53 protein-coding genes and 1 riboswitch (2 of these 54 cut by a window edge) are annotated in these 55622 nt (G+C 72.1%); of the genes, 23 read left to right on the forward strand and 30 right to left on the reverse strand.

Annotated elements, in window-relative coordinates; all coding sequences use genetic code 11:
• Nucleotides 1-871 carry the 5' portion of an amidohydrolase gene (locus ACZ592_RS20750; protein ID WP_471583061.1) on the reverse strand. The gene continues 773 nt to the left of window position 1, outside the view, so 871 of the gene's 1644 nt are visible here — the first part of the coding sequence; its start codon is at nucleotides 869-871; its stop codon lies off the left edge, out of view.
• Nucleotides 872-939: 68 nt separating this feature from the next.
• Complete coding sequence (locus tag ACZ592_RS20755) at nucleotides 940-1380, reverse strand: Lrp/AsnC family transcriptional regulator (protein WP_150219824.1); 441 nt, start codon at nucleotides 1378-1380, stop codon at nucleotides 940-942.
• Between the two features lie 246 nt (nucleotides 1381-1626).
• On the opposite strand from ACZ592_RS20755, the gene ACZ592_RS20760 reads away from it, so the two are divergent.
• The gene (locus ACZ592_RS20760; RefSeq protein ID WP_471583062.1) at nucleotides 1627-2055 is read left to right on the forward strand and encodes a hypothetical protein; all 429 of its coding nucleotides are present in this window, start codon (nucleotides 1627-1629) and stop codon (nucleotides 2053-2055) included.
• 1 nt (nucleotide 2056) lies between these two features.
• Here ACZ592_RS20760 and ACZ592_RS20765 read toward each other — a convergent pair whose 3' ends face one another.
• Together ACZ592_RS20765 and ACZ592_RS20770 are read right to left on the reverse strand one after the other, a co-directional pair.
• On the reverse strand, nucleotides 2057-3157 hold the full coding sequence (locus ACZ592_RS20765; protein WP_471583063.1) for a phosphotransferase family protein: 1101 nt from the start codon (nucleotides 3155-3157) through the stop codon (nucleotides 2057-2059).
• Between the two features lie 29 nt (nucleotides 3158-3186).
• A complete protein-coding gene (locus ACZ592_RS20770; RefSeq protein ID WP_471583064.1) occupies nucleotides 3187-4314 on the reverse strand; it encodes an Rv3169 family protein in 1128 nt (375 codons plus the stop codon).
• Nucleotides 4315-4873: 559 nt separating this feature from the next.
• On the opposite strand from ACZ592_RS20770, the gene ACZ592_RS20775 reads away from it, so the two are divergent.
• Nucleotides 4874-5074 (forward strand): hypothetical protein, encoded by a 201-nt coding sequence (locus ACZ592_RS20775; protein ID WP_471583065.1) that lies wholly within the window; start codon nucleotides 4874-4876, stop codon nucleotides 5072-5074.
• Here ACZ592_RS20775 and ACZ592_RS20780 read toward each other — a convergent pair.
• Nucleotides 5037-6209, reverse strand: a complete 1173-nt coding sequence (locus ACZ592_RS20780; RefSeq protein WP_471583066.1) for an acyl-CoA dehydrogenase family protein — start codon at nucleotides 6207-6209, stop codon at nucleotides 5037-5039. The genes ACZ592_RS20775 and ACZ592_RS20780 overlap by 38 nt on opposite strands.
• A gap of 348 nt (nucleotides 6210-6557) precedes the next feature.
• Here ACZ592_RS20780 and ACZ592_RS20785 point away from each other — a divergent pair, with 348 nt between their 5' ends.
• On the forward strand, nucleotides 6558-7802 hold the full coding sequence (locus tag ACZ592_RS20785) for a glycoside hydrolase family 18 protein (protein ID WP_471583067.1): 1245 nt from the start codon (nucleotides 6558-6560) through the stop codon (nucleotides 7800-7802).
• 66 nt (nucleotides 7803-7868) lie between these two features.
• Here the strand turns inward: ACZ592_RS20785 and ACZ592_RS20790 are convergent, their stop codons facing one another.
• The gene (locus tag ACZ592_RS20790) at nucleotides 7869-8492 is read right to left on the reverse strand and encodes a TetR/AcrR family transcriptional regulator (RefSeq protein WP_471583068.1); all 624 of its coding nucleotides are present in this window, start codon (nucleotides 8490-8492) and stop codon (nucleotides 7869-7871) included.
• Between the two features lie 234 nt (nucleotides 8493-8726).
• Between ACZ592_RS20790 and ACZ592_RS20795 the strand changes: the two genes are divergently transcribed.
• Genes ACZ592_RS20795 through ACZ592_RS20805 form a run of 3 tightly spaced genes read left to right on the forward strand, consistent with a single transcriptional unit; the run spans nucleotide 8727 to nucleotide 11127 of the window.
• Nucleotides 8727-9248 carry a DUF6230 family protein gene (locus tag ACZ592_RS20795; RefSeq protein WP_471583492.1) on the forward strand — a complete coding sequence of 174 codons (522 nt, stop codon included), beginning with the start codon at nucleotides 8727-8729 and terminating at the stop codon, nucleotides 9246-9248.
• A complete protein-coding gene (locus ACZ592_RS20800; RefSeq protein WP_471583069.1) occupies nucleotides 9239-10219 on the forward strand; it encodes a DUF6114 domain-containing protein in 981 nt (326 codons plus the stop codon). The genes ACZ592_RS20795 and ACZ592_RS20800 overlap by 10 nt, the downstream gene beginning before the upstream one ends.
• Entirely contained in the window at nucleotides 10216-11127 is a 912-nt protein-coding gene (locus ACZ592_RS20805) for a hypothetical protein (RefSeq protein ID WP_471583070.1), read from the forward strand. Before ACZ592_RS20800 ends, ACZ592_RS20805 begins: the two co-directional genes overlap by 4 nt.
• A gap of 30 nt (nucleotides 11128-11157) precedes the next feature.
• On the opposite strand, the gene ACZ592_RS20810 is transcribed toward ACZ592_RS20805, so the two are convergent.
• Nucleotides 11158-11304, reverse strand: coding sequence for an SCO1431 family membrane protein (locus ACZ592_RS20810; protein WP_471583071.1), 147 nt, complete (start codon nucleotides 11302-11304; stop codon nucleotides 11158-11160).
• A 217-nt stretch (nucleotides 11305-11521) separates the two neighbouring features.
• Between ACZ592_RS20810 and ACZ592_RS20815 the strand changes: the two genes are divergently transcribed.
• A complete protein-coding gene (locus ACZ592_RS20815) occupies nucleotides 11522-13003 on the forward strand; it encodes a M1 family metallopeptidase (protein ID WP_471583072.1) in 1482 nt (493 codons plus the stop codon).
• A 99-nt stretch (nucleotides 13004-13102) separates the two neighbouring features.
• Nucleotides 13103-13294 carry a CsbD family protein gene (locus ACZ592_RS20820; RefSeq protein ID WP_471583073.1) on the forward strand — a complete coding sequence of 64 codons (192 nt, stop codon included), beginning with the start codon at nucleotides 13103-13105 and terminating at the stop codon, nucleotides 13292-13294.
• Nucleotides 13295-13341: 47 nt separating this feature from the next.
• On the opposite strand, the gene ACZ592_RS20825 is transcribed toward ACZ592_RS20820, so the two are convergent.
• Entirely contained in the window at nucleotides 13342-14709 is a 1368-nt protein-coding gene (locus ACZ592_RS20825; protein ID WP_471583493.1) for a peptidase C39 family protein, read from the reverse strand.
• A 308-nt stretch (nucleotides 14710-15017) separates the two neighbouring features.
• Between ACZ592_RS20825 and ACZ592_RS20830 the strand changes: the two genes are divergently transcribed.
• A complete protein-coding gene (locus ACZ592_RS20830; RefSeq protein WP_471583074.1) occupies nucleotides 15018-15665 on the forward strand; it encodes a uridine kinase family protein in 648 nt (215 codons plus the stop codon).
• 456 nt (nucleotides 15666-16121) lie between these two features.
• The gene (locus ACZ592_RS20835) at nucleotides 16122-18050 is read left to right on the forward strand and encodes an AAA family ATPase (RefSeq protein WP_471583075.1); all 1929 of its coding nucleotides are present in this window, start codon (nucleotides 16122-16124) and stop codon (nucleotides 18048-18050) included.
• A 109-nt stretch (nucleotides 18051-18159) separates the two neighbouring features.
• Here ACZ592_RS20835 and ACZ592_RS20840 read toward each other — a convergent pair whose 3' ends face one another.
• The 10 genes from ACZ592_RS20840 to ribD form a co-directional block, all read right to left on the reverse strand.
• Nucleotides 18160-19245: a hemolysin family protein gene (locus ACZ592_RS20840; protein WP_471583076.1), complete on the reverse strand. Its 1086-nt coding sequence runs from the start codon at nucleotides 19243-19245 to the stop codon at nucleotides 18160-18162.
• Nucleotides 19242-20618 carry a hemolysin family protein gene (locus ACZ592_RS20845; RefSeq protein WP_471583077.1) on the reverse strand — a complete coding sequence of 459 codons (1377 nt, stop codon included), beginning with the start codon at nucleotides 20616-20618 and terminating at the stop codon, nucleotides 19242-19244. Before ACZ592_RS20845 ends, ACZ592_RS20840 begins: the two co-directional genes overlap by 4 nt.
• 218 nt (nucleotides 20619-20836) lie before the next feature.
• Entirely contained in the window at nucleotides 20837-21292 is a 456-nt protein-coding gene (locus ACZ592_RS20850) for a PH domain-containing protein (RefSeq protein WP_471583078.1), read from the reverse strand.
• A 21-nt stretch (nucleotides 21293-21313) separates the two neighbouring features.
• Nucleotides 21314-22162, reverse strand: coding sequence for an ATP phosphoribosyltransferase (gene hisG, locus ACZ592_RS20855; RefSeq protein WP_471583079.1), 849 nt, complete (start codon nucleotides 22160-22162; stop codon nucleotides 21314-21316).
• Between the two features lie 78 nt (nucleotides 22163-22240).
• Nucleotides 22241-22513, reverse strand: a complete 273-nt coding sequence (locus ACZ592_RS20860) for a phosphoribosyl-ATP diphosphatase (protein ID WP_389316650.1) — start codon at nucleotides 22511-22513, stop codon at nucleotides 22241-22243.
• A gap of 35 nt (nucleotides 22514-22548) precedes the next feature.
• Nucleotides 22549-23034 (reverse strand): 6,7-dimethyl-8-ribityllumazine synthase, encoded by a 486-nt coding sequence (gene ribH, locus ACZ592_RS20865; RefSeq protein ID WP_471583080.1) that lies wholly within the window; start codon nucleotides 23032-23034, stop codon nucleotides 22549-22551.
• 51 nt (nucleotides 23035-23085) lie between these two features.
• Nucleotides 23086-24387: a bifunctional 3,4-dihydroxy-2-butanone-4-phosphate synthase/GTP cyclohydrolase II gene (locus ACZ592_RS20870; RefSeq protein ID WP_471583081.1), complete on the reverse strand. Its 1302-nt coding sequence runs from the start codon at nucleotides 24385-24387 to the stop codon at nucleotides 23086-23088.
• Nucleotides 24384-25031 (reverse strand): nicotinamide mononucleotide transporter family protein, encoded by a 648-nt coding sequence (locus ACZ592_RS20875; RefSeq protein WP_471583082.1) that lies wholly within the window; start codon nucleotides 25029-25031, stop codon nucleotides 24384-24386. Before ACZ592_RS20875 ends, ACZ592_RS20870 begins: the two co-directional genes overlap by 4 nt.
• Nucleotides 25028-25648 carry a riboflavin synthase gene (locus ACZ592_RS20880; RefSeq protein WP_471583083.1) on the reverse strand — a complete coding sequence of 207 codons (621 nt, stop codon included), beginning with the start codon at nucleotides 25646-25648 and terminating at the stop codon, nucleotides 25028-25030. Before ACZ592_RS20880 ends, ACZ592_RS20875 begins: the two co-directional genes overlap by 4 nt.
• Before the next feature lies 1 nt (nucleotide 25649).
• Nucleotides 25650-26705, reverse strand: coding sequence for a bifunctional diaminohydroxyphosphoribosylaminopyrimidine deaminase/5-amino-6-(5-phosphoribosylamino)uracil reductase RibD (gene ribD, locus ACZ592_RS20885; RefSeq protein ID WP_471583494.1), 1056 nt, complete (start codon nucleotides 26703-26705; stop codon nucleotides 25650-25652).
• A 211-nt stretch (nucleotides 26706-26916) separates the two neighbouring features.
• A riboswitch (FMN riboswitch) is annotated at nucleotides 26917-27047 on the reverse strand.
• A 281-nt stretch (nucleotides 27048-27328) separates the two neighbouring features.
• On the opposite strand from ribD, the gene ACZ592_RS20890 reads away from it, so the two are divergent.
• Genes ACZ592_RS20890 through ACZ592_RS20900 form a run of 3 tightly spaced genes read left to right on the forward strand, consistent with a single transcriptional unit; the run spans nucleotide 27329 to nucleotide 31371 of the window.
• Nucleotides 27329-29662, forward strand: a complete 2334-nt coding sequence (locus tag ACZ592_RS20890; protein WP_471583084.1) for a chitinase C-terminal domain-containing protein — start codon at nucleotides 27329-27331, stop codon at nucleotides 29660-29662.
• A gap of 44 nt (nucleotides 29663-29706) precedes the next feature.
• A complete protein-coding gene (locus ACZ592_RS20895) occupies nucleotides 29707-30600 on the forward strand; it encodes an RNA polymerase sigma-70 factor (protein WP_471583085.1) in 894 nt (297 codons plus the stop codon).
• An 18-nt stretch (nucleotides 30601-30618) separates the two neighbouring features.
• The gene (locus ACZ592_RS20900; RefSeq protein ID WP_471583086.1) at nucleotides 30619-31371 is read left to right on the forward strand and encodes an SDR family oxidoreductase; all 753 of its coding nucleotides are present in this window, start codon (nucleotides 30619-30621) and stop codon (nucleotides 31369-31371) included.
• A gap of 74 nt (nucleotides 31372-31445) precedes the next feature.
• Here the strand turns inward: ACZ592_RS20900 and ACZ592_RS20905 are convergent, their stop codons facing one another.
• On the reverse strand, nucleotides 31446-32612 hold the full coding sequence (locus ACZ592_RS20905; protein ID WP_471583087.1) for an ROK family transcriptional regulator: 1167 nt from the start codon (nucleotides 32610-32612) through the stop codon (nucleotides 31446-31448).
• Between the two features lie 98 nt (nucleotides 32613-32710).
• Between ACZ592_RS20905 and ACZ592_RS20910 the strand changes: the two genes are divergently transcribed.
• From ACZ592_RS20910 to ACZ592_RS20930, 5 genes are all read left to right on the forward strand, one after another.
• Entirely contained in the window at nucleotides 32711-33922 is a 1212-nt protein-coding gene (locus ACZ592_RS20910; protein ID WP_471583088.1) for an MFS transporter, read from the forward strand.
• A gap of 139 nt (nucleotides 33923-34061) precedes the next feature.
• Nucleotides 34062-35456 carry a uracil-xanthine permease family protein gene (locus ACZ592_RS20915; RefSeq protein WP_471583089.1) on the forward strand — a complete coding sequence of 465 codons (1395 nt, stop codon included), beginning with the start codon at nucleotides 34062-34064 and terminating at the stop codon, nucleotides 35454-35456.
• 242 nt (nucleotides 35457-35698) lie between these two features.
• Nucleotides 35699-36940 carry a Cmx/CmrA family chloramphenicol efflux MFS transporter gene (locus ACZ592_RS20920; RefSeq protein WP_471583090.1) on the forward strand — a complete coding sequence of 414 codons (1242 nt, stop codon included), beginning with the start codon at nucleotides 35699-35701 and terminating at the stop codon, nucleotides 36938-36940.
• A gap of 121 nt (nucleotides 36941-37061) precedes the next feature.
• Nucleotides 37062-37766, forward strand: coding sequence for a DUF5995 family protein (locus tag ACZ592_RS20925; RefSeq protein WP_471583091.1), 705 nt, complete (start codon nucleotides 37062-37064; stop codon nucleotides 37764-37766).
• A gap of 145 nt (nucleotides 37767-37911) precedes the next feature.
• Nucleotides 37912-38841 carry a TIGR03619 family F420-dependent LLM class oxidoreductase gene (locus ACZ592_RS20930; protein WP_471583092.1) on the forward strand — a complete coding sequence of 310 codons (930 nt, stop codon included), beginning with the start codon at nucleotides 37912-37914 and terminating at the stop codon, nucleotides 38839-38841.
• 23 nt (nucleotides 38842-38864) lie between these two features.
• On the opposite strand, the gene ACZ592_RS20935 is transcribed toward ACZ592_RS20930, so the two are convergent.
• From ACZ592_RS20935 to ACZ592_RS20950, 4 genes are all read right to left on the reverse strand, one after another.
• Nucleotides 38865-40574, reverse strand: a complete 1710-nt coding sequence (locus ACZ592_RS20935; RefSeq protein ID WP_471583093.1) for a flavin monoamine oxidase family protein — start codon at nucleotides 40572-40574, stop codon at nucleotides 38865-38867.
• A gap of 73 nt (nucleotides 40575-40647) precedes the next feature.
• A complete protein-coding gene (locus tag ACZ592_RS20940) occupies nucleotides 40648-41445 on the reverse strand; it encodes a carbon-nitrogen hydrolase family protein (RefSeq protein WP_471583094.1) in 798 nt (265 codons plus the stop codon).
• Nucleotides 41446-41696: 251 nt separating this feature from the next.
• Nucleotides 41697-42152, reverse strand: coding sequence for an Lrp/AsnC family transcriptional regulator (locus tag ACZ592_RS20945; protein ID WP_055564807.1), 456 nt, complete (start codon nucleotides 42150-42152; stop codon nucleotides 41697-41699).
• Between the two features lie 10 nt (nucleotides 42153-42162).
• Complete coding sequence (locus ACZ592_RS20950; RefSeq protein ID WP_471583095.1) at nucleotides 42163-43626, reverse strand: amino acid permease; 1464 nt, start codon at nucleotides 43624-43626, stop codon at nucleotides 42163-42165.
• Between the two features lie 330 nt (nucleotides 43627-43956).
• Between ACZ592_RS20950 and ACZ592_RS20955 the strand changes: the two genes are divergently transcribed.
• From ACZ592_RS20955 to ACZ592_RS20965, 3 genes are read left to right on the forward strand one after another with little or no spacing between them, the layout of a single operon-like run.
• Entirely contained in the window at nucleotides 43957-45072 is a 1116-nt protein-coding gene (locus tag ACZ592_RS20955) for an LLM class flavin-dependent oxidoreductase (RefSeq protein ID WP_471583096.1), read from the forward strand.
• Nucleotides 45069-45878: an SDR family NAD(P)-dependent oxidoreductase gene (locus ACZ592_RS20960; RefSeq protein ID WP_471583097.1), complete on the forward strand. Its 810-nt coding sequence runs from the start codon at nucleotides 45069-45071 to the stop codon at nucleotides 45876-45878. Before ACZ592_RS20955 ends, ACZ592_RS20960 begins: the two co-directional genes overlap by 4 nt.
• Nucleotides 45875-46870, forward strand: coding sequence for a GDSL-type esterase/lipase family protein (locus tag ACZ592_RS20965; protein WP_471583098.1), 996 nt, complete (start codon nucleotides 45875-45877; stop codon nucleotides 46868-46870). The genes ACZ592_RS20960 and ACZ592_RS20965 overlap by 4 nt, the downstream gene beginning before the upstream one ends.
• Here ACZ592_RS20965 and ACZ592_RS20970 read toward each other — a convergent pair.
• On the reverse strand, nucleotides 46849-47274 hold the full coding sequence (locus ACZ592_RS20970) for a winged helix-turn-helix transcriptional regulator (protein WP_471583099.1): 426 nt from the start codon (nucleotides 47272-47274) through the stop codon (nucleotides 46849-46851). The two genes, ACZ592_RS20965 and ACZ592_RS20970, sit on opposite strands and share 22 nt — an antisense overlap.
• Nucleotides 47275-47384: 110 nt before the next feature.
• Between ACZ592_RS20970 and ACZ592_RS20975 the strand changes: the two genes are divergently transcribed.
• The gene (locus tag ACZ592_RS20975; protein ID WP_471583100.1) at nucleotides 47385-48197 is read left to right on the forward strand and encodes an NAD(P)H-binding protein; all 813 of its coding nucleotides are present in this window, start codon (nucleotides 47385-47387) and stop codon (nucleotides 48195-48197) included.
• Between the two features lie 8 nt (nucleotides 48198-48205).
• Here the strand turns inward: ACZ592_RS20975 and ACZ592_RS20980 are convergent, their stop codons facing one another.
• From ACZ592_RS20980 to rpe, 5 genes are all read right to left on the reverse strand, one after another.
• Entirely contained in the window at nucleotides 48206-49648 is a 1443-nt protein-coding gene (locus ACZ592_RS20980) for a GuaB1 family IMP dehydrogenase-related protein (protein WP_471583101.1), read from the reverse strand.
• A gap of 174 nt (nucleotides 49649-49822) precedes the next feature.
• Nucleotides 49823-50248, reverse strand: coding sequence for a barstar family protein (locus ACZ592_RS20985; protein ID WP_471583102.1), 426 nt, complete (start codon nucleotides 50246-50248; stop codon nucleotides 49823-49825).
• Complete coding sequence (locus tag ACZ592_RS20990) at nucleotides 50248-50655, reverse strand: guanyl-specific ribonuclease (RefSeq protein ID WP_471583103.1); 408 nt, start codon at nucleotides 50653-50655, stop codon at nucleotides 50248-50250. Before ACZ592_RS20990 ends, ACZ592_RS20985 begins: the two co-directional genes overlap by 1 nt.
• A 127-nt stretch (nucleotides 50656-50782) precedes the next feature.
• Nucleotides 50783-51835, reverse strand: a complete 1053-nt coding sequence (locus ACZ592_RS20995; protein ID WP_471583104.1) for a sugar-binding transcriptional regulator — start codon at nucleotides 51833-51835, stop codon at nucleotides 50783-50785.
• 78 nt (nucleotides 51836-51913) lie between these two features.
• Complete coding sequence (gene rpe, locus ACZ592_RS21000) at nucleotides 51914-52600, reverse strand: ribulose-phosphate 3-epimerase (protein ID WP_471583105.1); 687 nt, start codon at nucleotides 52598-52600, stop codon at nucleotides 51914-51916.
• A gap of 134 nt (nucleotides 52601-52734) precedes the next feature.
• Here rpe and ACZ592_RS21005 point away from each other — a divergent pair, with 134 nt between their 5' ends.
• On the forward strand, nucleotides 52735-54870 hold the full coding sequence (locus ACZ592_RS21005; protein ID WP_471583106.1) for an MMPL family transporter: 2136 nt from the start codon (nucleotides 52735-52737) through the stop codon (nucleotides 54868-54870).
• Here ACZ592_RS21005 and ACZ592_RS21010 read toward each other — a convergent pair whose 3' ends face one another.
• On the reverse strand, nucleotides 54871-55622 hold the 3' portion of the coding sequence (locus ACZ592_RS21010) for a helix-turn-helix transcriptional regulator (protein ID WP_471583107.1). It continues 64 nt past the right edge of the window; 752 of the gene's 816 nt are visible here — the last part of the coding sequence; the start codon falls outside the window, past its right edge — the gene reads right to left on this strand; the stop codon is at nucleotides 54871-54873.

Genomic DNA, 55622 nt, shown 5'->3' on the forward strand with positions numbered 1-55622 from the left:
AGGCCGTGTGGGAACCGAGGGCGCCGTCGACGAAGAGGTCGCCCGCGGCACCGACCGCGCCGAGCTCACGGGCGCGCCGCACGTTCCGCTCGGCCCAGTAGCCGACGACGCGCGGCCCGGCCTCCTCGGCGGCGAGCCGCAGCAGTCCGGTGAAGTCGTCCTCGTCGGAGATCTCGGGGCCCGCGCACTCGTGCACGGAGCCGATGCCGAGCGACGCGGCGTGCCCGAGCGCGGCGCGCTGGGCCTCCGTGCGCTGCCTGGGGGTGACGGCGGCCAGGGCGGCGGCGCGCACCCCGTGGTGGGCGTCGCCGGTCAGCGGGGCGTCCGGGTGGTATCCGGTGCGCCCGGTGACGCCGGGCACCAGGTCGAGCAGCGCGGTGCTGACCACCGCGGAGTGGACGTCGATGCGGGAGAGGTAGAGCGGCCGGCCGCCGGTCGCCTCGTCGAGCTCGGTGCGCGTGGGGGGCCGGCCGCCCGCCCAGCGGGCGGCGTCCCAGCCGTGCCCCAGGAGGACGGTGTCGTGCGGCCTGGCGGTGGCGTGTTCGCGTACGAGAACGAGTGCGTCGGCGAGCGAACGGGCCCCGGTGAGGTCCAGTCCCGTCAGGGCGAGCCCGGTGGCCGTGGTGTGCACGTGGGCGTCCGTGAACGCCGGGGTGACCAGGGCTCCTTCGAGGTCGACCACCTCGTCGACGCCGTCGGTGAAGGCGTCGGCCGCGCCCTCGGAGCCGACCCAGGCGACGTGCCCGCGTTCGACGACCATCGCGGTGGCGAACGGATCGGCGGGGCTGTGGACGTCACCGCCGCGCAGCAGCACGGTGCGGTGGTTCGGTGGATCCTGGGGGGCGTTCCCGGGGGCGGTGCTCTGGCTCATGGGACCAGTCTCGCCCCTGCCGGCGGCCGGCCGGCGCGGGGGTCACGCAGTCACACCGGTCACGCCGTTCACACCTGAGGGGGGCGCGCCTCGTACGGGGTGGAGAGGACGACCGTCGTGCGCGTGGAGACGCCGGCGAGCGCCCGCAGGCGGCTGAGCAGGTGCTCCAGCTCCAGGGGGGTGGCGACGCGGACCTTGAGGATGTAGTTCTCGTCGCCCGCGACGCTGTGGCACGCCTCGATCTCCGGGACACCCGCGAGCCGGTCGGCGATGTCGTCGGGGGCGCTGGGGTCGAACGGCTTCACGGAGATGAACGCCGTGAGCGGCAGCCCGACGGCCTCGGGGTCGACGACCGCGGCATAGCCGCGGATGACGCCCCGCTGCTCCAGGCGGCGCACACGCTGGTGCACGGCCGACGTGGACAGGCCCGTGGCCTTGCCCAGGTCGGTGTAGCTCATCCGCCCGTCCTTGACGAGCAGCTGCACGATCTGTCGGTCCAGCTCCTCCATGCGCCGAACCTACAGGGCTCTTGATCCCCTCGGGTACCTGAACGCCCCGGCCTCCCGCGCCCGAAGTGACCCGAGTGGCCCACGCGCCTCCCCGCGACCGGGCAACTCCACGCGGCATGTGACGAACGACACATGGCTGTGACCGTGTCCGACGGGATGCAACGATTACCCCTACGACGGGACGGGAAGTGCTTGCTGTGGTCGAGGCCGCAGCGCCTTGTCGGCCCACCCGAGGGGGAGATTTCCATGCAGAATTTGAAGCGCCCCGGCCGGTCTGCCCACGCCAGGCAGCAGCCGGCCACCGAGCCCGAGCCGGAGGGCGTCGAACCGGCGGACGACCTGCTCGACGCCTACGACACCTTCGAGATGTACCGGGTCAACTGCCCCGACTGCGGGCAGCCCATCGCGCTCCTCGCCGACGAGGACGTCCTGCCGGAGCACGCGCTCTGCCCCACCCCGTGGAACCCGTTCGGCCTGACGGTCTGTGCGGGGACGGGGCGGGTGGCGGCCGACGCCGTGCCCGCCGACGAGTCGATGGAGGCTCAGGAGCAGGACACCGCCCTGCTGTTGACGCTCCCTCAGGGGCTCGACTGGCGGACCCAGCCCTTCTCGCACGTGAACGGTCCGGGCTCGCGGCCCCTTCGGGTGCCGCAGCAGCACCGGCCCGCCGCCTGATTCACCAGTAGCTGCCCCGCACCATGGCGGCCAGGCTGCCGTGGTGCAGGATCAGCGTGTCCGCGTCCTTCTCGGTCGCGGGCACCGCGGCCTCACCGAAGTGGACTTGGCGGTAGGCGACACGCAGCATGACGATCGCGTGCCGCAGCGCCGCGTACAGCGTGTAGAACTCCATGTCGCGCGGTGTGTGCCCGGTGTGCCGGGCATACGCCTCCTCGATGCGGTCGCGGCGCAGGAAGTCCGGCAGGCCCGGCTGGCCGAAACTCACCGTCAAGTCCTGGAAGAAGCGGTGCAGATACACCATCCAGCCGAGGTCGACCTCGCGCGGCGCGAGTGCGGCCATCTCCCAGTCGAGGACGGCGGCGGGCTCGAAGTCGGCGTAGATGATGTTTCCGATGCGCGCGTCGCCCCAGGTGAGGACGGTGTCGCCCTCGTCGCGCGGCCACAGGTCCGCCAGCTTGTCGAAGGCGCTCTCGATGACGGGTGAGCGGGGCAGGTCCTTCACCACCCACGCGTAGTAGGCGCGCTGGGCGGCGACGTGCCGTCGCAGCGGGCTGCCCTCGCCCGGCAGGGCGAGGAACTCCGCCGCGTCCGGGGGAACTTGGTCATGCAGCCGGGCGAGGACCCGGATGGATGCCGCTTCCAGGCGTGCGCGTTCGGCGTCGGTCGCCGCGTGCAGCCAATTGCCCTCGTACGTATAGGGCATGACGTCCGGCGGTACGTGCCCCTCGACGCGCTCCATGGCGAAGAAGGGCGCGCCGAGCGGCCCCGCGTCCTCCTCGAGCCACAGCACGCGCGGCACCGGCACGTCGGTGTGTTCGGCGACGAGTCGCAGGGTGCGGTACTGCCGCGGCATGTCGTACTCGGGGAAGACCGTGTACGCCGCCGGGTCGGCAGCCACCCGCAACACACAGTTCCTGACCGGTGGTTCGGGGTGCTCGACGGCGAAGAGCAGGGTCTCGCTCGACATGCCGTTGGACTCCGGAACGCTCACGTCGACCGCCTTGGCGCCGGGCAGCCGGGTGTCGAGCCAGGCAGTGAGGCGGCGGGCGAGTTCTTCCGGTTCACGGGTGGTGGTGCGGGGGCGGGGTGCCGTTGCCATGTCCGTGCTCCTTCCTTTCACCCGTGTCCTCAGGGCGCCACGGAGTCGAATCCGGTGAAGCCGCTCGGGTCGTGCCGGCCGAAGCTGCCGTGCTCGAAGATGCCGTGGCCGATCTGCCCGTCGAGAGTGAAGCGGGCGGCGTGGTCGATGACGCCGTACGCGGCCAGGGGGTGGGCCGCGGGGTCCGACAGGTCGTAGGTGCGCCGGTCGGTCCAGTCGCGGCCGCGCCAGGTGCCGTGCTGCCAGTCGTCGGCGGGCGGGTAGCCGGCGCCCACGGCCAGCGGCAGCGAGGCGAGGACGTCCACGCCGAGCTCCAGGGGCCCCCGGCCGTCCGGATCGGTGAGGTGGATGACGGCGCGCTCGGGGTGGCGGGTGCCGGAGCGGTAGGCGATGTCGGTCTGCGGCCAGCCGAGTTGACGGTCGGGCAGGCCAGGGCGGACGAGGGTGGCGTCGTTCAGGGTGCGGTAGCCGTCCGCGTCCTCCTGGGCGATGACCATGAGGAAGCGGTCCTCGAAGCGCACCGGGCACCAGATCCAGTGGAACCCCTCGGTGGCGAACTCCTCCTCCAGGCGACCCCGTTCCTCGCCGGGGATGGGCCGCACGCCCCAGCTGCGGTCGCGGGTCGCGGTCCACTCCCCCGCCGTCACGGCCGTCTCCTCGCCACCCGCCCTGATCGTTCCGGCGGGCCGGCCCGCCTGCACGAAACGGCGCCCTTCCAGGGAGAGCCGGTCGCCGCGGCGCTGCGTGTGGTGCGGCTCCCACAGGGCGGGGAAGTCGGCGGTCCAGGTGAGGTCGTACGAGAGGGACGCGTCGTCGTCCGGATCGGCCGCGCACCGCAGACGGATGCGGTGCAGCGGCTCGTCGACCGTGATGGCCAGCGGGCCGACGCGGAGGTTCATCCGGTCCTCGCCGAGCGCGTCACTGGCGCGTACCGCGTGGAGCGTGTCCCCGATACGCAGGGTGGCGTACGCGTCGATGACGCCGGTGTTCGGATAGACGCCGAGCCCGAGGATGAGCAGGGCCCGGCCCCGGTGGTCGAAGAGGTGGAAGATGCAGCGGTCGTAGGCGTTGCGGTCGCCCGTCGCGACATACTTCATCGACAGGGGGACCTGATGCACGGGGTACTCGTCGAGCGGAACCGGACGGTCGTCTGCCACGGCAAACCTCCCTGGTCGCACGGCAGTTCAGGGTGGCGGAAGGTGCTGGGCACCTCCGGCGCGGAGTTGACGGTACGTCAGTTACCGGGCCGGAGCCAGAGACGCGTCAGGCCGTTCGCCGGCCGGGCGGAGGCCGTTCCGGGGCTCCGCGAGAAGCGTTCCGGACTCCGCGGGAGCACCCGGGCGGCCTCGCGGAGCCACCCTCCCCCGCACCCGCGTGCCCGAACGGGCCCGCCGCGAACGGAGGCTCGATTTCCCGGGCCGGTGACTTCGGCGCCCCGGCGGGCGTTGACCCTGTATGACCCCCACGGACATGGGCGCGGACATGGGCCCGGCGCACCTTCCCACCGGCCGCCGACGGCGCACGCTGGTGGCGGTTCCCGCCTCTGCAGAATCGGTTCCCCAGCGGCCTCAGGACCCCCCGCAGCACCAGCCGTCACACCAGCCGCACACGCCACCGCATCAGCCGGCCCGCCCGCCCCAGCCGCACCAGCATGTGCACCAGCAGCCCCAGCACGTCCACCCGCCTCAGCACATGCATCAGCCGCCACCCCCGCTCATGCATCAGCCGCCCCACCAGCCGTACCAGCAGCCGCACTTCCAGGACCCGCCGATCTACGGCGCCATGATCCGGTACTGGGCCGACCGGGGCCGCACCCTGCCCGGGCGCCACGACCCCGAGTGGGCCCTGCTCGTGGCGCCGCCGATGAACCGCGGCCAGTTCAGCGCGAGTCGGGACCCGCGAGGTGACGTGCGATGACCATGCGCTGGATCTGATTGGTGCCTTCGACGATCTGCAGCACCTTCGCCTCGCGCATGAGGCGCTCCACGGGGAAGTCCGCGGTGTAGCCGTACCCGCCGAGGACCTGAACGGCGTCCGTCGTCACCTTCATGGCGGTGTCCGTGCACAGCAGCTTGGCCATCGCCGCCTGCTTGGCGAACGGCCGCCCCGCGTCCCGGAGCCTGGCCGCGGCCAGGTAGAGCGCCCGGCCCGCCTCGATCTGCGTCGCCATGTCCGCGAGCATGAAGCGCAGGCCCTGGAAGTCCGCGATGGGCCTGCCGAACTGCTGCCGCTCGGTGGCGTACGCGACGGCCTCGTCGAGCGCCGCCTGGGCCACCCCGATCGCGCAGGCCGCGATACCGAGGCGCCCCGAGTCGAGCGCCGAGAGCGCGATCGCGAATCCCTGGCCCTCGTCGCCGACGCGGCGGGCGTCGGGGACGCGCACGCCGTCGAAGTTGATCTGAGCGGTGGGTGACCCCTTCATGCCCATCTTCTTCTCGGGCGCCGCGGCGCTCAGCCCCTCGGCGTCGCCGGGCACCAGGAACGCGGTGACGCCACGCGGGCCCTCGCCGCCGGTGCGGGCCATGACGGTGTAGAAGTCGGCGATGCCGCCGTGCGTGATCCACGCCTTGGTGCCGGTGACGACCCAGTCGTCGCCGTCCCTGACAGCCTTCGTGCGCAGCGAGGCGGCGTCGGAGCCGGACGCCGGCTCGGAGAGGCAGTAGGCGCCGAGCAGGCCGCCGCCGAGCATGGCGGGCAGGTGCTCGGTCTGCTGCTCCTTGGTGCCGTACCCGGCGAGCGCGTGACAGGACAGGGTGTGGACACTGACGCCGAGGCCGACGGTCAGGCGCGCGGCGGCGAGCTCCTCAAGCACCTGGAGGTAGACCTCGTAGGGCTGGTCGCCGCCGCCGAACCCGGCGTCGTACGGCAGCCCGAGCAGCCCGGATTCGGAGAGCAGCGTGAAGACCTCGCGGGGGAAGCGTCCCGCGTCCTCCTCCTCGGCCGTCCGCGGCGCGATCTCGCGCTGGGCGATGTCCCGGACCAGCGAGAGCAGATCCCTGGCCTCATCCGTGGGCAGCTGACGGTCGACCGCCTGCGTGACGTGGTCGGGCATGACGCTCTCCTCCCTGTGGGGCTGCGGCGGACGCCCGCGCTGGGTGGGGCGGCGCCGCCGGGAAACGTGCCGGACCGGGGACTCCCTCCGGGTCTCGGAAGCAGCTGACCAGGGCCGTGGCGCGTTGAGTATGCCCGATCGGGGGCGGCCAGTCACTAGTTAACGACCGCTTACTCGAAAGATAGCCGAAGATCACCGATGGCGGCCCGATTGGTACGAACCATTGACCGCACTGGTCTAGTCCTCCTACTGTTCCCCCGAACGACTTACCGCGTTCATGCCAAGTCGCACGCGCAGGTCCACAGCACCACTTCCCCCCCTCCCGGTTTCCCCCCACGAGGAGACACGATGCTCAGACCGCACACCCCCCGCGCCTCCTTCCGGGCGCTCCTCGCCACCGCCTGTTGCGCCGTCCTCGGCGCGGGCCTGCTGGCCGGCGCGGGCAGCGCCGCCGCCGAGCAGGACCAGGGCACCGCGACGAAGGCCGCCGCCGGTTCCAAGGTCGTCGGCTACTTCACCGAATGGGGCGTCTACGACCGGAACTACCACGTCAAGAACATCGACACCTCCGGCTCGGCCGACAAGCTCACGCACATCAACTACGCCTTCGGCAACGTCCAGGGCGGCAAGTGCACGATGGGCGACGCCTACGCGGCGACCGACAAGGCCTACACCGCGAACCAGTCCGTGGACGGCGTAGCCGACACCTGGGACCAGGAGCTGCGGGGCAACTTCAACCAGCTGCGCAAGCTGAAGAAGAAGCACCCCGACCTCAAGGTCCTCTGGTCGTTCGGCGGCTGGACCTGGTCGGGCGGGTTCACCGAGGCCGCCAAGAACCCCGCGGCCTTCGCCCGGTCCTGCTACGACCTGGTCGAGAACTCCAAGTGGGCCGATGTCTTCGACGGCATCGACATCGACTGGGAGTACCCGAACGCCTGCGGTCTGACCTGCGACACGAGCGGGCGCGCGGCGTACAAGAGCCTGATGTCCGCGGTCCGTTCGAAGTTCGGCGGCAACAACCTGGTGACCGCGGCGATCCCGGCGGACGCCTCGGCCGGCGGCAAGATCGACGCCGCCGACTACGCGGGCGCCGCCCAGTACGTCGACTGGTACAACCCGATGACGTACGACTTCTTCGGCGCCTGGGACGCGAAGGGCCCGACCGCCCCGCACTCGCCGCTGACCTCGTACAACGGCATCCCGAAGGAGTCCTGGAACTCCGACGCCACGATCAAGAAGCTCAAGGCGCTGGGCGTGCCCGCACAGAAGCTGCTGCTCGGCATCGGCTTCTACGGCCGCGGCTGGACGGGCGTCACGCAGAAGGAGCCGGGCGGCACCGCGACCGGCCCCGCCGCGGGCAAGTACGAGCAGGGCATCGACGACTACAAGGAACTGAAGACCAAGTGCCCGGCCAACGGCACGGTCGGCGGGACCGCGTACGCGCACTGCGGCACCAACTGGTGGAGCTACGACACCCCGGCGACCATCGCGGGGAAGATGGGCTACAAGAACCAGCAGGGCCTCGGCGGCACGTTCTTCTGGGAGCTCAGCGGTGACACGTCCAACGGCGAGCTGATCAAGTCCATCAACTGATCGGTCGCACAGCGCACGCGAAGGGGGCGGGAGCCGGTCGGCTCCCGCCCCCTTCGCGTGCCCGGCTCAGGGCCTCGGCGGCGCCGGGTACGACGGCTCGAAGTCCTCGATCACCCGCAGCGTGTCCCCGAGGGTCCGCACCAGGAGCGAGCCCACCGTCTCGCGCGACAGGTCCCGGTGGCCGATCCAGTCGAGCGCGACGCCCTCCACGCTGCACAGCCAGCCGAGCAGCGCGGTGCGCGCGAGGCGGGGGATGTCCTTGCGGCCGTACGCCCCTTCGGCGATCGCCTGGATCAGCGCCTCGCGCACGCCGTCGCGTATGGCGTGCACCTCGGCGTCGAAGCCGACGCCGCCGCTGATGATCGTGCGGTACGCCGCCTGGTGGTGCTCGGCGTAGCGGAGATAGCCGTCGATGGTGCGCTGCACGCGCTCCACGGGCGGCAGGTCGTCGTGGCGCCCGGCCCGCGCGACCAGGTCGGCCACCGAGTCCTCGATGATCGCGAGGTAGTAGCCGCGCTTGGACTTGAAGTAGTAGTAGATCAGCCCTTTGGCGACGCCCGCCTGCTTCGCGATGTCGTCCATCGACAGGGCGTCGTAGGACGTGTCGGCGAACAACTTCCGGCCGATGGCAATGAGTTCGGCCCGGCGTGCCGTGGAGCGGTCGGTACCGCGCTGTTGACTATTATTCAATTTCGGCCCTAGTCTCCAACTGCCTCGAGTTGTCCGCAGTATGGCAGAACAGTGCCACCTGCCGGTTCGGCTCCCGACGGCACCTCACGCACTCCCCTTACGCACGCTTGACGACGCGGAACGACGTACGGGAGGAAGACAGTGGACGCAGCACGCACCGCGTTACGCGAGGGCAGAACCTCCTGGAAGAAGACGGCCGTGGTCGCCCTGCCGGCCGTCCTGGCCGTCGGCGTGATGGCCTCCGTGATGGCCGAAGGGGCGCTCGCCGCGTCCTTCGCCGTCTCGGGCACCAGCTTCCAGGTCTCGTCCGGCAAACTGACCAGCCAGGGCCTGTCCTCGTACGTCCAGACGGACCGGGACGTCGACGGCAAGGGCCACCCGGTGGCGCTCCTCGGGATCGGTGACGCCACCCTCTCCGACATCTGCCAGGCCGCCGAGGTCAAGACCCCGGTGGGCACCGTCGTGTTCAAGCTGACCGCGGGCGGCGACGCGGGCAACGTGACCGCGAGCAACCTCATCATCGACGGCGAGGACCTGGTCGGCGACGCCCGCTTCGGCACCGCCGAGATCGGCCGGGACGCCTCGACGCTCGACGAGGTGCCCGGGGTCAAGGGCGAGCGGGGCAAGTTCGGGCTGCAGGCCGGGGACATCACGGTCTCCGGGGTGAAGTCGCACGCCTGGTCGGCCACCGGCGGCAACTTCCGGCTCAAGGGCATGAAGGTCGACGTCAGCCTCGGCGGCAAGAAGTGCTTCTGACCGGCGGCGGCAGCGGCGGTGTCCGGGCCTTCCGCAAGGACGGCGGCGGCCCGCTCGACCGGCGCCTGCCGTGGCCCGAGCAGCGCAGGGCCGTCCGCAGGTGGCGGCGGACCCGGCCGTTCTGGGGCGGGCTGCTGCTGATCCTCGGCGGGGCCGAGATGCTGCTGATCCCGCTCTCGCCGCTGACGCTCCTCGTGAGCCTCGGGCTCGGCGGGATCGCGGCGCTCGGCATCGGGATCGCGCTGATCGTGGCGGGGCTCTTCCTGTGGCTGCTGCCGCACACCCACCACTACGTCAGCGTCAACGCGCTGATCCTGTCGGTGGTCTCCTTCGCGGCCACGAACCTCGGCGGGTTCCTCGTCGGCATGCTGCTCGGCATCGCGGGCAGCGCCATGGGCTTCGGATGGACGCCGGTGCCGCAGGACGCCGAGGAGGATCCGGCCCGGCCCCGGGTGCGCGACGGACAGGGCACCCGCACCCTGGGCGTGCTGCTGCCCGTGGCCATGGTCGCGGGGCTCGTCGCACACGGCAGCCCGGCGCGGGCGGCCGCCGCGCCGGAGATCGTGGCGCCGCGCGTGCCGCCAACCGTCACCACGACGCTCTTCGCTCCGCGGGGCTTCCTGCTGGCGGGCGTCACCGAGATCCCGACCTCGGACGGGCCGCTGAAGGTCATGGTGCTGCGCATGAAGGCCGCCTCGCTCACCGACTACCGGCTCAGGACACGGGACGGCAGCCGGGAACTCGCCCTGGGGGCCGACACGTTGGACCTGAGCGGCGAGGTCACCCTGTATCTGACCAAGTTCAAGGGGTGTCTGGAGGGCATCCTCTGTCTCACCTTCACGCCCGACAAGCTGCCGGTGCCGCCCGTCGTGCCACCGTTCGTCTTCATGACGGACGTGAGCGCCGAACAGGCCCTGGTCACCTCGGAGTCGATCGTGGCGGGCGGGCTCACCCTGCGGGCCTCGGCATGATCCAGATCCAGGCCGCCCTCTTCTGGGCGTACGCGATCGGGGCGACGTTCGCCCTCTCGGCCGGGCGGCAGCTGCAGGTGTGGGAGCGGATCAACGCGGGCGAGGGCCCGCGTACCCGCAGCCGGGCCGCCAATCCCTACCTGGCGCTCACGGTGCTCTTCGCCGCCGTCCTGATGGTGCCGACCGGGCTCTTCCTGCTCTGGCAGAACCCGGCCTGGGCGACCATGCACGTGGCCGGGGGACACGACGGCGTGTGGGCGGGCTTCGTGCTCTTCTACGCGGGCGGCATCCCGGTCGCCGCGGTCCTCGGGTTCCTCGTGGCGCAGTCCCTGGTGCTCGTGGGGGCGGGCTACTGGGCCTACCTCCAGTGCGTGGGCGGCTACTTCCTGCTGTTCGGGACGCTGATCCACGGCTGGGACGGGAGCGGGTACGAGCGCTTCCTCTCCCCCGGCGCCGGCGACTTCGCCGACTGGCCGCGGGACAGCGTCGTCAACCACGTCCTGGACTTCCTGACGTCCGGGACGTTCCTCGCGCTGCTGCTCTTCGGGGCCGCGGTGATCGGCACCATGCTGGTGACCGAGATCGGCTGGCTCATGGAGGGATGGTCGCTGCCCGGCGCCGACGAGGACCGCAGGGTGCCAAGGCTCCTCGCCGTCGTCATCGCCGCGGCCGGGGTCTACGGGCTGCCGTTCGCGGGCGCGCTCTTCGCGAGCGTGCTGGTCCGCCTGGTGGGCGGCCCGCTCGGGCTCCCGCTGTTCGCCGTGGTGGCGGGCGTCACGCTGCTGCACGGGCGCTCGCCGGTGCGGTGGCTGTACGGCCTGGTCGGGGTGCCGGGGCGGCACTGGCGGGCCGGCCCGGACGGCCCCGGCGATCAGGAGAGCGGCGTCCCGGCGGAACGCTCCGCGTGAGGGGCGCTCACAGCGGATCGAGGCAGGTGTTCACAGCAGGCCGAGCTGCGTGACGAACATGGCGAGGACGACGACGAGTGTCCAGCCCGCGAAGTGCTCCAGGAGCTTCGGTCCGTCGTCCTTGGGGCCGCCGGTGCGGGCCTTCGCGCGGACGGCGGTGACAGAGGTCGCAGTCATGTCATCTCACTGACGTTCGTGTGGCAGGGCTCCCCCACGCCGTCCCGCGGTGTTCGCTTCCCCCCACGAGACCCCTCCACCTTGCCAGCAGAAGGCCGTCTTGCGGGAGAGACCTTGGTCACCCCACAACTCGGACGTCGTGCCGCGCGTCTAAGTACGGACGGCGGGGACCTCCGCCGCCCGTTCGCCCGCGCACCGCACGACCGAGAGGTTTCCGATGAGCACGAACCGGACGACGCCCCGCCGCAGAGCGCGGCTCGCCCTCGCGGCCGCCATCACCGCGGCCGCAGCCCTCACCGCACCGGTCTCGCAGGCCGCACCTGCCACCGCCGAGAAGCCCTCGCCGGGCGCGCCCGGCCTCGGCGACCCGATGTTCCCGCTGGACGGTAACGGCGGCTACCGGGTCGACCGCTACTACCTCGACTTCGACTGGCAGGCACCGAAGACCCCCTTCGAGGCGTCGACGACCATCAAGGCGCGCTCCACGCAGGCGCTGTCCCGCTTCAACCTGGACTTCGGCGGCAACACCCTGCACCGGGTCACCGTCGACGGCTCCGCGGCCGGCGCCTCGCGCGAGGGCGACGAGCTCACCGTCACACCCAAGTCCCCGATCGCCAAGGGCAGTTCCTTCACCGTCAAGGTCACCTACACCGCCGACCCGACGCAGACCCGGCACCGCGACGACGCGATCGAGGACTACGGCTGGATCCCCACGCCCGACGGCACGGTGGTCTACCCGCAGCCCAACGGCGCCCGGCTGATCTTCCCGGCCAACGACCACCCGAGCCAGCGGGCGCCGATCACCTTCCGCATCACGACGCCGGGCGACCGCACGGCCGTCGCCAACGGCAAGCTGGTCTCGCGCGCCGAGCGCCCCGACGGCCGGGTGCGCTGGACCTACGACTCCGAGCAGCCGCTCTCCACCCAGCTCGTGCAGCTGGCCGTCGGCAGGTTCCAGCTGGTCGACGGCAAGGGTCCCGGCGGTCTCCCGCTGCGCGACGTCGTCCCGGAGGCGCTGGTCGAACCGACGGCCGCCTACCGGGCGCTCACCCCCGACCACCTGAAGTGGCTGCAGGAGAAGCTCGGCCCCTACCCCTTCGACCGGTACGGCGTGCTGGTCGGCGACACGGACCTGGCCGTGGCCCTGGAGACCCAGACCCTCTCGCTCGTGCCGAAGGCCGACCTGCTCGGCACCAAGGTCGACGCCGAGCGGAACCTGGTGCACGAGCTGACCCACCAGTGGTTCGGCGACAGCGTGGCCCTCAAGAGCTGGTCCGACCTGTGGCTGAGCGAGGGCCACGCCCGCTTCTACGAGCGCGAGTACTCCCAGGAGCACGGCGGGGACAGCTTCGAGGCCGCCATGAAGACCGCCTACCAGGCCCACGACCAGTGGCGCAGGGACTACGGCGCCCCCGCGGAGCCGACCGAGCCGAACCTGTTCAAGCGCATGCGGTACGACGGCTCGGCGCTGGTCCTGTACGCGCTGCGCGAGCAGGTCGGCGACGCCACGTTCCAGAAGATCGAGCGCGCCTGGGTGAGCGGCTTCCAGGGCCGCACCGCGAGCACGCGGGACTTCGTCGACCTGGCGTCCAAGGTCGCGGGCGAGGACCTGGAGGGCTTCTTGAAGCCCTGGCTGTACGGCTCCAAGACCCCGCCGATGCCGGGGCACCCGGACTGGGTGGTGGACCCGGCCCTCTGACGCCCTCTGACGGGGAAGACCCGTGCCCGCGCGCGCTCGACATGCGGACTCCGGGTACCCCTCATAGCGTGGAGCCGTCCCCGAACCAGAGGAGTCGTCATGGGCGACAGCGCCATGGACAAGGCAAAAGGCAAGGCCAAAGAGATGATGGGCAAGGCAAGCGGCAATGACCGCATGGCTGCCGAGGGCAAGACGGACCAGGCCAAGGGCAAGGCCAAGGACGCCGCCGACAGCGTGCGCGACAAGGCCGAGGGCATGCGCGACTCACTCCGCGACAACGACGACCGCTGACCCGAAGCGTGGGCCCGCCCTCCTGCGAGGGCGGGCCCACGCCTCGCTCAGCGCACTCCCACCGCGGCCAGCGCGTCGCGCTGGCGTGTGGACAGCTTGGTCGGGAAGTAGAGGTAGCAGACGCCTCCCGTTCCCGACACGACCTTGCCCGAGGCGTTGTAGCGCTGGGTGCGCAGCCAGATGTTCTCCCACTCACGCCTCTTGTAGACGCGGCGCACCGCCGGGTTGCTCGGCGACGCCGGGTCGTTGGCGATCACGTCGCCCTTTGCGGTGAAGCCGATGACCGTCATCAGATGGCCCGCCGTGCCGTAGCCCGCGCCCGTCAGCTCCTCCTTGAGGAACGACTGGGACGTTATGGCCGGGATGCCCGCGGCGATCAGCGTCTCCAGCTCCGTGAGCGAGGCCAGCCGGGTGACGACGCCCTGGAGGTCCTTGTACGTCGAGGCGTACGCGGCGTTGAAGGGCCAGTTGCCGCAGCCGTTGTACTGGTAGTCGAAGGTGTACCGGGCCGCGTGGCACACCTGCGGGTCGGCGTAGGCGGGGTCGACCCAGGCCAGCTGCTCGGCCGTCGGTTTGCGCCCCCAGTACTCGATGATCATCTGCGAGGACGTCGGGCTGCACCAGGCCTCGCCGCCGTTGTCGTACTCCGGGTACTGGCCCGCGTGGATCTCCTGCGAGTAGCGCGGGACCGTCAGCTCCTTGGTGAGGCCCGGCTCGGACGCGGGCACCGTGAAGCGGTCGGGGATCGCCGAGGCCATCGCGCCGAGCCGCCAGACCGTGGGGGTCACGGTGGCCCCCGGCTTGCGGTAGAGCGTCAGCCGCAGCTGGTAGGAGACGATGCGCGGGCCGTTCGCCGCGTCGTCGAGGGAGAGGGTGTCCGTCCAGACCGTGGACTTGTCATCCGTCTGGTCGTCCACCGAGGTCCGCCTGATGTCGCTCGCCTCGTCGTCGCCGGAGGTCCAGCGGCCCATCACGTACCAGGGCGACTTCGTCTTGTCCGCGTACGTTCCCCGCAGCTCGACCTGGAGCCAGGTCCCGGCAGGGGTGTGCGCGTTCCAGGACGCGATGATCTCCGTGGCGGGCACGGTGGAGCGGTGCGCGGGCGCGGTCCACCGGGCGTACTCCCAGGTGGCGGTGGTGCCGGTGTGCGGGTCCGCGTAGTCGGCGCGGCCCGCGGGCTTCGCGATGCGCAGGCCGGGGCGGGTCCCGGTGACGACGGCGGTGCCCTCGGCGCTGCCCGTGTGCCAGTCCTTCTGCGAGGTCCAGAAGCGGTTGTCCACGAGACGGCCGGCGCGCGGGGCCCGGCCTCTCTCGCCCGGGGCGCCCGCCCCCGGGCCCGCGGCCAGGGCGGGGGCGGCGGTCGCCGCGAGAGCGGCCACGGCGGCGGCCGTGGCGAGTACGGACCGGCGCGACATGCCGTCGGTGCGGCCGGCTCCGTCGGTGGGGCAGGTTCTGTCGGTGCTGTCGGTGCTGTCGGTGCTGTCTGCTCGGTCGGGTCGGTCAGCTCGGTCCATGGAAGGGACCCCCAGTCGACGTGGTTTCCGGCGGGATCCGGAAGGGTCGGGTCGGCGGATGCACGGAAGTGGGCCAACCATGGCCGGTCCCGGCCGACTTCTGCCAGCGCCCCGGACACTGCCGCGCGCATCAATATTGGCCTCAACCAATGGCATGACCTGCGACGGCGCGCGGAACACATCCTTCCGCAGTCGTACCCTTGCCCGTGATGACCGGACACGCGCACACCCCGCTCCCCCGCCTCGCCGACACCCTGCGCCGCCTGCCGCCCTCCTGCGGACCGGTCCGGCTGATCGCCGTGGACGGCCACGCGGGCTCCGGCAAGTCGACGTTCGCCCGGAGCCTGGCCGCGGCGCTGGGCGACGCGCCGGTCCTGCGGCTCGACGACATCGCGAGCCACGACGAGCTGTTCGCCTGGACCGAGCGGCTGCGGCGCCAGGTCGTCGAACCGCTCTCCCGCGGCGAGACGGCGCACTACGCGACGTACGACTGGGTCGAACGCCGCTTCGGCCTCGCCGACACGCCGCTGCCGCCTGCGCCCGTGGTGATCGTCGAGGGGGTCGGCGCGGGCCGCGGGGCGCTGCGGGGGCACCTCGCCGCGGTGCTGTGGATGGACGTGCCGCACGAGGAGGCATGGCAGCGGGGCCGCCGGCGGGACGGGACGGTCCAGAGTGACTTCTGGGACGGCTGGGAACCTGCGGAACTCCAGCACTTCACCGAGGATCCCTCCCGGCCCTTCGCCCACCTTTTGGTGCGACAGTGCCCAGAGGGATACGAGGTGTTTCCGGGGCCCGGAGTGACGCCCACGGGAACCCGAACCATCACGGAGAGTGAAGGACCATCGGCGGTCCGCTGAACCCCCGGAAATACGCTTCCACTTGACCTCACGAGTTTTCGCGAGTGCCCCAACTCTGCTTGACCCAGGGCCCTTACAGGACTTACGTTCTGAATGTGCGGTCTTGAGGGACCGCCCGCAGACGCGAAGCCCCCGGTTGTTCCCCCGTGATCGGGGGCTTCGTTCTGCCCTTCGCGCCCGATTTCCGGCCGCCACGAGCCGCCATCCGCTTACCGTCGGTCACCACCGGGCGTTCTTCCATCGGCCCTTTCCGGCCGATCCCGCGGTGCGGCACCCTACGGCTGACCGCTCCCCCGCAGGTACGATGAATCTCGGTGCGCCTTTTCGGACGGCTGCTCTGCGCATCGAAACAACTCCCGTCCGCAGCACAGTGGTTCAGCGCAGTGGTTCAGCGCAGTCGCCGGCGGGCACCGGTCCGGCGGTACGCAAACGGGGGCACGGTTTGTGGGGGACCTGATGGACTTCGACGCGGTGGGCTCACCCGCCCCGGCCGACCTCGCCTGGCTGAGGGGCGTCGACGCCTACACGATGGGCGCCTATCCGCAGGCGGAGGAGGAATTCCGGACGGCGGTACGGATGGATCCCGGGATGGCCGACGGCTGGCTCGGGCTGCACGCGCTGCGCATCGACACGACGACGGCGCTGCTGCGGATGTTCCAGCACCGGGACCGGTTCGGCGAACAGCGCACCCGGCACGCGCGCGCCCTCAACTCCTGGTACTGGCTGGGCTGGTGGGTGCAGCCCGTCCTGGAGGGCACCCGCGACCTGCTGCTCGCGCACGCCTCGCACTGGCTGGACGGCCGCCATGTCCCCGAGCTCGACCGGGCGTTGGCAGGTCTGCCGCCGGTCGACGCGGACCCGCAGGTGCGCTTCCTGCACGCCTGCCGCTCCTACCTGGTGAAGGACTGGGAGCAGTTGGTGCGGCACACGGACCCGCTGATCGACGACGCGATGCTCGGCATCGAGGCCGGGCTGTTCGGCGGCATGGCACGGGTGCGCCTGGAGACGTACGGACAGGCCGAGCCGCTCCTGTCCGCCGCCCTGATGCGCTGCCGCAGCGAACAGCCCCAGCGCAAGGAGCTGCGCTACTGGCTGGCCCGCGCACACGAGGGCACCGGCCGTTCGGCCGCCGCCCTGCCGCTGTACCGCGCGGTGCACCGCGTCGACGCCTCCTTCATGGACACCTCGGCCCGGCTCGCCGCGATCTCCGAGGGCGACGGGTACGACGAGGCGGCCGACCTCGCCGCCGCGATCAGCCTGACCGGCACGGGCCAGGACGTCCTCGACGGGCCCGACGGCATCGACGTGCTCTTCGGCTCGGAGGGGCGTGACGTGAAGGTCACCGACCCGCAGGCCCTGTCGGGCGGCGGCGCGCCCGGGGCGACCGGGCCCACCGACCCGGCCGGCGGTGCGAGTCCTTCCGTCCCCGCGCAGACCGACGGCGTCCGCGAGAAGGCGATCATCCCGGTCAAGGCGGGCCCGCCACAGCTGCCGCCGGGCCCCACCGACCCCGCCCTCCTGGAGGCCGCCCTCTCCGAACTGGAGGGCATGGTGGGCCTGGAGCCGGTGAAGCGCCAGGTCAAGGCTCTTTCGGCGCAGCTGAACATGGCGCGGCTGCGCGCCGCCCAGGGCCTTCCGGTCCAGCCGCCGAAACGACACTTCGTCTTCTCCGGCCCCTCGGGCACCGGCAAGACCACCGTCGCCCGCATCCTCGGCCGGGTCTTCTACGCGCTCGGCCTGCTCGGCGGCGACCACCTGGTGGAGGCGCAGCGCGCCGACCTCGTCGGCGAGTACCTGGGCCAGACCGCCGTGAAGGCCAACGAGCTGATCGACTCGGCGATCGGCGGGGTCCTCTTCGTCGACGAGGCGTACTCGCTCTCCAACTCCGGCTACGGCAAGGGCGATGCCTACGGCGACGAGGCGCTGCAGGTCCTCCTCAAGCGCGCCGAGGACAACCGCGACCACCTCGTCGTGATCCTCGCGGGCTACCCCGAGGGCATGGACCGCCTGCTCGCCGCCAACCCCGGCCTGTCCTCACGGTTCACGACCCGCGTCGACTTCCCCTCGTACCGCCCCCTGGAGCTCACCGCCATCGGCGAGGTGCTCGCCGCGGACAACGGCGACCTGTGGGACGAGGAGGCGCTGGAGGAGCTGCGCTCCATCAGCGGACACGTCGTCGACCAGGCCTGGATCGACGAGCTCGGCAACGGCCGCTTCCTGCGCACCCTGTACGAGAAGAGCTGCGCCTACCGCGACCTGCGGCTCTCCGGCTATCCGGGCGACCCGGGGCGCGACGACCTCTCGACGCTGCGGCTGCCCGACCTGATGCAGGCGTACGGCGAGGTGCTCTCGGGGAGGGGACCGCAGGACGCCCCGGGAAGCTGACGCCCGGACCGCGGTCCCCAAAGCGCTCTCGCACAGAACGACGCCGCCGCCCGCGCGAGGCCGGGCAGGCCCCTCGCGGGCGGCGGCACGCTCTCGGTCCGGCCGCGGATCAGGCCACCGGGCTCACGGCGAACGCCGAGTCCCTGGCCTCCTCGGGCGGGGTCCGCTGCACCGTGACGCGGTGCGCCGGGTCGCGGACCTCGCCGACCAGGAGCTCCAGGACGTCCTCCAGGGCGACCAGGCCGAGCACCTTGCCGGACGCGTCGGCGACCTGCGCCAGGTGCGTCGCGGCGCGGCGCATCACGGTCAGGGCGTCGTCCAGCGGGAGTTCGGACCGCAGCACGGTCATCGGGCGCCACACCTGCTGCGGCACGGCACGGTCGGTGTCCTCCAGGTCCAGGACGTCCTTGACGTGGAGATAGCCCATGAAGGCGCCGTTCTCCGCGCAGACCGGGAAGCGGGAGTAGCCGGTGCGCCCGGTGAGCTCTATGACCCGGGCCGGAGTGACGGAGGGGCCCACGGTCACCAGGGACGCCCGGTCGAGCAGGACGTCGGTGACCGGGCGCGAGCCCAGCTCCAGGGCGTCCTCCAAGCGCTCCTGCTCCACGGGGTCGAGCAGTCCCGCCTGGCCGGAGTCCTCGACGAGGCGGCCCAGCTGCACGCTGGTGAACACCGCCTCGACCTCGTCCTTGGGCTCCACCCTGAACAGCCTCAGGACGACCCGCGCGCACGCCCCGAGCGCCACGGTCACCGGACGGCACAGCCGTGCGAAGGCGACGAGCCCCGGACTGAACCAGAGGGCGGTCTTCTCGGGGGCCGCCATCGCGAGGTTCTTCGGGACCATCTCGCCGATGACGAGGTGGAGGAAGACGACGACGGCGAGCGCGATCACGTAGCCGAGGGGGTGGATCATGCCCTCGGGCAGGTGGGCCGCCTCGAAGAGCGGTTCCAGGAGGTGCGCGACGGTCGGCTCGGCGACCGCGCCGAGCGTCAGGGAACAGACGGTGATGCCGAACTGGGCGGCCGCCATCATCTGCGGCAGGTGCTCCAGGCCGTAGAGGACCTGACGGGCCCGTTTGGAGTCCAGGGGCTCGATCTGGCTGCGGCGCACGGACACGAGGGCGAACTCGGCGCCCACGAAGAAGCCGTTGGCGAGCACCAGCAGCACGGCGAACAGGAGTTGCAGCAGGCTCATCGGAGTGCCTCCGCGGTGTCCACGACGGCGGGGGCGGCCCCCGCGGCGCCGGCCTGTACGGCACCGGCTTCCCGGGTACGCACCAGGCGCACCCGCTCCGCGCGGTAGTGCCCGACCTGGCGCACCGAGAGGCGCCAGCCCGGCAGTTCGGCCCGGTCGCCGGGGGCCGGGATGCGCCCGAGCAGATCGGCGACGAGACCGGCCACGGTTTCGTACGGCCCCTCGGGTACGTCGAGTCCTATGCGCGTGAGCGTGTCGACGCGGCAGCTGCCGTCGGCGTCCCAGGCGGGCCGGTCGTCCTCGGCCGGCGCCGGGCAGAGCTCGGGCAGGTCGAGGCGGTCGTGCTCGTCACGGACCTCGCCGACGAGTTCCTCGACGATGTCCTCCAGGGTGACGACGCCCGCCGTGCCGCCGTACTCGTCGACGACGACGGCTATGGGCTGCTCGCTGCGCAGCCGCTCCAGGAGGGGCTGCACGGGCAGCGTCTCCGGGACGAGCAGCGGGGACTGTGCGATGCGCCGCACGGGCGTCCTGAGGCGCTCGTGGGCGGCCACCGCGAGGGCGTCCTTGAGGTGCACCATGCCGACGACCTCGTCGATCCGCTCGGTGTAGACGGGGAAGCGGGACAGGCCGGTGGCCCGGGTCAGGTTCACCACGTCCTCGGCGGTCGCCGACGACTGCAGCGCGCTGACCTTCACGCGCGGTGTCATGACGTGCTGCGCGGTGAGCTCACCGAGGGAGAGGGTGCGCACGAACAGGTCGGCGGTGTCCTGCTCCAGGGCGCCGGCCTGGGCCGAGTGCCGGGCCAGGGAGACCAGTTCGCCCGGGGTGCGGGCCGAGGCCAGCTCCTCGGCGGGCTCGACGCCCAGGGCGCGCACCAGCCGGTTGGCCACGGCGTTCAGGAGGGAGATCACGGGCCGGAAGAGGCGCGCGAAGACGTGCTGCGGGCCCGCGACGAACCGCGCGACCTGCAGCGGCCTGGACACCGCCCAGTTCTTGGGCACCAGCTCGCCGATGACCATCTGCACGGCGGACGCGAGCAGCATGCCGACCACTACGGAGACACCGCCGACGGCACCTTCGGGGACGCCGGCCGCCGTGAACGGACCCGCGAGCAGACGCGCGAGAGCCGGTTCGGCGAGCATGCCGACGACGAGCGAGGTGATGGTGATGCCGAGCTGGGTGCCGGAGAGCTGGAAGGACAGCTCCTTGAGGGCGCTGACGACCGTACGGGCCCTTCGGTCGCCGTCGGCCGCGGCCTTCTCCGCGTCCGGCCGTTCGACGGTGACGAGGCCGAACTCGGCCGCCACGAAGAAGCCGTTCGCGAGAATCAGCAGGAATGCCGCCCCGAGAAGCAGCAGGGGCACTGTCATGCCGCCGCCTCTCCGGTCGTACCGGTCCCGGCATGTCGGGAGGGGGCGGCGCAGGTACTACAGGACGATCCGTCCATCGCCGGAGGGAGTCACTCCTCGGGTAGCAGGAGCCCCTGGGAGCCGGGCGGGCCCGTCAGGGGCGGGGCGGCACACCATGCGCGCCCCGCCACCAGGTTAATCAAGACCGGGCGCGGAACGTCCAGCCCCCGTTCGGCGGGTCAGCCGTCGTCGCCGGGAGCCGTACGGGCGTCGGCGAGCGCGCGCAGGGCGCGGGCGTCGCCGATGGCCTGCTGCTTGGCGATGCCCGGCTGGATGCCGAGGGCGGGCAGGCTCGTGCCGTCGCTGAGGTTCAGGAACACCCACGGGTCGCCGGGACGCAGGTTGACCTGCACGATCTCGGCCCAGGCGAGCCGGCGGCTCGTCGCGATGTTGACGACGGTGACGCCGGACTCGTCGGCGACGACCTTGGGCCTGCTCAGCAGCACGAGCACACCGCAGAGCAGCGCGCCGGTGAAGACGAAGCTGGTCCGCTCCCCCGGACTGAGGGTGGGCAGCAGGAAGGCGATCACCGTGATCACCACGAAGATCGCGACGCCCGCGGTGAGCAGGACGGCGCGGGTCCGCGTCGGCCGGAAGGTGACGGGCAGGGCGGGCGGGGCGGGGTGGTCAGACATGAGGCGGGGGCTCCGGCCGGGTCAGAGGCGGCAGGCGTGGATGGCCGTGGTCAGGATGGCCCGCGCGCCGAGGGCGTACAGGTCGTCCATGACGCGCTGCGCCTCCTTGGCCGGGACCATGGAACGGACGGCGACCCAGCCCTCGTTGTGCAGCGGGGAGATCGTCGGCGACTCCAGGCCGGGGGTGAGGGCGACGGCGCGCTCCAGGTGCTCGGCGCGGCAGTCGTAGTCCATCATCACGTACGACCTGGCGACCAGGACGCCCTGGAGGCGGCGCAGGAACTGCTGGACCTTGGGGTCGTCGCCCTCGGCGCCGGTGCGCCGGATGACGACCGCCTCGGACTTCATGATCGGCTCGCCGAAGACCTCGAGGCCGGCGTTGCGCAGGGAGGTGCCGGTCTCCACCACGTCCGCGATGACCTGGGCGACGCCCAGCTCGATGGCGGTCTCGACGGCGCCGTCCAGGTGGACGACGGAGGCGTCGACGCCCTGCTCGGCGAGGTGCTTGGCGACGATGCCCTCGTAGGAGGTGGCGACCGTCTTGCCGGAGAGGTCCTTGATGCTGTTCGCGGTGCCCGGCTTCGCGGCGAAGCGGAAGGTGGAGCGGGCGAAGCCGAGCGGCAGGATCGCCTCGGCGTCGGCGCCGGAGTCGATCAGCAGGTCCTCGCCGGTGATGCCGATGTCGAGGCGGCCGGTCGCGACGTAGATCGCGATGTCCTTGGGCCGCAGGTAGAAGAACTCGACCTCGTTCTCCGGGTCTACGAGGACGAGCTCCTTGGACTCCTTGCGCTGCTGGTATCCGGCCTCATGGAGCATCGCCGACGCAGGTCCGGACAGTGAACCCTTGTTGGGGACGGCGATGCGCAGCATGAGGCGGGATTCCTTTGCGTGATGGGTGAGTCGGGCCGGCGCGGTGGGCGCGCGGCCCGCAAGCGGTGGACGTACGGCTCAGAGGTGGGCGTAGACGTCGTCGAGGGAGATGCCGCGGGCGACCATCATCACCTGGACGTGGTAGAGCAGCTGCGAGATCTCCTCGGCGGCGGCTTCCTTGCCCTCGTACTCGGCGGCCATCCAGACTTCGGCGGCCTCCTCGACGACCTTCTTGCCGATGGCATGGACGCCCTTGTCGACCAGCTCGGCGGTGCGGGAGGTCGTGGGGTCGCCGTTGACGGCCTTGTGCTGGAGCTCGGTGAAGAGCTCCTCGAAAGTCTTCTTGGACATGATGGTCGCCACTCTACGCGGCCGGACGGTCCCCCTCAGCGCCAGGGTTCGGAGACGGTGCGCAGGGTGGTGGCGGTGGCCACCGCCGCGGTGACGGCCTCGTGGCCCTTGTCCTCGCGGGATCCCTCGATGCCCGCGCGGTCCAGGGCCTGCTCCTCGGTGTCGCAGGTCAGCACGCCGAAGCCGATCGGTACACCGCTGTCCACGGAGACCTGGGTGAGGCCCGTCGTGACGCCCTGGCACACGTACTCGAAGTGCGGGGTGCCGCCGCGGATGACGACGCCGAGCGCGACGATCGCGTCGTAGCCGCGGCCCGCGAGGACCTTGGCGACGACCGGCAGCTCGAAGCTGCCCGGCACGCGCAGGACGGTCGGCTCGTCGATGCCGAGTTCGTGCAGGGCGCGCAGCGCGCCGTCCACGAGGCCGTCCATGACCTTCTCGTGCCACTGGGCGGCGACCACCGCGACCCGCAGGTCGCCGCAGTTCTTGACGCTCAGTTCGGGTGCACCCTTGCCGCTCACGTGCTTCTCCTTCAGATCCTCTGACCGTGGTCGGTGCTGTGCTTGCGGGGCTTACTGGTTGCCGCAGGCGGACACGTCGGTGGTGTCCAGCCAGGGCAGGTCGTGCCCCATCCGGTCCCGCTTGGTGCGCAGGTACCGAAGATTGTGTTCGCCGGCCTCGACGGGCATGGGCTCGCGCCCGGTGACCTTGACCCCGTTGCGCCGGACCGCGTCGGTCTTGTCGGGGTTGTTGGTCATCAGGCGGACGCCGCGCACGCCGAGGTCGCGCAGGATCTGCGCGCCCGCGCCGTAGTCCCGTGAGTCGGCGGGCAGGCCGAGCTCCAGGTTGGCGTCGAGGGTGTCGCTGCCGCGCTCCTGGAGCTCGTAGGCGCGCAGCTTGGAGAGCAGGCCGATGCCCCGCCCCTCGTGGCCGCGCAGGTAGACGACGACGCCGCGGCCCTCCTCGGTGATACGCCGCATCGACGCCTGGAGCTGGGGACCGCAGTCGCAGCGCAGCGAGTGGAAGACGTCGCCGGTCAGGCACTCGGAGTGGAGCCGGGCCAGGACGTCCTCGCCGTCGCCGATGTCGCCGTGGACGAGGGCGACGTGCTCGACGCCGTCGACGGTCGAGCGGTAGCCGTAGGCCGTGAAGGCGCCGAAGGCGGTGGGCAGGCTGACCTCGGCCTCGCGGCGGACGGTGGGCTCCGAGAAGCGGCGGTAGGCGATCAGGTCCTCGATGGAGATGATCGTCAGGCCGTGCTTGCGGGCGAAGGGGATCAGCTCGGGCAGGCGGAGCATCTTCCCGTCCTCGCCCGCGATCTCCACGATGGCGCCGGCGGGGCGCAGTCCCGCGAGCCGGGCGAGGTCGACGGCGGCCTCGGTGTGGCCGTTGCGGACGAGGACACCGCCCGGCCTGGCGCGCAGCGGGAAGACGTGGCCGGGGCGGACGAAGTCGTCGGCGCCCGCGTCGCCCGAGGCGAGCAGCTGGAGGGTGGTGGCGCGGTCGGCGGCGGAGATGCCGGTGCCCACGCCGTGCGCGGCGGAGGCGTCGACGGAGACGGTGAAGGCCGTGCTCATCGACTCGGTGTTGTGCTCGACCATCTGCGGGAGGTTGAGCCGGTCGAGCTCGACGCCCTCCATGGGCGCGCAGATCAGGCCGCGGCACTCGCTCATCATGAAGGCGACGATCTCGGGGGTCGCCTTCTCGGCGGCGACGACGAGGTCGCCCTCGTTCTCGCGGTCCTCGTCGTCGACGACCACGACGGGCCGGCCTGCCGCGATGTCGCGGATGGCCTGCCGCACGGGGTCGAGGGTGAGGTCGGGGGTGTCTTCTTCGTGGGTGGCGGCGCTGCGCCAGACCGGTGCCACAGTCATGCCGGGGCTCCTTCCATGACGGGCTGCGAGGCCGCGGCGCGCGAGCGCAGCCACCAGTCGCGCAGGCCCCAGAGGACGAGGGCGAGGTAGACGACGTACACGAGTCCGGAGAAGGCCAGGCCGCTGCTGAAGGCGAGCGGTACGCCGACCACGTCGACGAGCAGCCAGGCGAACCAGAACTCGACGAGTCCGCGGGCCTGGGCGACCATCGCGGCGAGCGTGCCGACGAAGATGTACGCGTCGGGCCAGGGGTTCCAGGACAGCGAGGGGACGGCGCTGAACAGGGCGCCGACGGCGAGCGTGCCGACGGCGGTGCCGCCGAGCAGCAGCCCGCGCTCCCGCCAGGTGGCGAACCGGATGGCGATGGAGCCGTCCTGCGCCCGCTGCCTGCCGCGCGTCCACTGCCGCCAGCCCCACAGCGCGACGCCGATGACGAGGAGCTGCTTGCCGACGCCGCCGGACAGCTGCGCGGAGGAGTACGCGGCCACGAGGATGACGCCGGACAGGAACTGGGCGGGCCAGGTCCATATGGAGCGCCGCCAGCCGAGCGCGAGGGCGATCAGGCCGACGGTGTTGCCGATCATGTCGGACCAGAGGATGTGCTGGTCGAAGGCCGTGAAGGCCTCGGCGTTGAGCCAGTTCATCGGGTGGCCTCCCTGGACGCCGGCTGGGCGCGGTCGCCGAGCAGCCGCTCGACGTACTTGGCGATGACGTCGACCTCGAGGTTGACCGGGTCGCCGGGCTGCTTGATGCCGAGCGTGGTCAGCGCGAGGGTCGTGGGGATCAGGCTGATCGTGAAGAAGTCGGGGCCCGCGTCGACCACCGTGAGGCTCACGCCGTCGACGGTGATGGAGCCCTTCTCGACGACGTAGCGCGAGAGGCCGCCGGGCAGCGAGATCTTGACGATCTCCCAGTTGTCGGACGGCGTGCGCTCGACGATCTCGCCGGTGCCGTCGACATGGCCCTGCACGATGTGTCCGCCCAGGCGCGCGCCGACGGCGGTGGGGCGCTCCAGGTTGACGCGGGAGCCGACCGTGAGCGCGCCCAGGCTGGAGCGGTTCAGGGTCTCGGCCATGACGTCGGCGGTGAACTCGTCGCCCTCGTGCTCCACGACCGTGAGACAGACGCCGTTGACGGCGATGGAGTCGCCGTGGCCCGCGCCCTCGGTGACCACGGGCCCGCGCAGGCGGAAGCGGGAGGCGTCGGGAAGGTTCTCGACGGCGGTGATCTCGCCCAGCTCTTCGACGATTCCGGTGAACACTTCAGTGCTCCTTCGCTACGAGGGTCGCGGTGATGCGCAGGTCGGGGCCGATACGGACGGTCTCGCTCACGTCGAGCCGCAACGCTTGGGTGATCGTGGTGATTCCGCCGCCTGCCAGGGCGGCGGGGCCCGCGCCGAGCAGGACGGGCGCGAGGTAGCCGACGACGCGGTCGACGGCGCCGGCGGCGACGAAGGCTCCGGCGAGCGTCGGGCCGCCTTCGAGGAGGACGGATCGCACCCCGCGCGCGTGGAGCGCGTCGAGGAGGGCGGCGATGTCGAGGCCGTGCTTCGCGCGCGGGAGGCGCACGGTCTCGGCCTGGTGGGCGGTCGTCACGTCGTCGGCGACGGCGATCAAGGTCGGCGCCGCGTCGTCCAGGACGCGGGCGCCCGGTGTGACGGCGGTGCCGTTCGTGTCGACGACGACGCGCAGCGGCTGCACGGCGCCGTCGATGCCCCGCACGGCGAGGTGCGGGTCGTCGGCGCGCTGGGTGCCTGAACCGACGACGACTGCGTCGCACGCGGCGCGCAGCCGGTGCACGTCGGCGCGGGCCCCGGCGGAGGTGATCCAGCGGCTCGTGCCGTCGGCGGCGGCCGTGCGGCCGTCCAGGGTCGCGGCGTACTTCCAGGTGACGTGGGGGCGGCCGAGCCGTACGGAGGTCAGCCAGGCGGCGTTCCCCTCGGCGGCCGCGTCCTCGCACAGCCCCTGCGCCACGGAGATCCCGGCCGCGCGCAGGGTCTGCGCGCCACCGGTCGCGGTGGGGTCGGGGTCGCCGACGGCGTAGACGACGCGGGCGATCCCCGCGTCGATGAGGGCCTGCGCGCAGGGGCCGGTGCGGCCGGTGTGGTTGCAGGGTTCGAGGGTGACGAGGGCGGTGCCGCCGCGGGCCCGTTCACCGGCCTCGCGGAGCGCCTCGACCTCGGCGTGCGGGCCGCCCGCGCGCCGGTGCCAGCCCTCGCCGACGCTCTCGCCGGCGGCGTCGAGGATGACGCAGCCGACGACCGGATTGGGGCTCGTGGCTCCGATACCGAGCGCGGCGAGCTCGAGCGCGCGCCGCATGGCGGCTGCTTCGGCTACGGCGGTGGCCACCGGGTTCTCCTGCCTCTTCGGGCACGAACTCCGGGGCGCTGTCGATGACGACAGAACGTACGGACGACGACATCCGCGGCAACGCCGACGCCGGATGACACCTGTCCCGGGAACTCCCAGGAACCGTCCCTGGGAATGCCAGGAACAAGCCATTACGGCGGCGTGCAAAGATGCCCGCCCGCCGCGCACTGCCTCCCATCCGGACTTTCACCGTCGGTCCAGGAATTTCACCTGGTCAACCGGCCGCTGGAGGCGACCGGGTCGCGGACTGTAACCGCCGGTTCGGAATTACACCGACCCCGGAGTGCGCTGCTTCTGGTACGAGGCCAGTGTGCCACGGCTGATCGTGGGCCATACGGGCAACCTGCTGTGGCCTGGCTCACAGACGCACCGTTCAACCAACCGTTCAACCAACCGTTCAACCAACTTGGTCCAGACCTATTGACTCACTGGTCTAGTCCTCTTAATCTCTGCGTCACCTCGGAGGAGCCGGAGCCGATGGCGTGCGCACGCCGGGCCCCGGAACGATTCACATCACTGCCTGTTGTGTTGTTCCGCCCCGCACGTGTTCCGCACCGACCAGGAGGCCCCCCTTGACGTCCCTGACCCGCGCGAGACCCACACTGCTCGCCGCCGGCACCGCCCTCGCCGGACTACTGCTCGGCCTGGTCTCCGGCGGCACCTCGCAGGCCGCCGCCGACGACGCCTCCTGTCGGCCCGACGGCCTCTACCAGACCCCCGGCGTCAACGTCCCCTACTGCTCCGTCTATGACAGCGACGGCCGCGAGAAGATGGGCGCCGACCACCAGCGCCGCACCATCGGCTACTTCACCGGCTGGCGCACCGGCAAGAACGGCGAGCCCGCCTACCTCGCCAAGGACATCCCGTGGGACAAGATCACCCACATCAACTACGCCTTCGCGCACATCGACAAGGACAACAAGCTCTCCGTCGGCTCCGACGGCGAGAAGAACGCCGCCACCGGAATGACCTGGCCCGGCGTCGCGGGCGCCGAGATGGACCCGGCGCTGCCCTACAAGGGCCACTTCAATGTGCTCAACAAGTTCAAGAAACAGCACCCGGACGTCAAGACGCTGATATCCGTGGGCGGCTGGGCCGAGACCGGCGGCTACTTCGGTGACGACGGCAAGCGCGTGAACTCCGGCGGCTTCTACTCGATGGCCACCAACGCGGACGGCTCGGTCAACCAGGCGGGCATCGACACCTTCGCGGACTCCGCGGTCTCCTTCATCAAGAAGTACGGCTTCAACGGCGTCGACATCGACTACGAGTACCCGACCACGATGAAGGACGCGGGCAACCCGCTCGACTACTCGATCTCCAACGCCCGCCGCGCGGGCCTGGTCAAGGGCTACGCGGCACTGATGAAGTCCCTGCGCGAGAAGCTGGACCGGGCGGGCGCGGCCGACGGCAAGCACTACATGCTGACCGTGGCGGCCCCCTCGTCCGGCTATCTGCTGCGCGGCATGGAGACCTTCCAGGTCCAGAAGTACCTGGACTACGTCAACATCATGTCCTACGACCTGCACGGCGCCTGGAACGAGTACGTCGGCCCCAACGCCTCGCTCTTCGACGACGGCAAGGACGCGGAGCTCGCGGCCGCGAACGTGTACGGCAGCTCCCAGTACGGCGGCATCGGCTATCTCAACACCGACTGGGCCTACCACTACTTCCGCGGCTCGATGCCGGCCGGCCGCATCAACATCGGCCTGCCGTACTACACCCGCGGCTTCAAGAACGTGCAGGGCGGCACCGACGGCCTGTGGGGCAAGGCGGCCGCCACCAGCTGCCCGGCCGGCTCGGGCCTGACCAAGTGCGGTGACGGCGCGGTCGGCATCGACAACCTCTGGCACGACAAGGACGACAACGGCAAGGAGTCCCCGGCGGGTTCCAACCCGATGTGGCACGCCAAGAACCTGGAGAAGGGGATCGTCGGCGACTACGTCACGAAGTACGGCTTCCCCGCGGACACCAAGCTCACCGGCACCTACGCCCGCAAGTACAGCTCCTCGCTGGTCGCGCCGTGGCTGTGGAACGCGGACAAGAAGGTCTTCCTGTCCACCGAGGACGAGGAGTCGGTGGCGAAGAAGGCCGACTACGTGGTCGACCGGGGCATCGGCGGCACGATGATCTGGGAGATGGCGGGCGACTACCGCTGGAACGCCGGCAAGGGGCAGTACGAGACGGGCGACACGCTCACCTCTCTGATGTACGACAAGTTCAAGGCGGCCAAGCCCTACGGCGCGAAGGTCTCGAACAAGGAACTGCCCGCCAAGGCCGTGAACATCGGCGTGGAGTTCGGCGACTTCAAGCTGGGCGACTCCAACTACCCGATCACGCCGAAGGTGAAGATCACCAACAACACGAAGACGGCGCTGCCCGGCGGCACGGAGTTCCAGTTCGACTACTCCACCGCGGCCCCGGCCAACGCCTCCGACCAGTCCGGCTTCGGCACGAAGGTGATCAGCAGCGACCACACCGGCAGCAACGCCGGCGGTCTGAAGGGTGACTTCCACCGGGTCTCGCTGAAGCTGCCTGCCTGGCAGTCGCTGGCCCCCGGCGCCTCCGTGGACCTCTCCTTCAACTACTACCTGCCGGTGTCCACGCCGTGGAACTGGACGGTGAACATCAGCGGCACGACGTACGCGCTCGCCGGCGACCTGGCGCGCGGCACCACGGTCGTCGAGCCGGGCACCGGCACCGGTCCCACCGACCCGCCGGACCCGACCGACCCGCCGGCGCCCGGCACGTGCACCGCCCCCGCGTGGGGCGCGGGCTCCGAGTACGGCTCGGGGACGACCGTCTCCCACAAGGCGCACACCTGGAAGGCCAAGTGGTGGACGAAGGGCGATGAGCCCGGCGCGGGCGGCACGTGGGGGGTTTGGCAGGATCTCGGCGCCTGCTGACCGTCATCCGTGCTCACGCCCGCGGGATTTGGCACCCTGGGGGCGTGAGCACCGCAACGGCACTGGCCGAGGAGTTCGAGTCGCACCGCCCCCGGATGTTCGGCCTGGCCTACCGGATACTCGGCTCCGCGCAGGAGGCCGAGGACGCCGTGCAGGACGCGTACCTGCGCTGGAACGACGCGCGGCGCGCGGACATCGCGCGGCCCGCCGCCTGGCTCGCGAAGACCGTCACGAACCTCTGCCTGACCAGGCTGACCTCGGCCCGCGCCCGGCGCGAGCAGTACGTGGGGACCTGGCTGCCCGAGCCGGTGATCACGTCCGGCGGCACGCTCGGGCCGCTGGAGTCGGCGGAGCAGCGGGACGCGGTCTCCATGGCGCTGCTCGTCCTCCTGGAACGGCTCACGCCCCAGGAGCGCGCGGTGTACGTGCTGCGGGAGGCGTTCGCGTACAGCCACCGGGAGATCGCGGACGTCCTCGACGCGAGCGAGGCCAACTCCCGCCAGCTCTACCGCAGGGCGGCCCGCGCGGTCGGCGAGGCCCGGTCCCGCTTCGAGCCGGGGCACCGGCTGCGGCAGCGTTTCGTGGAGGCGTTCATCGCCGCCGCCCGCGAGGGTGACGTCGCGGGCCTGGAGAAGATACTCGCCAGGGACGTGACGTGGTGGGGCGACGGCGGCGGCAAGGTCGCCGCGGCCCGCACGCCGATCCTCGGGCGGGAGAACGTGCTGCGGTTCCTGCTCGGCGTCATGGAGAGGTTCAGGGCGGCCACGGACGTCTCGTACGCCGAGGTCAACGGGGCGCCGGCGGTGGTGCTGCGCGCGGCCGGCCGGCTGACGGCCGTCGCCTCGTTCGAGGGCGGCGACGGGGTGGTCAGCGGGGTACGGTCGGTGGTCAACCCGGAGAAGCTGGTGTTCGTGGAGCGCCAGCTCGCCGCGGCGTGACGGCGAAGGAGCCTTGTGATGAGCACGATCCTGGTGACCGGCGGCACCGGAACCCTGGGCCGCCTCGTGACCGAGCGGTTGCGCACGGACGGACACGAGGTGCGGGTGCTCAGCCGCCACACCCCGCCCTACGCCGTCGATCTGCGCGAGGGCACGGGCCTGGACGCGGCGGTGTCGGGCGTGGACGTGATCGTGCACTGCGCGACCAGCCCGCGCGGCGGCGACGAGCAGGCGGCGAGGAACCTGATCGGGGCGGCGCGGAAGGCCGGCGTCGGACATCTGGTCTACATCTCGATCGTCGGCATCGACCGGGTGCCGCTCGGCTACTACAAGTCGAAGCTCGCCGTGGAGCGGCTGGTCCAGGAGTCCGGGCTCGGCTGGACCGTGCTGCGGACCACCCAGTTCCACGATCTGGTCCTGCAGATCATGGAGGTCTCGGCGAAGCTCCCGGTCATGCTGCTGCCCGCGGGAGTGAGCGATCAGCCGATCGAGGTCGCCGAAGTGGCCGACCGCCTGGCCGAGTTGGCGGCAGGGCCCCCGGCGGGCCGGGTCGACGACATGGGAGGGCCCGAGGTCCGCACCTTCCCCGAGCTGGCCCGCGTGTACCTGCGGGCGAGCGGCAAGCGGCGCAGGCTGCTGCCGGTGCGGCTCGCGGGCCGGACGTACCGCGCCGCACGGGCCGGCGGCCATCTGACACCCGGACGGGCCGTGGGCAAGGGCACGTTCGAGGAGTATCTGACGGTGCGGTCGGGCGGCCGGTACCAGCCTTAGTCCCCGCTTCGGCCCCGCCCCGCACTCGCCCACGGACGCCTGTCGGGCGGCCCCCGCTCCCGGCCCCGCCGCGCTCAGTGCCCCCGCGGCCCGAAGAGCTCGTCCTGCGCCGCGTCCCGCGCGGCGAGCAGCGCGCCGCGCAGCACCGCGGCACCGCCGAGCGTGCAGGCCCTGACCTCGGTGCGCAGCGGCGTCATGGCGTTGACGCGGTCGGTGACGCGGGCGGCGAGATCGGTGCCGCCCGCGCGGCCCACCTCGCCGCCGAGCACGACACAGCCGGGGTCGAGGATCGCGACCATCGCGGCGGCCCCGACGGCGATCCGGCCCGCGACGGCGTCCAGGAAGCCGCCCTCGCCGTTGTCGACCGCGTGCCGCACCAGGCCGGCCGCCGACATGCCGGGCTTCAGGATCCCGTGCTCCTCCCCCAGGTCCCGCAGTGCGGCGGCGCAGGCCAGCGAGTGGAAGCCGCCGTCGCACCCGGTGGCGGAGGGCAGCGATCCGGTGCCCGGCACGGGCAGGAAGCCGATCTCGCCGGTGCCGCCCGACGCCCCCCTGCGCAGCACGCCGTCGAGCACGACGGCGGCGCCGACGCCGTCGCCGAGCCAGAGCAGTACGAAGGTGTCCCGGTCGTGCGCGGCGCCGTCGCGCTGTTCGGCGCGGGCGGCGAGGTTGGTCTCGTTCTCCACCAGGATCCGGGCGCCGAGCCGCTCCTGGAGGGTCCCGGCCAGCCTGCGGTGCCAGGCGGGGAGCGAGGACGTGTCGTGCAGGTCGCCGGTGGCGGGGTCGATGAGGCCGGGGGCGCCGATGCCGACGGTGTGCAGCCGCTGGACGCCGCCCTGGCGGGCCGTGCGCTCGACGAGGGCGACGGCGCGCTCGACGGCGGGGGCGGTGTCGCCCCCGATGGGCGCGGAGGCCTCCGCGAGCACCGCGCCGAGCAGGTCGGTCACGACGACGGAGACGCTCTCGGTGCGCACGTCGAGGGCGGCGAGGTGCGCCCGGTCGGCGACTATCCCGTAGAGCCGGGCGTTCGGGCCGCGCCGCCGGGCACCCGCCTCCCCGACGACGGTGATGAGTCCGGAGCCCTGCAGCCGCTCGACGAGGTCGGCCACCGAGGGCCGCGACAGGCCCGTGAGCTGCTTCAACTGGGTGGCGGTCAGGGGTCCTTCGCTCTGCAGGAGCCCCAGCGCCAGCCGGTCGTTGATGACCCGGGCGGTACTCGGTGAGGCGGGCGAGACAGGCATGACCGGATCCTCCCACAGAAACTCTTCTATTTATCAGGCAGGGTTCCTGATAGTTTACGTCGCCGTAGCGAGCCGGCCGTCGGGAGGGGCGAACGACAATGAGTGAAGTGGTCTACGACAAGCACCGACTGAGGCGGGCGCGGATCGCGGTGGCGACCGTGTTCTGCGTGCACGGCGCGGTCGCGGGATCCTTCGCGACGCGCGTGCCCTGGATCCAGGACCACGCCGACGTCAGCGCGGGCATGCTGGGCCTCGCCCTCGCCTTTCCCGCGGTCGGCGCCTCCGTCGCGATGCCGCTGGCGAGCCGGATCAGCCACCGCTTCGGCGCCCGCACCGCGCTGCGCGGGCTGCTCGCGATGTGGACGCTCGCCCTCGTCCTGCCGTCACTGGCGCCCAACCTGCCGGCGCTCTGCCTCGCGCTCTTCGTGTACGGCGCGACCTCGGGCATGTCCGACGTGACGATGAACGCGATCGGCGTGGAGACCGAGACCCTCATGCGGAAGTCGATCATGTCGGGCCTGCACGGCATGTGGAGCGTCGGCGCCCTGATCGGCTCCGCGGCGGGCACGGTCGCCGCTCATCTGGGCTCGGACGCCCGCCTGCACCACGTGCTCGCCGCCGTGGTGCTCACCGCGACCGGACTCACCGTCTGCCAGGGCGTGCTCGACGTACAGGCGGAGCCGGAGGAGGAGGCGCCGCCGCGGTTCTCGCTGCCGCCCAAGTCGGCGCTGCTCATCGGCGCCGTCGGCTTCTGCGCGGTCTTCGCGGAGGGTGCGAGCCTGGACTGGTCCGCGGTCTATCTGCGGGACGTCCTGGACACGTCGGCCGGTGTCGCCGCCGCGTCCACCACCGGGTTCACGCTCACCATGGCCATCGCGCGGCTCGCGGGCGACGCGGTGGTCGACCGGTTCGGCTCGGTGCGCACGGTGCGGGCCGGCGGCGCGCTCGCGGTGCTCGGCGGACTCCTGGTGGTCCTCGCCTCGCACCCGGTGATGGCCATGGGCGGCTTCGCGCTGATGGGCCTCGGCATCGCGGTCGTGGTCCCGCTCGCCTTCGCCTCCGCGGGGCGCAGCGGCCCCAATCCCAGCCAGGCCATCGCGGGCGTCGCCACCATCACGTACACGTCGAGCCTGATCGCCCCGTCGGCGATCGGCGCGCTGGCGCAGGCGACGAGCCTGGTGACCTCCTTCGGCCTGGTGACGCTGCTCGCCTGCGGCCTCATGGTCTTCGCCGGCGTCCTGCGCACGGACGGCCGCAAGGCGGCACAGGCCGCGCCGAAGGACGCGGCGGCGCCCGGACCGAGGTCCTGATCCCCCGGGCCGACCGTCCCGACCCGGGGGCGGCCGGCCCGTACCGGAGAGAAGTCGCACTTACGTCGCATTAACATGGCGTCGATCATTTCGGGCCACGCACACGGTCCGGTCCGGCGCACAGAAAGCGACACTCACCATGGATCTCGGCGTGCGCTGGAAACTCCACGGGGACGGACGCACCCCCGCCCCGGGGGCCGTGGTCCGGCCCGACGAGCGGCTCTCCTGGCCGCGGACCTTCGGGCTCGGCGCACAGCACGTGGTGGCGATGTTCGGGGCGTCCTTCGTGGCGCCGGTCCTCATGGGCCTCGATCCGAATCTGGCCATCATGATGTCGGGCGTCGCCACCGCCATCTTCCTGCTCGCCACCCGCGGCCGGGTGCCCAGCTACCTCGGCTGCTCGCTCTCCTTCGTGGGCGTCGCCGCCGTCATCCGCGCCCAGGGCGGTTCCAGCGCGACGGTGACCGGCGCGGTCTTCGTGGTCGGTGCCGCGCTGTTCCTGGTGGGGCTCGCGGTGCAGAAGTTCGGGGCACGGATCATCCATGCCGCGATGCCGCCGATCGTCACCGGCGCGGTCGTCATGCTGATCGGCTTCAACCTCGCGCCGGTCACCGCGTCGACGTACTGGCCGCAGGACCAGTGGACGGCGCTCCTGGTCATGCTGTTCACCGGATTGGCCGTGGTCTGCCTGCGGGGCTTCTGGTCCCGCATCGCGATCTTCCTCGGCCTGATCTTCGGGTACGGCATCTCCTGGGCGTTCGACCAGATCTTCGGCAAGATCCACGCGGCGGACGCCTCGGGCAAGGTCGTCGACCACTGGCGCCTTGACCTGTCCGCCGTGGGACACGCCGACTGGATCGGGCTGCCCTCCTTCCACGCGCCGAGCTTCGAGTGGTCGGCGATCCTCGTGGCGCTGCCCGTCGTCATCGCGCTCGTCGCCGAGAACGCCGGGCACGTGAAGGCCGTCGGCGAGATGACCGGCGACAACCTCGACGGCAAGCTCGGCACGGCGATCTCCGCCGACGGCGCCGCCTCCATGCTCTCCACGGCCCTCGGCGGCCCGCCCAACACGACGTACTCCGAGAACATCGGCGTGATGGCGGCGACCCGCGTCTACTCGACGGCCGCCTACTGGGCGGCGGCCTGCTTCGCGCTGCTCTTCGGGCTCTGCCCCAAGTTCGGCGCGGTGGTCGCCGCGATCCCGGGCGGCGTGCTCGGCGGCATCACCGTCATCCTGTACGGCATGATCGGCCTGCTCGGCGCCCAGATCTGGATCAACGCCAAGGTGGATCTGCGCAATCCGCTGAACCTCGTCCCGGCCGCCGCGGGCATCATCATCGGCGTCGGCGGCGTCTCGCTGAAGATCTCCGACAACTTCGAGCTGAGCGGCATCGCGCTCGGCACGATCGTGGTCATCACCGGCTACCACGTCCTGCGGGCCTTCGCCCCGCCGCACCTCAAGTCCCAGGAACCGCTGCTGGATTCGGGCACGTCGACGTACGACGAAGAGGACGCGGCGCGGCGGGAACGCTAGGAAACAAGAGCGGCCGCCCCAGCGGCTGGACGTGGTGCGCGTCCACCTCTTAAGGTGCGCATCATGTCCAGCCCCGAGTCCGACAGACTCCGGCCACCGGTCGTCCGGTGGCCTTTCGTGCGCTCGCACTGACGCTCTCGCTGCGCTTCCGCAGCCGTCCGCGACCGTGGCACCGCCACCGCCGGACCACCGCTCACGTGTCCTGATCGTCTCGATCCACACCGTGACCGCGGAGTCTCGCCGTGCCCTTTGTCCTCCATCTGCTCGGCCTTGCCGTCTTCGCGCAAGGCACCTCCGAATTCATGCTGTCCGGCCTGGTCCCGGACATCGCACGGGACCTGTCCGTGCCGATCCCGGCCGCCGGCCATCTGACCTCGGCGTTCGCCGTGGGCATGGTCGTCGGTGCGCCGCTGACGGCCGCCCTGAGCCGCCGCTTCGCCCGCCGCAGCGCGCTCCTGTTCTTCCTGACCGTCTTCCTGCTCGTCCATGTCGTCGGCGCGCTCACCACGAGCTTCACGGTGCTGCTCGCGACCCGATTCGTCGGCGCGCTGGCCAACGCCGGGTTCCTCGCCGTCGCCCTGGTCACCGCCACGAGCCTGGTCGGGCCCGACGCCAAGGGGCGGGCGACCTCCACGCTGCTCGGCGGCGTGACCGTCGCCTGTGTCGCGGGGGTGCCCGCGGGGGCGCTGCTCGGCGAGGTCTGGGGCTGGCGCTCGGCGTTCTGGGCCGTCGCCCTGCTCTCCCTGCCCGCCGTGTTCGCCGTCGCGCGGGCCGTGCCCGCGGGAACGCCGGACGACGCGGTGGGACCGGGCGTGGCCGGTGAGCTGCGCGCGCTGCGCGGTCCCCGGCTTCTGGTGACGCTGCTGCTCGGCGCGCTGGTGAACGGCGCGACGTTCTGCACGTTCACCTATCTGGCACCGCTGGTCACCCACGTCACCGGGCTCGGCTCCTCCTGGGTGCCGGTGATGCTGGCGCTCTTCGGCATCGGCTCCTTCGCCGGCGTCGCCGCCGCAGGGCGTGTCGCGGACGTGCGGCCGCTGCCGCTGCTGGTGTTCGGCTCACTCGCGCTGCTCACCGGCTGGGTCCTGCTCGCGGTGAGCGCCGCCCACCCGGTGGCGGTGGTCCTGCTGGTCCTCCTCCAGGGGGCGCTGTCGTTCGGCGTCGGGTCCACGCTGATCTCGCAGGCGTTGTACGCGGCGGCGGACGCTCCCCATCTGGCGGGCGGGTTCGCCACGGCCGCGTTCAACGTGGGCGCCGCCGTCGGCCCGTGGCTCGGCGGCCTCGTGCTCTCCGCGGGGCTCGGCTACCGCGCACCGCTCTGGCTCAGCGCGCTCCTGGTGTCGGCGGCGCTGCTCACCGGGACGGTGGCACACGGCCTCGGCCTCGGTCCCGGTTCTGGTCCCGGTCCCGGTCCCGGTCTCGGTCTTGGACGAAGGGGCCGGGCCCCGGCCGTCGCTCGGGAGAGGCCGCGCACCACCCCGTAGGCGTACGCGGAGACGACGGCGGCCGTGCGGATCACGCCCCGCACGGCCGCCGTTCCCTCGTTTCGGGGAAGCGTCCGGTGCGGTGGCGTCCGGGCGGGCCCGGGGCTGGGACCCTGCCCCCATGGCGCAGTTGGAGCGGTTCGCGGAGTTCAGGGCCCCGGCGCACGGGGTCGATCATGTGGTGACACGGATGCGGTCGCTCGGCGACGACTGGCCGCCTCGCGACGGGGTCGCCGTCTTCAACCGCGTCTATCTGTCGGTGACCGAGGAGGTCGCCCGGCGCGTCCGCCGCGGCGCCTTCCCCGATGCCCGTACGGCGATCACGCTGTCCGTCCGCTTCGCCGAGCGCTACCTGACGGCCGTGGAGGCGGCGTCCGACGGGCGTCGCCCGCCCGCCTGCTGGCGCCCGCTGTTCCAGTACCGCCGCCATCCCGGCGTACGCCCGCTGCAGTTCGCGCTCGCGGGCATCAACGCGCACATCGGCCACGACCTGGCCCTCGCCCTGGTCGACAGCTGTCGCGCGCTCGGCTGTGAACCGGCCGATCTGGAGGACGAGTTCGACCGCGTGGGCGACGCGCTCGTGGCGCTGGAGGAACGCATCCGCGAGGAGCTGATGCCGGGCCCCGACCTCCTCCAGGTCGGCGATCCACTGACGCATCTGGCCGGCTCCTGGAGCCTGGAGCGCGCCAGGGACGGCGCGTGGGCGTCGGCGCGCGCCCTGTGGGCGCTGCGCGAACTTCCCGGTGTGGCCCAGGAGTTCGGGGAGCGGCTGGACGGGGCGGTGGGCCTGGTGGGGCGGATCCTGCTGACGCCGCTGCCGGACTGACGCGCCGCCCGCGCCGCTCCCACCGCACCACCTCCCCGGACAGCTTTTCGGCCACCGGGCCGCCCCCGCACGCGCCCGCCCCGGGGAACTCGCGCACGATCGTTGTACGTTGAAATGAACGATCCCGACGCGAAGGAGCACCGGCATGGCGACCCGACTCGGACTGAGCCTCCCGCAGACCAGGCAGTACGACATCGGGCGCGACGTGCCGGCGGTGGCCGGGGCGGCCGAGGACATCGGCTACGAGAGCCTGTGGGTCTTCGAGCGGATCCTCTTCCCCGAGCCCGCCACCCAGGGCCTCTACGGGGTCCCGGGCCTGGCCTGGCCCGACCACTACCGCTCGGTGGCCGACCCGCTGGTCACGCTGACCCTCGCCGCCGCGGCCACGCGGCGGGCCGGGCTCGGCACCAGCGTGCTGGTCGCCCCGCTGCACGTGCCGTTCCAACTCGCGCGCTCGCTGGCCTCGCTGGACGCGGCGAGCGGCGGCCGGGTCCTCGCGGGCCTCGGCACGGGCTGGTCCCACGACGAGTACGCGGCCGCCTCGGTCGCCCCCTTCAAGCGGCGCGGCAAGGTCCTGGACGAGTTGATCGACGTCTGCCACGCGGTCTGGGGCCCGGACCCGGTGACGTACGAAGGGGAGCTGACCACCATCGCGCCGTCCGTGGTGGGCCCCAAGCCCGCCGGGCCGATCCCGATCCTGCTGCCCGCGAGCAGCCCGCGTTCCCTGCGCCGCCTGGTGGACCGCGCCGACGGCTGGATGCCGGTGGCCACGGGGGCGGACGCGCTGGCCGAGCAGTGGGCCACGGTGCGCGAGGCCGCCGCCGAGCGGGGCCGCGAGCGGCCGGTGCGCAGCGTCCTGCGGGCCAACGCCCGGTACTCCCCCAAGGCCTGCGCGGGACCCGACCGCGCCCCCTTCCGTGGCGATGTCGCACAGATCGTCGAGGACCTCGCGGCGCACGCGGCGGTGGGCATCGACGAGATCATCGTCGAGATCGCCGCCTCCACCCGCGACGCGCAGGAACTGAAGGACGTCGCGGGCGAGGTGTACGAGGCGGCGCGGGCCGCCGGGGTGTAGGCGCCCCGGACAGCACGCCGCCGTCAGTCCTCCGGCAGCTCGACCGGCGCGATCTCGTCGTACACGTCCCCGGGACCGGGGTTGGTCGTGTCGGTCGCCCCGCCGAAGTGGTGCATGACGCCCCACACGGCGTTGAGCGCGGTCTGGATCGCGCCCTCGGCCCAGCCGGCCGTCCAGGAGATGTCGTCACCGGCGAGGAAGATGCCGCGCTTGTCCTCGGGCAGGTGCTCCTGCATGAAGTGGGTGAACAGGCGGCGCTGGTAGCGGTAGTGCCCCGGCAGGTTCGCCTTGAAGGCGCCCATGAAGTAGGGCTCGTTCTCCCAGGAGACGGTCACCGGGTTGCCGATGATGTGCTTCCTGATGTCGACGTTCGGGTAGATCTCGCCGAGCGACTTGAGCATGACCTCCATGCGCTCGTTCGCCGACAGCGGCAGCCACTTCAGGCTGTCGTCGCACCAGGTGTAGGAGAGGCAGATGACGGCGGGCTTGTCCGGGCCGTCGTCGAGCAGGTAGGTGCCGCGCGTCATGCGGTCGGTGAGCGTCATCGACATGACGTCACGGCCGGTCGGGTTGCCCCTGTCGTCGACGGCCTCGTCCAGCCAGAAGGGCCGGTCGACCGGCACGAAGAGCTTCGAGGACTCCATGTAGTGGGTCCGCTCCATCGCCGTCCAGTGGTCGATGGGGAAGAGCGAGTCGTCACAGTCGATCTTGGAGAGCAGCATCCAGGACTGGGCGGTGAAGATCGCCGCCTGGTAGGTGCGGATGTCGCCGGAGGCGTCCGTGACCGTGACGCGGTTGCCCGCGGTGCGGTTGAGGCGGGTCACGGCGGGCTTGGGCGCGCCCTCCTCGTGCAGGGAGCGCAGGGACGTGCCGGGCGCCCAGTGCACGATCTTCTGCGGCTCGCGCTCCCACAGGCGCAGGGGCAGCTGCTGGCTGCCGCCGACGATGCCGCGGTGGTGGTCGTCGGCCTCGGTGTAGACGACGCGCAGGATCTCCAGGATGGAGTTCGGGAAGTCGGTGTCCCAGCCGCCCGTGCCGAATCCGACCTGGCCGAAGATCTCGCGGTGCCGGAAGGACTTGAACGCCTCCGAGTCGCAGAGGAAGCCGTAGAAGGTCTGGTTGTCGAGCTTCTCGACGAGCTTCGACCAGATCTCCCGGATCTTCGGCACGTCGCGCTCGCGCAGGGCGCGGTTCATGTCGGAGAAGTCCGCGCCCTCCTCCAGGCAGGCGTTCCAGGCGTTCATCACGTCGCGGTAGACCTGCGGCAGATCGTCGACGGTGGTGGCGTAGTGCGACTCGCCCTTGAGGTCCACGACCGTCGAGGGGGTCGACTCGGCGAGCGGGTTGGGGAACGCCTTGGTCTTCAGGCCGACGAGGTCGATGTAGTGCTGCAGCGCCGTCGAGGACGGCGGGAAGCGCATCGCGCCCATCTCGGCGGTCAGCTCGGCGTCGCAGCCCTCGAAGCCGACGGTGCGCAGCCGGCCGCCGATCTGGTCGGCCTCGTAGACGACGGGCTTGAGGCCCATCTTCATCAGCTCGTACGCGGCGACGATGCCGGAAAGGCCGCCGCCGATGACGGCGACCTCGGTGCCGTGCTCGGTCGCGGGTATCTGGCCGAGCCCCGCCGGGTGCGCGAGGAAGTCGTCGTAGGCGTAGGGGAAGTCCGGGCCGAACATGGTGATCGGCGGCTGCGCGTCGGTGTGCTGGACGGCAGTGGGCACCGTGGACGTCATGGGGTACGGACTCCTTGCGCAGAACTGGGAAGACAGGGAAGACAGGGTGGGGGGATCGGGCGGGGTGGCGCGGTCAGACGAGGGACGCGTACAGGCCGGGGCGGCGGTCGCGCAGGTAGGGGTTGGCCGCGCGGGAGGCGCTCAGGAACTCCGGGTCGACGTCACCGATGACGAGTTCCTCGCCGCGGCCCGCCCGGGCGCGCGCCACGCCGTCGGGCCCGGCCAGCGTGGAGAGCCCGACGAACTCGAACTCCCCCTCGGGGCCGACCCGGTTGACGTACGCGACGTACATCTGGTTCTCGAAGGCGCGCACCGGCACGACGGACTCGGCGACGAACTGGAAGGGGTGCATCTGCGCGGTCGGGACGACCAGGAGGTCGGTGCCGGCCAGGGCGTGCGCGCGGACGTTCTCCGGGAACTCCACGTCGTAGCAGATCATGATGCCGACGCGGACGCCGCCCAGCTCGGCCTGGACGACCGGCTGCGCGCCCGGGGTGAAGGCGTCGCGCTCGAAGCCGCCGAAGAGGTGGGTCTTGCGGTAGTTCGCGAGGCGGGCCCCGTCCTGGCCGATCAGCTGGGCGGAGTTGAGGACGAGGTCGCCGTCGCGCTCCGGGTAGCCGTAGACGACGCCGACGCCGTGGCGGGCCGCGGTCTCGGCGACGGCCTGCGCGGACGCGCCGTCGGCGGGCTCGGCGAGCCGGGCGATGTCGTCGCCGATCGCGTACCCGGTCAGGAACAGCTCCGGCGCCACGAGCAGGCCCGCGCCCGCCTCGGCGGCACGCCCGGCGGCCGTGTCCAGCGCCTTGAGGTTCTCGGCGACGGATCCAAGCTGCCCTGAGCTCTGGAGCAGGGCGGTGCGCAGCGCAGGCATGGCGGAACCTCGGGGCGTACGAAGGGGAAGGCGGGGTCGGTATGACGGTACGGTCGGCGGCCTTGCGCGGACAAGGTGCGACCGTTGCGGGCAGCCGCTCGATCCGTTGCGCGTGGCGGGCCCGATACGTCGATTCGTTGCGCGGTGGCGGGCGCACGGGGCCGCGATGTTGTGCGGCCGGGGTATCAGGGGTGTCGAGGCCTGGGAGAAGCGGGCCCTGGCAGAGCGGTCCGGAGAGCCGTGTCGAACGGCTAGGCCGGCGATCCCGAGGAGAATCTCCGCATCAGCGGCGAGAGCACGAGCACGGACTTGGTCCGCTCCACGAACGGCTCCCCCGCGATCCGTTCGAGGACCCGTTCGAAGTGCCGCATGTCCGCGGCGAAGACCTGCACGATCGCGTCCGCGTCCCCCGTGACGGTGGACGCGGACGCGATCTCCGGATAGCGCTCGAGGCCGCGCTGGATGGCCTCGGGCGACGTGTTGCGGCGACAGTAGATCTCGATGAACCCCTCGGTCTCCCAGCCCAGGGCCGCCGGGTCGACACGGACGGTGAAGCCGGTGATGGCTCCGGTGGCCCGCAGCCGGTCCACGCGCCGCTTCACGGCGGGCGCGGAGAGCCCGACCAGCTGGCCGATGTCGGCGTAGGAGCGGCGGGCGTCCTCGGCGAGGGCGTGCACGATGCGTTCGTCGAGATCGTTCAGTCGCACGGGGGGTGGATCACTTTTCTGCTGTGGCCAATCGGGAGCGGCGCATGCCGTACAGGAAGTAGAACACGAGGCCGACGGCCATCCAGACACCGAACACGACCCACGTGATCGAGTCGAGGCTGAACATGTTGTACGCGCAGAAACCGAAGCCGAGGACCGGGAAGAGCCAGCCCAGCGGCACGCGGAAGGTGCGCGGCATGTCCGGCCGGGTCCTGCGCAGCACGATCACGGCGATGTTGACGAGGCCGAAGGCGAAGAGCGTGCCGATGCTGGTGGCGTCGACGAGCTTGCCTAGCGGGATGACCGAGGCGAGCGCGGCGCAGAACAGCGACACGATGACGGTGTTCACGCGGGGCGTGCCCGTCTTCTCGCTGACCTTGCCGAAGGCCTTGGGGACCAGGCCGTCACGGGACATGGCGAACAGGACGCGGGTCTGGCCGTAGAGGACGGTCAGGACGACGGAGGCGATGGAGATGACCGCGCCGGCGGCGAGGACCGTGCCCCAGAGGCTCTTGCCCGTGACGTCGTTCATGATCGCGGCGAGCGTGGCCTCGGAGCCCTCGAAGTCCTTCCAGTTCCAGGCTCCGACGGCGACGGCCGCGACCAGGACGTAGAGGGCGGTGACGATGACCAGCGACAGCATGATCGCGCGGGGCAGGTCGCGCTGCGGGTTCTTCGCCTCCTCACCGGCGGTGGAGGCGGCGTCGAAGCCGATGTAGGAGAAGAAGAGGCTCGCGGCGGCGGCGCTGACGCCGGCCGTGCCGAGCGGCATGAAGTCCGCGTAGTTGCCGGACTTGAAGCCCATGAAGCCGATGGTGCAGAAGAGCACCAGCGCGGCGATCTTCACGATGACCATGATCGTGTTGGCCGTCGCCGACTCCTTGGCGCCGCCGAGCAGGAACACCATGGCGAGCAGCACGACGATCAGGCCGGGCAGGTTGATGACGCCGCCCTCGCCGGGCGCGGAGGAGAGCACGTCGGGGATGGTGACGCCGATGGTCCCGTCGAGGAGCTCGTTGAGGTATTCGCCCCAGCCGACGGCGACGGCCGCGACCGAGACGCCGTACTCCAGGACCAGGCACCAGCCGCAGACCCAGGCGACGAGTTCGCCCATCGTTGCGTACGCGTACGAGTACGAGGAGCCCGCGACCGGGATGGAGCCGGCGAGCTCGGCGTACGAGAGGGCCGAGAAGAGCGCGGTGAGCCCGGCGATCACGAAGGAGATCGTGACGGCGGGTCCGGCCTTGGGGACACTCTCGCCGAGGACGACGAAGATACCGGTGCCGAGCGTGGCACCGATGCTGATCATGGTCAGCTGCCACATCCCGAGGGAGCGCCTGAGCGAGCCGCCCTCACCCTGACCACCCTCGGCGACCAGGCGTTCGACCGGCTTGCGGCGCATGAGCCGGCTGCCGAGGCCGGGCCCGCCCGGGGGGCTTGGGCGGTTCTGCGGGGGTGCGCCTTGGTCGAGCACGCGCTGGCTCCTTCATCGCTGCCGGTCAGGGCGGCGGGACCGGCGGCAGCCCCCACGCAGGGTGGGGAACCGCCGAGCAGGCGGTCCCCGCCACACCACGTACAGCGGATGACTCTATGAGGCGTGGTTCACGTACGTAATGCAGCAACCTTGCGCAGACCCGCATGATCATTGCGTCCTTCCCCGTCCGGCGGGTCTTCGTTGCGCAGTCCGTTTCGTCCGTTGCGTGCGGAGGCGCCCCGAGCGTCATTGACACTTCGTCAGATCTCCCCCATCGTGCACTCCGGTCGAGCCGGAGGCGCACCCCGGTCGAGAGGGAGGCAGCGGGCCATGGACCTCGATGTGCTGTACGAGATCGACGTGCCGAAGCCCTGGGACGGACCCCATCCGCGCGGTCAGCGCACCGCCGAGCAGCGCGCCTACCGCGAGGCCGTGGAGCAGATCCGGCTCGCGGACCGGGTCGGTTTCCGGACGGTGTGGGCGGTGGAGCACCACTTCCGCGAGGGCCGCTCGCACTGCCCCGCCCCCGAGGTGCTCCTCGGGCACCTCGCGGCGCTCACCGAGCGGATCCGCCTCGGCTTCGGCGTCACGCTCACCCCCTTCGGCTTCACTCCCCCGCAGCGGATCGCGGAGAAGGTGGCGGCCGTCGATGTCCTCTCCGAGGGCCGCGTCGAGTGGGGCACCGGACGCTCGACCCCCATGGAACAGACGGCCTTCGGCGTCGACCGGGAGCAGTCCCGGGCCGACTGGCGCGAGGCGATCGGGATCGTGACGGGCATGTGGCGCGAGGAGTACTTCGCGTACGAGTCGGAGCGGTTCTCCTTCCCCCGCCGGATGGTCACGCCGAAGCCGGTCCAGGACCCGCATCCGCCCTGCTGGATGGCGGCCACGTCACCCGGTTCGGCCGAGGTGGCGGGCGCGGCGGGCCTCGGCCTGCTCTCCTTCTCGATCATGCAGCCACTCGACGCGATGGCCCGGCAGGTCGCCGCCTACCGCGCGGCGGCGCGCACGCCGTCGCCGATCACCGACGTCACCACGGACCGCGTCAGCGCCTACACGCTGGTGCACGTGGCGGACCGCCCGTCCCGGCGCGTCTGGGACTCGGTCGCCTGGTGGTACCGCAACCTGGCGCAGTTCACGCTCGACTGGGAACTGCCGCACCTGACCCCCGAAGAACGCGGGCGGACCTTCCCGCTGCTCACGCCGATCATCGAAGGCAGCGTGCCCGTCCGGGAGTTCGACGACGGCGACATGATCCTGATCGGCGACGCGGCCACCGTCGTCCGCAAGGCCAAGCGCTACGCCGACCTCGGCATCGACCAGCTCATCTGCTACGTCCAGTGGGGCTATCTGGAGCACCAGGAGATCCTGCGCACGATAGAGATCCTGGGCAAGGAAGTCATCCCGGAGCTGGCGTCCTACCGGCCCCGGCGGGCGGCACCGTGAGCGAGCCCCTCGACACCTCCCGCGTCCCCGACTACGCCGCCCTGCACCGCCTGGACGGACGCACCTTCGTCCTGCTCGGCGCGGGCAACGGCATCGGCCGCCAGACCGCGCACGCGCTCACGGCGGCGGGCGCGCGGGTCCTCTGCGTCGACCTCGACAAGGGCCGCGCCGAGGCGGTCGCGGCCGAGACGGGTGGCCCGGCGTACGTCGCGGACGTGACGCGACGCGACGAGGTGCGGGACCTCTTCGCCCACGCACAAAGGGAGTTGGGCGGGGTCGGCGGTGTCGTCGACATCGTCGGGATGGCCCGCTACGCGCCTCTGGGCGAGCTGGACGACGCCTCCTGGGACTGGCACTTCTCCCTCGTCCTGCGGCACGCCTGGCTCGCGGCCCAGTACGGCGGCGAGGCGCTCGCCAACGCGGGCGGCGGCCCCCTGGTCTTCGTCGCCTCGGTGTCCGGCCTGACGGCGGCGCCCCTGCACGCCGCGTACGGAGCGGCCAAGGCGGGTCTGATCTCCCTGGTCCGCTCGGCTGCGGTGGAGTACGGCCCGCGCGGGGTACGGGTGAACGCGGTGGCGCCCGGCGTCGTCTGGACGCCGCGCGTGGCGGGGCTGATCGGCGAGGAGGGCCGCGCGGCCAACGCCCGCAACGCCCCGCTGGACCGGGTGGCCGAGACCTCGGACATCGCCTGCGCCCTGCTCTTCTTCGCCTCGCCGCTCTCCTCGTACGTCACCGGGCAGACGCTCGTCGTGGACGGCGGGGTCGGCGTGAAGTTCCCGTACCCGACCGTCGGGGGCGCCCGGTGAGGGAGTTCGTGCGGGGCGCGCCCTGGTGGACCGGGGACGGCCGGGTGGTGCGTGCCGACCCTGCCGACCGGGCGCGGCTGCCCGGGGACACGTGGGAGCGGGCGGGCCTCCCGGCCGGGGTGCGGCTGGAGTTCACCGCGCGCGGGGTGAGCGCGGTGGAGGTCGCGTACACCGCGTCACCCGTCTCGGAGACGGACGCCCACCGCGACGCGCCCGCCGTGTTCACGCTCCTGGCGGGCCCGTCCGGCCGACAGCTCCGGGCCGACCGGCCCGGCGAGGCCGTCCTCGACACCCCCGCGTCCCCCGGCGAACACCGGGCCCTGATCCGTCTCCCGCACCCCGACGGCGAGTTCACCCTGCACCTCCCCGAAGCCCTGCGGCCCGCCCTGCACGCGGTGCGCCCGGTCGGCGGCACGCTGACGCCCGCCGCCCGCCGGCCGCGCTGGCTCGTCCACGGCGACTCGATCGTGGAGGGCTGGTCGGTGTCGCGGCCCCATCGGGCGTGGCCCGCGCTGGCGGGACGGTCCCTGGGCGTGGAATCGGTGAACCTCGGCTATGCGGGCGCGGCACGCGGAGAGCTCGCCTCCGCCGAGCAACTCGCCTCGCTGGACGCCGACTTGATCACCATCGCCCTCGGCACCAACTGCTGGTCGCGCACGCCGCATTCGGTGGGGCTGCTGCACGAGACGGCACGGGCGTTCCTGGCCCTGGTCCGCCGGGGACACCCGGGCGTGCCCCTCCTCGTCGTCTCCCCCGTGCTCCGCCCGGACGCCGAGACGACACCGAACGCGCTCGGCGCCACGCTCGCCGACCTGCGCGCCGCCGTGGAGCGGGCCGCCGCGGACGCGGGCGCCGACCTGCTGCCGGGCGGCGGACTGCTGGACGTGGGGCACCTCGTGGACGGCGTCCACCCGGGCGACGCGGGGCACGCGGTCCTCGCCGACGCGGTGGCGTCAGCACTGCGGACGTCTCACACCTGGGCCTCGTCGTAGGCCTCGCGGGCGGCGGCGATGGCCGGGCGGTGGCCGATGGACCAGTCGGCGAGGGCTTTGACGAGGTGGGTGAGGCTGTGCCCCATCTCGGTCAGCTCGTACTCGACCTGCGGCGGGATCGTCGGGTACACGGTCCGCCTGACCAGGCCGTCGCGCTCCAGGCGGCGCACGGTCACGGTGAGCATGCGCTGCGAGATGCCGCCGTGGATCCTGCGCTGCAGTTCCTTGAACCGCAGGACGCCCGAGGCGAGTTCGACCACCACGTACACCGACCACTTGTCGCCGAGCCGGTCCAGGACGTCCCGCACCCCGCACTCGTCCTGCGGGGTCGCACAGCTGATCACCGGCTCGGCCGGGGCCTCGCCGGCCCGCGGGGTGGTTACCGCGGTGTGCCCTGCTGACATGAAAGTGCCTCCTTATGCGGCGGAGCGCCGCCGACCACGATGGTCCCGGGCCCGGACAGCGGCCCCGCCCGCACCGCGGGCCCCACGACTCACCACGGGGGAACCATCCCATGCTCATGATCACCGGCGCCACGGGTGCCCTCGGCACGCTCGTCACCGCCCGCCTCGCGGACCGCGACGACGTCGTCATCGGCTCCCGCAGCCCCGCCCCCGGCGGCCGCCGCGTCGACTTCGACGACCCGGCGTCCCTGGACCTCACCGGCGTCGACACCCTGCTGGTCATCTCCGCGGGCGCCGCCGAGGACGACGTGGTCGTCGCCCGCCACGAGGCCGTGATCTCCGCGGCCGAGAAGGCGGGGGTCGGCCACCTCGTCTACACCAGCCTCAGCGGCGACGGCGACCACCTCACGTACGCGCTCGCCCACCGCTGGACCGAACGCAGACTGCGCGGCTCGTCGCTGGGCTGGACGGTCCTGCGCAACGGCCTGTACGCGGAGTTCCTGGCCGCCGTCGCCGCGCCGGGCCCGGACGGGACCATCGTCGCGCCGCTGGGGGCGGGCCGCCTCGCCGCCGTGGCGCGCGAGGACCTGGCCGAGGTCGCGGTGCGGGTGGCGAAGGACCCCGCCGCCCACGCGGGCCGCACCTACGAGCTGGTGGGTGAACACGCTCTCGGCGGCGCCGACCTGGCCGCCGCCGTCGGCGGCTCGTACGAACCCGGCACGCTCGCCGCGACCCGCGAGGCGATCACCGCGGCCGGTCAGGCCCTGCCGTTCCAGGTGCCGATGCTCCTGAGCACGTACTCGGCGATCGCGGGCGGCTTCCTGGACGGCACCGGCGTCGAGGACCGCGGCGCGCTGCGCACCCTGCTGGGGCGTGCGCCGCTACCGGCCCTCGACGTGTACGCGGCGGCGGTACGGGGCTGACGGAGCGACTAGCTCCAACTGGCGTGCAGCGGCTTGCCCTCGGCGTACCCCGCGGCGCTCTGCACCCCCACGGTGGCCCGCTCGGCGAACTCCTCGAGCGAGCCCGCGCCGGCGTACGTGCAGGAGGAGCGGACGCCCGCGATGATCGAGTCGATCAGGTCCTCGACGCCCGGACGGGACGGGTCGAGGAACATGCGGGAGGTCGAGATGCCCTCCTCGAAGAGCGCCTTGCGCGCCCGGTCGTACGCCGACTCCTCGCTGGTGCGGTTGCGCACCGCACGCGCCGACGCCATGCCGAACGACTCCTTGTACAGGCGGCCGTTGGCGTCCTGCTGGAGGTCGCCGGGGGACTCGTAGGTCCCGGCGAACCAGGAGCCCACCATGACGTTCGAAGCGCCCGCGGCAAGGGCCATGGCGACATCACGGGGGTGGCGGACGCCGCCGTCCGCCCAGACGTGCTTGCCGAACTTCTTGGCCTCGGCGGCACATTCGAGGACCGCGGAGAACTGCGGGCGGCCGACACCGGTCATCATGCGCGTGGTGCACATGGCGCCGGGGCCCACGCCGACCTTGATGATGTCCGCGCCGGCCTCGATGAGGTCGCGCACGCCCTCGGCGGCGACGATGTTGCCCGCGACGATCGGCACCTGCGGGTCGAGCGCGCGCACGGCCTTGACCGCGGCGATCATCGACTCCTGGTGGCCGTGCGCGGTGTCCACGACGAGCGTGTCGGCGCCCGCGTCGAGGAGCTGCTTGGCCTTGCCCGCCACGTCGCCGTTGATGCCGACGGCGGCGGCGATGCGCAGGCCGCCCTTGGCGTCGACGGCCGGGGTGTAGAGCGTCGCGCGCAGCGCGCCCGTACGGGTGAGGATGCCGGCGAGGCGGCCGTCCTTGTCCACCGCGGGGGCGTACCTGCGGTTGGCGCCGTCCAGCTTGTTGAAGGCGTCGCGCGGGTCGATGTCGGCGTCCAGGAGGAGCAGGTCCTTGGACATGACCTCGGAGAGCTGCGTGAAGCGGTCGACGCCGCTGAGGTCGGCGTCCGTGACGACACCGACGGGCTTCTGGTCGGCGTCGACGACGACGCCCGCGTTGTGCGCGCGCTTGGGGAGCAGGGCGAGCGCGTCCGCGACGGTCTGCGAGGGGGCCAGGACGATCGGCGTGTCCAGGACGTGGTGGCGCGTCTTGACCCAGGAGATGACCTCGGTGACGACCTCGATCGGGATGTCCTGGGGAATGACGACGAGGCCGCCTCGGCGGGCCACCGTCTCGGCCATGCGCCGGCCGGCGATCGCGGTCATGTTGGCGACGACCAGCGGGATCGTGGTGCCCGTGCCGTCGGGCGAGGAGAGGTCCACGCCCTGGCGGGAGCCGACGGCGGAGCGCCTCGGGACCATGAAGACGTCGTCGTACGTCAGGTCGTACGCAGGCTGGATGTCATTGAGGAAGCGCACGTGCTGCTCATCCCAGTCGATCAGAGGTGGCCCTCGGACAGGTAGGCCGAGGGAAAAGCACGTACTTCATTGTCCCATGCCGACGGGGTCGTACCGCCTGGGATGATCACCCAGGCAGGTCACGGGGGCGGTCGTCGGATCGTCCAAGCGGACCCGCGGAACGGAACACTCGGCTCAGTCCTCGCCACGCTCCGTGCCGACGGGGCCGAGCGCGAGGACGATCTCCAGGCCGGTCTCCGCGTCCCGCCAGTGCTCGACCGCCGAGGAGAACACCTCCTGCGCGACGGCCCACTCCCCCGGCGCCGCCTGCGCGTACGCCTGCCAGCCGGAGACCACGAGCAGCCGCCCCCGGGCACGCGGGGCCCACGACAGGTCGGTGAGGCAGTCGGCGAGGGCGTCCCAGTTGCGCCCGAACCAGTCGGGCAGGCCGAGGCCGCGGGCACAGCGCTCCATGAAGGCGGCCTTGTCCCTCACCCCGGCCAGCGAGAGCGACGCGGTGGTCCATCCCGCGCCGCGCGCGGCGTCGAGCACGGGCGCGAGCGGGTCGGGCGCGCTGTGGGCGCTGCCCGTGCTGTCGGGGCTCTCTGTACCGCCGGCCATTACCTCAGCACCGCCTTGAAGGACGCGTAGTGGTCATCGGTGTAGTAGATCTCGCCGTCCCCGCCGGTGACGATCCGGCGGGCCCCGCGGTCGCGCCCGCCGGGCGTGCGGACGGTGTACTCGCGGTAGTGGCCGCGTTTCCGGCTCGGCAGTTCCCGCTCGAAGTTGCCGAAGACGCTGCCGTCCTTCTCGTACGGGAAGGGGCCCCCGTCATCGATGCGGCGCAGCGTCCGCCGGGCCTCGGCGGGCAGCCGGTCGGCCCGCACGGTCACCATGCCGCGGGCCCAGGCGGGTCCGGAGGCGGAGGCGTCCGCCGCGCCGCTCCCGCCCGAGGAGCACCCGCTCACGAGGACCGCGAGGCAGATCAGCAGCGCGCCCAGAAGGCGGGGAACGAACCGGGTCAGCATGCGTCAGACCCTGCCACAACCCCCCGCAAGGGGCGCGGGGACCTGCGCGACCGGCCACCGCGGCCCGCCGACCCGACCGCACCTGCCCCACTGCGGCACCGGGGCCTGCGTCGGAAGTGGTCCCCGCCTAGTTCCCGTCCGGGTCCGCCCGGTTCAACGCGGGCCGAGGCTGCGACCCCGCCACGAGCAACTGATCGGCCGCCGCCGTGTCCGTGACCAGGCTGGTGACGAGCCCGGACCGCAGCACCGCGTCGATCGCGGCGGCCTTCCGCCGCCCGCCGGCGATGGCGACGACCTCCGGGATGCGCCGGAGCCGGTCGGCCTCGACCGTGATGCACCGCTCGCCGAGGTCACGCCCGACCCGGCGCCCCTCCGCGTCGAAGAGGTGCGCGGACATCTCGGCGGCCACGCCGAGGGAGGCGTAGTGGGCCCGCTCCTCGTCGCTGAGCATGTCGTGGACGGTGGAGATGCCCGGCTCCCAGGAACCGATGGAGACGCAGGCGACCGTGACCTTGTCGAAGTACTCGAAGGCGCGGGCGATGCCGGTCTGGTTGCGCAGCGCCGCCGCGGTGGCGGGGTCGGGCAGCAGCATCGGGGCGTAGATCGGGTGGGCCTCGCCGCCGGACACCTGGGCGGCGCGGCGGACGGCCTCGACCGAGCCGCGCTCCGCGGTCCCGGCGTCGTACACGCCCGTCAGCTGCACGACGGTGCACGGCGGCAGCTGGTTCAGCGCGGCCGCCATGTGGATCGTGGAGCGGCCCCAGGCCAGGCCGAGCACGTCGCCCTCGGTGACCAGCTCGCCCAGGAGGTCCGCCGCCACCTCGCCGAGGTTCTCCGGGTCGGGCGACTCGTCGATCTCGTCGGCGGGCGCCGGCGACTCCACGACCACGGCGTGCCGCAGCCCGTAGCGGGCGCGCAGCGCGTCCGAGCGCTCGGCGTCCAGCTCCGCGGGGACCCTGATCTCGATGCGCACGAGATCTCGCTCCAGGGCGGTCTCCAGGACCCGGGCCACCTTGAAGCGGCTGACGCCGAACTCCTCGGCGATCTGGATCTTGGATTTGCCCTCGAGGTAGAAGCGGCGGGCCATGGCCGCCGCCTGCACCAGCTCCGCGGGTCCCATCCGCATGGCTGACCGACCCGCCGACATGGCCGACACGGCGCTCTCCTCACTGCTGTTCACAAACTGGGTTCGCCGTTCATCCTTGCAGATCCGGCCTAGTTGATCAGCCCTGGAGGACTGCGTTCACGTTCCCGTGGCTCAGTGGTCGCATCCCCAGCCGCTTGACGCGGTCTTTGCCTCGGCTTGGGTGCGCAATGAACGTACCGCGTCTGCCGGATCGTTGGCGCCGTAGACCGCCGAGCCGGCGACGAAGACGTCGGCGCCCGCCTCGGCGCAGCGCTCGATGGTCTCGGCCGAGACACCGCCGTCGACCTGCAGCCACATCTCCAGGCCGTGCTTGGAGATCAGCTCACGGGTGCGGCGGATCTTGGGCAGCATGATGTCCAGGAACGCCTGGCCGCCGAAGCCCGGCTCGACCGTCATGATCAGCAGCATGTCGAGCTCGGGGAGCAGGTCCTCGTACGGCTCGACGGGCGTCGCCGGCTTCAGCGCCATGGAGGCGCGGGCGCCCTTGGCCCGGATCTCGCGGGCGAGCCGGACCGGGGCGGCGGCGGCCTCGGCGTGGAAGGTGACGGATCCCGCCCCCGCCTCGACGTACTGCGGGGCCCAGCGATCGGGGTCCTCGATCATCAGATGGCAGTCCAGCGGCGTGTCCGTCGCCCGGGCCAGCGACTCTACGACCGGCACCCCGAGCGTGAGGTTCGGGACGAAGTGGTAGTCCATCACGTCGACATGGAGCCAGTCGGCGCCTTCGACGGCCTTTGCCTCCTCGGCAAGACGGGAGAAGTCCGCGGACAGGATGCTGGGGTTGATCTGCACGGCCATGCCCCAAGCCTGCCATGCCCGGCGCGGGTTGCTGACCGCAGTCCACCGCCTGGGCACAGCGGCTCCCGCGGCCGTACGCCGAGTGTCATGCTGGACGGTCCAGCGGCACCGCGCACGGCAAGCGGGGGGAAGCCATGGCGGACGTACGGCGGGGGAATCGGCGCGGGGTCGCGTGGCTGGTGTGCGGGCGGCGCGCCAAGTGGCTGGTGGTGCTGTTCTGGCTGGTGGTGATCGTCGTCGCCGCGCCGCTCGCCCAGAAGCTCACCGACGCCCAGGAGAACGACGCGCAGTCCTGGCTGCCCGGCACCGCCGAGTCGACCCAAGTCCTCGACGTCTCGGCCGGCTTCAGGCCCGAGGTGGTCCCCGCCGTCGTCGTGTACGCCCGCGAAGGCGGCCTCACCGCGGCGGACCGCGACCGGATCGCCGAGGACGTGCGGCAGGCCAAGGAACTGCGCGCGCACGGGGTGCGCGGCGCCGAGGTGCGCGGGCCCGTCTACGACGAGAGGCGGAGCGCCGAGGCCGCCCAGGTGTTCGTCCCGATCACCATGGACGCCGAGGGCTGGGAGCGCATCGGCCCGGCCGTCGACTCCGTCCGGGCGCGGGTGGGCGACGGCGGCGAGGGCCTGGCCGTGCACGTCACCGGGCCCGGCGGCACGGCCGCGGACTCGGCGGAGGCGTTCGAGGGCATCGACTCGACGCTGCTGTTCTCGGCGGCGGGCATCGTCGTCGTGATCCTGCTGTTCACCTACCGCAGCCCGACGCTGCTGCTGGCCCCGCTGCTCGCCGTGATCACCGCGCTGTTCACCGCGCAGGCCCTGATCTACCTGCTCGCCGAGCACGCGGACCTCACCGTCAACGGCCAGAGCGCGGGCATCCTGACCGTGCTCGTCTTCGGCGCGGGGACCGACTACGCCCTTCTCCTGGTCGCTCGCTATCGCGAAGAACTGCGCCGCCACGAGGACCGGCACGAGGCGATGGCCCTCGCCCTGCACCGGGCGGGACCCGCGGTCCTCGCCTCGGGCGCGACCGTCGTCCTGAGCATGCTGGTGCTGCTGGCCGCCGAGATGAACTCGACGAGCGGCCTCGGCCCGGTCGCCGCGATCGGCGTCGCCGTCGGGCTCCTCGTGATGCTGACGCTCTTCCCCGCCCTCCTGGTCATCTTCGGCCGGTGGTTCTTCTGGCCGCTGGTCCCCCACGCGGGATCCCCCGAGCCGACCGAGAGCGGCCTGTGGGCCCGTACGGGCCGGCGCATCCACCGCCGCCCGCGGCTGATCTGGGGCGTCACGGCGGCCACCCTGGCCCTGCTCTCGCTCGGTCTCCTGCAACTGCGCGCGGAGGGGCTCAGCAATGCCGACGCGTTCACCGAGAAGCCGGACTCGATCACCGGCCAGGAGGTGCTGGCGGAGCACTTCCCCGCGGGCTCCGGCGATCCGCTGGTCATCGTGGCGGACCGGGCGCGGGGCGACGAGGTGGCCCGGGCCGTCCGCGGCACGCGGGGCGTGGTGCCCGACAGCGTGGCCCGGCCGCCCGGCACGAAGGCCGAGCACGACGGCCGGGTGCTGATCGAGGCCACACCCACCGACCCGCCCGACGGCGCGGCCGCCAAGGCGACCGTGCAACGGGTGCGTCAGGCCGTCCGCGCCGTTCCCGACGCGGACGCGAAGGTCGGCGGCGGCACGGCCGCCCTGCTCGACATGGACCGCGCCACGGCCCACGACAACAAACTCATCATCCCGCTGGTCCTGGTCGTGGTCCTGCTGATCCTCGCCGTGCTGCTGCGCGCGATCGTCGCCCCGCTCCTGCTGATCGCGACGGTGGTCCTGTCGTTCGCCACCGCGCTCGGCCTGAGCGCGCTCGCCTTCCGCCATCTCTTCGACTACGCGGGCGAGACGACCGACTTCCCGCTCTTCGTCTTCGTGTTCCTGGTGGCACTCGGCATCGACTACAACATCTTCCTGTCGACCCGCATCCGTGAGGAGGCGGGCCACCAGGGCACCCGCGCGGGCGTCCTGACGGGCCTCGCCGCGACCGGCGCGGTGATCACCTCGGCGGGCCTCGTCCTCGCGGGCACGTTCGCCGCGCTCGGCACGCTCCCGATGGTGGCGCTCGCCGAGATCGGCTTCGCGGTGGCCCTGGGCGTGCTCCTGGACACCTTCGTCGTCCGGTCGATCCTGGTCACGTCCCTGTTCCTGGACGTGGGCCCCAAGGTCTGGTGGCCGCACTCCCTGTCCCGCCGCCCGGAACCGGCCGCCCCGCGGTCCGGACCGTGATCACCGGCCGCACAACCGGTCCAGCGCCGACTGGCTCTCCTCGTCCGCCGCGCGGTACAGCACCAGCCGGTGGTCGGGGTCCTGGAGCGGCACCATGACCTCGAACCGCACCGCGAGCTCACCGGCGTCAGGATGCCGCAGCACCTTGCGCCCTCGGCCGTTGACCTTGATGTCCCGCTCTTCCCACCACCGCGCGAACTCCTCGTCCCGCATGCATTCGGCGATGAGAGCGGTCAGCGTCTCGTCCTGCGGGTGAGCGGCCCACGCGGCGCGCAGATGGGCGATTCCCTCCCGCACGACCTGTTCGCGGTCGACGTAGAAGCCACGGATCAGCGGGTGTCGCAGGCACAGCCACATCGCGTTGCGCCGCGCGGGCGGCAGGGTGCCGAAGTCCAGGAGCAGCTTCGCCATCTCGCCGTTCCAGGCCAGGATGTCGTAGCGGTGGTTCAGCAGCATGGCGGGCAGCGGCGACAGGTCGGCGACCAGCCGGGCCAGCGGGGGCGCCGCGGTGGTGGCGGGCTCGCCGGCCTCGCGGGGGCGCCGGCGGGTCAGGTCGAAGAGGTAGGCCCGTTCGTCGGCGTCGAGGCGCAGCGCCCGGGCCAGTGCCTCCACCACGTCCGCCGAGGGCCGCAGCCCGCGCGCCTGCTCCAGCCGTACGACGTAGTCGACGCTGATCCCGGCCAGTTCGGCGACCTCTTCGCGGCGCAGGCCCGGGGTCCGCCGGGACGGCCGACGCGACGGCAGGGCCAGTG

The sequence above is a fragment of the Streptomyces sp. NPDC040622 genome, assembly GCF_055593965.1.

Bases quoted from the DNA above. Each gene is read 5' to 3' on its own strand.
- ACZ592_RS20755 (WP_150219824.1), bottom strand. From the start codon at position 1,380: ATGGAGGAGCTGGACCGACAGATCGTGCAGCTGCTCGTCAAGGACGGG.
- ACZ592_RS20760 (WP_471583062.1), top strand. From the start codon at position 1,627: ATGCAGAATTTGAAGCGCCCCGGCCGGTCTGCCCACGCCAGGCAGCAG.
- ACZ592_RS20765 (WP_471583063.1), bottom strand. From the start codon at position 3,157: ATGGCAACGGCACCCCGCCCCCGCACCACCACCCGTGAACCGGAAGAA.
- ACZ592_RS20775 (WP_471583065.1), top strand. From the start codon at position 4,874: ATGCATCAGCCGCCCCACCAGCCGTACCAGCAGCCGCACTTCCAGGAC.
- ACZ592_RS20780 (WP_471583066.1), bottom strand. From the start codon at position 6,209: ATGCCCGACCACGTCACGCAGGCGGTCGACCGTCAGCTGCCCACGGAT.
- ACZ592_RS20785 (WP_471583067.1), top strand. From the start codon at position 6,558: ATGCTCAGACCGCACACCCCCCGCGCCTCCTTCCGGGCGCTCCTCGCC.
- ACZ592_RS20795 (WP_471583492.1), top strand. From the start codon at position 8,727: ATGGCCTCCGTGATGGCCGAAGGGGCGCTCGCCGCGTCCTTCGCCGTC.
- ACZ592_RS20805 (WP_471583070.1), top strand. From the start codon at position 10,216: ATGATCCAGATCCAGGCCGCCCTCTTCTGGGCGTACGCGATCGGGGCG.
- ACZ592_RS20810 (WP_471583071.1), bottom strand. From the start codon at position 11,304: ATGACTGCGACCTCTGTCACCGCCGTCCGCGCGAAGGCCCGCACCGGC.
- ACZ592_RS20815 (WP_471583072.1), top strand. From the start codon at position 11,522: ATGAGCACGAACCGGACGACGCCCCGCCGCAGAGCGCGGCTCGCCCTC.
- ACZ592_RS20820 (WP_471583073.1), top strand. From the start codon at position 13,103: ATGGGCGACAGCGCCATGGACAAGGCAAAAGGCAAGGCCAAAGAGATG.
- ACZ592_RS20825 (WP_471583493.1), bottom strand. From the start codon at position 14,709: ATGTCGCGCCGGTCCGTACTCGCCACGGCCGCCGCCGTGGCCGCTCTC.
- ACZ592_RS20830 (WP_471583074.1), top strand. From the start codon at position 15,018: ATGACCGGACACGCGCACACCCCGCTCCCCCGCCTCGCCGACACCCTG.
- ACZ592_RS20835 (WP_471583075.1), top strand. From the start codon at position 16,122: ATGGACTTCGACGCGGTGGGCTCACCCGCCCCGGCCGACCTCGCCTGG.
- ACZ592_RS20840 (WP_471583076.1), bottom strand. From the start codon at position 19,245: ATGAGCCTGCTGCAACTCCTGTTCGCCGTGCTGCTGGTGCTCGCCAAC.
- ACZ592_RS20845 (WP_471583077.1), bottom strand. From the start codon at position 20,618: ATGACAGTGCCCCTGCTGCTTCTCGGGGCGGCATTCCTGCTGATTCTC.
- ACZ592_RS20850 (WP_471583078.1), bottom strand. From the start codon at position 21,292: ATGTCTGACCACCCCGCCCCGCCCGCCCTGCCCGTCACCTTCCGGCCG.
- hisG (WP_471583079.1), bottom strand. From the start codon at position 22,162: ATGCTGCGCATCGCCGTCCCCAACAAGGGTTCACTGTCCGGACCTGCG.
- ACZ592_RS20860 (WP_389316650.1), bottom strand. From the start codon at position 22,513: ATGTCCAAGAAGACTTTCGAGGAGCTCTTCACCGAGCTCCAGCACAAG.
- ACZ592_RS20870 (WP_471583081.1), bottom strand. From the start codon at position 24,387: ATGACTGTGGCACCGGTCTGGCGCAGCGCCGCCACCCACGAAGAAGAC.
- ACZ592_RS20875 (WP_471583082.1), bottom strand. From the start codon at position 25,031: ATGAACTGGCTCAACGCCGAGGCCTTCACGGCCTTCGACCAGCACATC.
- ribD (WP_471583494.1), bottom strand. From the start codon at position 26,705: ATGCGGCGCGCGCTCGAGCTCGCCGCGCTCGGTATCGGAGCCACGAGC.
- ACZ592_RS20900 (WP_471583086.1), top strand. From the start codon at position 30,619: ATGAGCACGATCCTGGTGACCGGCGGCACCGGAACCCTGGGCCGCCTC.
- ACZ592_RS20905 (WP_471583087.1), bottom strand. From the start codon at position 32,612: ATGCCTGTCTCGCCCGCCTCACCGAGTACCGCCCGGGTCATCAACGAC.
- ACZ592_RS20910 (WP_471583088.1), top strand. From the start codon at position 32,711: ATGAGTGAAGTGGTCTACGACAAGCACCGACTGAGGCGGGCGCGGATC.
- ACZ592_RS20915 (WP_471583089.1), top strand. From the start codon at position 34,062: ATGGATCTCGGCGTGCGCTGGAAACTCCACGGGGACGGACGCACCCCC.
- ACZ592_RS20925 (WP_471583091.1), top strand. From the start codon at position 37,062: ATGGCGCAGTTGGAGCGGTTCGCGGAGTTCAGGGCCCCGGCGCACGGG.
- ACZ592_RS20930 (WP_471583092.1), top strand. From the start codon at position 37,912: ATGGCGACCCGACTCGGACTGAGCCTCCCGCAGACCAGGCAGTACGAC.
- ACZ592_RS20935 (WP_471583093.1), bottom strand. From the start codon at position 40,574: ATGACGTCCACGGTGCCCACTGCCGTCCAGCACACCGACGCGCAGCCG.
- ACZ592_RS20940 (WP_471583094.1), bottom strand. From the start codon at position 41,445: ATGCCTGCGCTGCGCACCGCCCTGCTCCAGAGCTCAGGGCAGCTTGGA.
- ACZ592_RS20955 (WP_471583096.1), top strand. From the start codon at position 43,957: ATGGACCTCGATGTGCTGTACGAGATCGACGTGCCGAAGCCCTGGGAC.
- ACZ592_RS20970 (WP_471583099.1), bottom strand. From the start codon at position 47,274: ATGTCAGCAGGGCACACCGCGGTAACCACCCCGCGGGCCGGCGAGGCC.
- ACZ592_RS20975 (WP_471583100.1), top strand. From the start codon at position 47,385: ATGCTCATGATCACCGGCGCCACGGGTGCCCTCGGCACGCTCGTCACC.
- ACZ592_RS20985 (WP_471583102.1), bottom strand. From the start codon at position 50,248: ATGGCCGGCGGTACAGAGAGCCCCGACAGCACGGGCAGCGCCCACAGC.
- ACZ592_RS20990 (WP_471583103.1), bottom strand. From the start codon at position 50,655: ATGCTGACCCGGTTCGTTCCCCGCCTTCTGGGCGCGCTGCTGATCTGC.
- rpe (WP_471583105.1), bottom strand. From the start codon at position 52,600: ATGGCCGTGCAGATCAACCCCAGCATCCTGTCCGCGGACTTCTCCCGT.
- ACZ592_RS21005 (WP_471583106.1), top strand. From the start codon at position 52,735: ATGGCGGACGTACGGCGGGGGAATCGGCGCGGGGTCGCGTGGCTGGTG.